General features: G+C 67.5%; 49 protein-coding genes. 28 read left to right on the top strand and 21 right to left on the bottom strand.

Going from position 1 to position 52,685, the window contains the following annotated elements:
* Positions 1 to 99 precede the first annotated feature (99 nt).
* Both NON22_RS00755 and secB read right to left on the bottom strand, forming a co-directional pair.
* Positions 100 to 1,116, bottom strand: a complete 1,017-nt coding sequence (locus tag NON22_RS00755) for an NAD(P)H-dependent glycerol-3-phosphate dehydrogenase (RefSeq protein WP_257384976.1) — start codon at positions 1,114 to 1,116, stop codon at positions 100 to 102.
* A 4-nt stretch (positions 1,117 to 1,120) separates the two neighbouring features.
* Entirely contained in the window at positions 1,121 to 1,606 is a 486-nt protein-coding gene (gene secB, locus NON22_RS00750) for a protein-export chaperone SecB (protein ID WP_257384975.1), read from the bottom strand.
* Between the two features lie 317 nt (positions 1,607 to 1,923).
* Here secB and rpmB point away from each other — a divergent pair, with 317 nt between their 5' ends.
* Positions 1,924 to 2,160: a 50S ribosomal protein L28 gene (gene rpmB, locus NON22_RS00745; protein ID WP_255914953.1), complete on the top strand. Its 237-nt coding sequence runs from the start codon at positions 1,924 to 1,926 to the stop codon at positions 2,158 to 2,160.
* Between the two features lie 12 nt (positions 2,161 to 2,172).
* Positions 2,173 to 2,337 carry a 50S ribosomal protein L33 gene (rpmG, locus tag NON22_RS00740; protein WP_257384974.1) on the top strand — a complete coding sequence of 55 codons (165 nt, stop codon included), beginning with the start codon at positions 2,173 to 2,175 and terminating at the stop codon, positions 2,335 to 2,337.
* A 93-nt stretch (positions 2,338 to 2,430) separates the two neighbouring features.
* On the opposite strand, the gene NON22_RS00735 is transcribed toward rpmG, so the two are convergent.
* From NON22_RS00735 to NON22_RS00725, 3 genes are all read right to left on the bottom strand, one after another.
* The gene (locus NON22_RS00735; RefSeq protein WP_257384973.1) at positions 2,431 to 3,801 is read right to left on the bottom strand and encodes a hypothetical protein; all 1,371 of its coding nucleotides are present in this window, start codon (positions 3,799 to 3,801) and stop codon (positions 2,431 to 2,433) included.
* Positions 3,802 to 3,904: 103 nt separating this feature from the next.
* A complete protein-coding gene (locus NON22_RS00730) occupies positions 3,905 to 4,276 on the bottom strand; it encodes a hypothetical protein (protein WP_257384972.1) in 372 nt (123 codons plus the stop codon).
* A 157-nt stretch (positions 4,277 to 4,433) separates the two neighbouring features.
* Positions 4,434 to 5,630 carry a DesA family fatty acid desaturase gene (locus NON22_RS00725; RefSeq protein WP_257384971.1) on the bottom strand — a complete coding sequence of 399 codons (1,197 nt, stop codon included), beginning with the start codon at positions 5,628 to 5,630 and terminating at the stop codon, positions 4,434 to 4,436.
* A gap of 170 nt (positions 5,631 to 5,800) precedes the next feature.
* Between NON22_RS00725 and NON22_RS00720 the strand changes: the two genes are divergently transcribed.
* From NON22_RS00720 to NON22_RS00695, 6 genes are all read left to right on the top strand, one after another.
* Positions 5,801 to 6,544, top strand: coding sequence for an ABC transporter ATP-binding protein (locus NON22_RS00720; protein WP_257384970.1), 744 nt, complete (start codon positions 5,801 to 5,803; stop codon positions 6,542 to 6,544).
* A complete protein-coding gene (locus NON22_RS00715) occupies positions 6,541 to 7,296 on the top strand; it encodes an ABC transporter permease (protein WP_257384969.1) in 756 nt (251 codons plus the stop codon). The genes NON22_RS00720 and NON22_RS00715 overlap by 4 nt, the downstream gene beginning before the upstream one ends.
* On the top strand, positions 7,296 to 8,648 hold the full coding sequence (locus tag NON22_RS00710) for a GldG family protein (RefSeq protein WP_257384968.1): 1,353 nt from the start codon (positions 7,296 to 7,298) through the stop codon (positions 8,646 to 8,648). Before NON22_RS00715 ends, NON22_RS00710 begins: the two co-directional genes overlap by 1 nt.
* A 2-nt stretch (positions 8,649 to 8,650) precedes the next feature.
* The gene (locus NON22_RS00705; RefSeq protein WP_257384967.1) at positions 8,651 to 9,451 is read left to right on the top strand and encodes a DUF4340 domain-containing protein; all 801 of its coding nucleotides are present in this window, start codon (positions 8,651 to 8,653) and stop codon (positions 9,449 to 9,451) included.
* Positions 9,451 to 10,263 (top strand): bifunctional DNA-formamidopyrimidine glycosylase/DNA-(apurinic or apyrimidinic site) lyase, encoded by an 813-nt coding sequence (mutM, locus tag NON22_RS00700; RefSeq protein WP_257384966.1) that lies wholly within the window; start codon positions 9,451 to 9,453, stop codon positions 10,261 to 10,263. Before NON22_RS00705 ends, mutM begins: the two co-directional genes overlap by 1 nt.
* A gap of 94 nt (positions 10,264 to 10,357) precedes the next feature.
* Positions 10,358 to 11,434, top strand: a complete 1,077-nt coding sequence (locus NON22_RS00695; RefSeq protein ID WP_257384965.1) for an OmpA family protein — start codon at positions 10,358 to 10,360, stop codon at positions 11,432 to 11,434.
* 19 nt (positions 11,435 to 11,453) lie between these two features.
* On the opposite strand, the gene NON22_RS00690 is transcribed toward NON22_RS00695, so the two are convergent.
* Positions 11,454 to 12,074, bottom strand: coding sequence for a thymidine kinase (locus NON22_RS00690; RefSeq protein WP_257384964.1), 621 nt, complete (start codon positions 12,072 to 12,074; stop codon positions 11,454 to 11,456).
* Between the two features lie 129 nt (positions 12,075 to 12,203).
* Here NON22_RS00690 and NON22_RS00685 point away from each other — a divergent pair, with 129 nt between their 5' ends.
* From NON22_RS00685 to pyrF, 3 genes are all read left to right on the top strand, one after another.
* On the top strand, positions 12,204 to 14,183 hold the full coding sequence (locus tag NON22_RS00685) for a UvrD-helicase domain-containing protein (protein WP_257384963.1): 1,980 nt from the start codon (positions 12,204 to 12,206) through the stop codon (positions 14,181 to 14,183).
* A 109-nt stretch (positions 14,184 to 14,292) separates the two neighbouring features.
* Positions 14,293 to 15,177, top strand: coding sequence for a 5'-nucleotidase, lipoprotein e(P4) family (locus NON22_RS00680; protein ID WP_257384962.1), 885 nt, complete (start codon positions 14,293 to 14,295; stop codon positions 15,175 to 15,177).
* A 7-nt stretch (positions 15,178 to 15,184) separates the two neighbouring features.
* Positions 15,185 to 15,907 (top strand): orotidine-5'-phosphate decarboxylase, encoded by a 723-nt coding sequence (gene pyrF, locus NON22_RS00675; RefSeq protein WP_257384961.1) that lies wholly within the window; start codon positions 15,185 to 15,187, stop codon positions 15,905 to 15,907.
* 94 nt (positions 15,908 to 16,001) lie between these two features.
* Here pyrF and NON22_RS00670 read toward each other — a convergent pair whose 3' ends face one another.
* Positions 16,002 to 16,193 (bottom strand): hypothetical protein, encoded by a 192-nt coding sequence (locus NON22_RS00670; protein WP_257384960.1) that lies wholly within the window; start codon positions 16,191 to 16,193, stop codon positions 16,002 to 16,004.
* 55 nt (positions 16,194 to 16,248) lie between these two features.
* On the opposite strand from NON22_RS00670, the gene NON22_RS00665 reads away from it, so the two are divergent.
* The 3 genes from NON22_RS00665 to NON22_RS00655 all read left to right on the top strand — a co-directional run bounded on the left by NON22_RS00665 (position 16,249) and on the right by NON22_RS00655 (position 21,331).
* Positions 16,249 to 17,175, top strand: coding sequence for a hypothetical protein (locus NON22_RS00665; protein ID WP_257384959.1), 927 nt, complete (start codon positions 16,249 to 16,251; stop codon positions 17,173 to 17,175).
* Positions 17,176 to 17,266: 91 nt separating this feature from the next.
* Positions 17,267 to 19,795, top strand: coding sequence for a glycerol-3-phosphate 1-O-acyltransferase PlsB (gene plsB, locus NON22_RS00660; protein ID WP_257384958.1), 2,529 nt, complete (start codon positions 17,267 to 17,269; stop codon positions 19,793 to 19,795).
* A gap of 210 nt (positions 19,796 to 20,005) precedes the next feature.
* Positions 20,006 to 21,331: a Na+/H+ antiporter NhaC family protein gene (locus tag NON22_RS00655; protein ID WP_257384957.1), complete on the top strand. Its 1,326-nt coding sequence runs from the start codon at positions 20,006 to 20,008 to the stop codon at positions 21,329 to 21,331.
* Here the strand turns inward: NON22_RS00655 and NON22_RS00650 are convergent.
* Positions 21,319 to 21,525: a YdcH family protein gene (locus tag NON22_RS00650; protein WP_257384956.1), complete on the bottom strand. Its 207-nt coding sequence runs from the start codon at positions 21,523 to 21,525 to the stop codon at positions 21,319 to 21,321. The two genes, NON22_RS00655 and NON22_RS00650, sit on opposite strands and share 13 nt — an antisense overlap.
* 124 nt (positions 21,526 to 21,649) lie before the next feature.
* Between NON22_RS00650 and ttcA the strand changes: the two genes are divergently transcribed.
* The 3 genes from ttcA to NON22_RS00635 all read left to right on the top strand — a co-directional run bounded on the left by ttcA (position 21,650) and on the right by NON22_RS00635 (position 24,391).
* Complete coding sequence (gene ttcA, locus NON22_RS00645) at positions 21,650 to 22,525, top strand: tRNA 2-thiocytidine(32) synthetase TtcA (protein WP_257384955.1); 876 nt, start codon at positions 21,650 to 21,652, stop codon at positions 22,523 to 22,525.
* Positions 22,526 to 22,593: 68 nt separating this feature from the next.
* Positions 22,594 to 23,508, top strand: coding sequence for a recombination-associated protein RdgC (locus tag NON22_RS00640; protein ID WP_257384954.1), 915 nt, complete (start codon positions 22,594 to 22,596; stop codon positions 23,506 to 23,508).
* A gap of 121 nt (positions 23,509 to 23,629) precedes the next feature.
* A complete protein-coding gene (locus NON22_RS00635; RefSeq protein ID WP_257384953.1) occupies positions 23,630 to 24,391 on the top strand; it encodes a M48 family metallopeptidase in 762 nt (253 codons plus the stop codon).
* A 117-nt stretch (positions 24,392 to 24,508) separates the two neighbouring features.
* Here the strand turns inward: NON22_RS00635 and NON22_RS00630 are convergent, their stop codons facing one another.
* Both NON22_RS00630 and hemH read right to left on the bottom strand, forming a co-directional pair.
* Entirely contained in the window at positions 24,509 to 25,399 is an 891-nt protein-coding gene (locus tag NON22_RS00630; RefSeq protein ID WP_257384952.1) for an alpha/beta fold hydrolase, read from the bottom strand.
* On the bottom strand, positions 25,396 to 26,451 hold the full coding sequence (gene hemH, locus NON22_RS00625) for a ferrochelatase (RefSeq protein ID WP_257384951.1): 1,056 nt from the start codon (positions 26,449 to 26,451) through the stop codon (positions 25,396 to 25,398). The genes NON22_RS00630 and hemH overlap by 4 nt, the downstream gene beginning before the upstream one ends.
* A gap of 155 nt (positions 26,452 to 26,606) precedes the next feature.
* Here hemH and NON22_RS00620 point away from each other — a divergent pair, with 155 nt between their 5' ends.
* The 6 genes from NON22_RS00620 (at position 26,607) to NON22_RS00595 (ending at position 30,142) form a co-directional block, all read left to right on the top strand.
* Positions 26,607 to 27,545: a hypothetical protein gene (locus NON22_RS00620; protein ID WP_257384950.1), complete on the top strand. Its 939-nt coding sequence runs from the start codon at positions 26,607 to 26,609 to the stop codon at positions 27,543 to 27,545.
* Positions 27,546 to 27,680: 135 nt separating this feature from the next.
* A complete protein-coding gene (locus NON22_RS00615) occupies positions 27,681 to 28,340 on the top strand; it encodes a lipid-binding SYLF domain-containing protein (protein WP_257384977.1) in 660 nt (219 codons plus the stop codon).
* 91 nt (positions 28,341 to 28,431) lie between these two features.
* Positions 28,432 to 28,653 carry a Sec-independent protein translocase subunit TatA gene (gene tatA, locus NON22_RS00610; RefSeq protein ID WP_257384949.1) on the top strand — a complete coding sequence of 74 codons (222 nt, stop codon included), beginning with the start codon at positions 28,432 to 28,434 and terminating at the stop codon, positions 28,651 to 28,653.
* Positions 28,654 to 28,662: 9 nt separating this feature from the next.
* Entirely contained in the window at positions 28,663 to 28,980 is a 318-nt protein-coding gene (gene tatB / locus NON22_RS00605; RefSeq protein ID WP_425507945.1) for a Sec-independent protein translocase protein TatB, read from the top strand.
* On the top strand, positions 28,967 to 29,728 hold the full coding sequence (gene tatC / locus NON22_RS00600) for a twin-arginine translocase subunit TatC (RefSeq protein WP_257384948.1): 762 nt from the start codon (positions 28,967 to 28,969) through the stop codon (positions 29,726 to 29,728). The genes tatB and tatC overlap by 14 nt, the downstream gene beginning before the upstream one ends.
* Before the next feature lie 195 nt (positions 29,729 to 29,923).
* A complete protein-coding gene (locus tag NON22_RS00595) occupies positions 29,924 to 30,142 on the top strand; it encodes a hypothetical protein (RefSeq protein ID WP_257384947.1) in 219 nt (72 codons plus the stop codon).
* Between the two features lie 188 nt (positions 30,143 to 30,330).
* Here the strand turns inward: NON22_RS00595 and NON22_RS00590 are convergent, their stop codons facing one another.
* On the bottom strand, positions 30,331 to 31,056 hold the full coding sequence (locus tag NON22_RS00590) for a glutamine amidotransferase (RefSeq protein ID WP_257384946.1): 726 nt from the start codon (positions 31,054 to 31,056) through the stop codon (positions 30,331 to 30,333).
* A gap of 2 nt (positions 31,057 to 31,058) precedes the next feature.
* Complete coding sequence (gene tfpB, locus NON22_RS00585) at positions 31,059 to 32,897, bottom strand: type IV pilus assembly ATPase TfpB (protein ID WP_257384945.1); 1,839 nt, start codon at positions 32,895 to 32,897, stop codon at positions 31,059 to 31,061.
* A gap of 72 nt (positions 32,898 to 32,969) precedes the next feature.
* Between tfpB and glyQ the strand changes: the two genes are divergently transcribed.
* The 4 genes from glyQ (at position 32,970) to NON22_RS00565 (ending at position 39,553) form a co-directional block, all read left to right on the top strand.
* On the top strand, positions 32,970 to 33,887 hold the full coding sequence (gene glyQ, locus NON22_RS00580) for a glycine--tRNA ligase subunit alpha (RefSeq protein ID WP_257384944.1): 918 nt from the start codon (positions 32,970 to 32,972) through the stop codon (positions 33,885 to 33,887).
* Positions 33,880 to 36,021 carry a glycine--tRNA ligase subunit beta gene (gene glyS, locus NON22_RS00575; protein ID WP_257384943.1) on the top strand — a complete coding sequence of 714 codons (2,142 nt, stop codon included), beginning with the start codon at positions 33,880 to 33,882 and terminating at the stop codon, positions 36,019 to 36,021. Before glyQ ends, glyS begins: the two co-directional genes overlap by 8 nt.
* 314 nt (positions 36,022 to 36,335) lie before the next feature.
* Positions 36,336 to 37,760, top strand: coding sequence for a DNA recombination protein RmuC (locus NON22_RS00570; RefSeq protein ID WP_257384942.1), 1,425 nt, complete (start codon positions 36,336 to 36,338; stop codon positions 37,758 to 37,760).
* Positions 37,761 to 38,059: 299 nt separating this feature from the next.
* A complete protein-coding gene (locus NON22_RS00565; RefSeq protein ID WP_257384941.1) occupies positions 38,060 to 39,553 on the top strand; it encodes a DUF4139 domain-containing protein in 1,494 nt (497 codons plus the stop codon).
* Between the two features lie 117 nt (positions 39,554 to 39,670).
* On the opposite strand, the gene NON22_RS00560 is transcribed toward NON22_RS00565, so the two are convergent.
* The 9 genes from NON22_RS00560 to argS all read right to left on the bottom strand — a co-directional run bounded on the left by NON22_RS00560 (position 39,671) and on the right by argS (position 51,631).
* On the bottom strand, positions 39,671 to 41,200 hold the full coding sequence (locus tag NON22_RS00560) for a hypothetical protein (RefSeq protein ID WP_257384940.1): 1,530 nt from the start codon (positions 41,198 to 41,200) through the stop codon (positions 39,671 to 39,673).
* Positions 41,201 to 41,446: 246 nt separating this feature from the next.
* On the bottom strand, positions 41,447 to 41,599 hold the full coding sequence (locus NON22_RS00555) for a hypothetical protein (RefSeq protein WP_257384939.1): 153 nt from the start codon (positions 41,597 to 41,599) through the stop codon (positions 41,447 to 41,449).
* Between the two features lie 143 nt (positions 41,600 to 41,742).
* The gene (locus NON22_RS00550; protein WP_257384938.1) at positions 41,743 to 42,060 is read right to left on the bottom strand and encodes a hypothetical protein; all 318 of its coding nucleotides are present in this window, start codon (positions 42,058 to 42,060) and stop codon (positions 41,743 to 41,745) included.
* A 26-nt stretch (positions 42,061 to 42,086) separates the two neighbouring features.
* Positions 42,087 to 42,626, bottom strand: coding sequence for a hypothetical protein (locus NON22_RS00545; protein WP_257384937.1), 540 nt, complete (start codon positions 42,624 to 42,626; stop codon positions 42,087 to 42,089).
* On the bottom strand, positions 42,627 to 43,031 hold the full coding sequence (locus NON22_RS00540) for an RHS repeat-associated core domain-containing protein (RefSeq protein ID WP_257384936.1): 405 nt from the start codon (positions 43,029 to 43,031) through the stop codon (positions 42,627 to 42,629).
* A gap of 178 nt (positions 43,032 to 43,209) precedes the next feature.
* Entirely contained in the window at positions 43,210 to 43,548 is a 339-nt protein-coding gene (locus NON22_RS00535) for a hypothetical protein (RefSeq protein WP_257384935.1), read from the bottom strand.
* Entirely contained in the window at positions 43,545 to 48,851 is a 5,307-nt protein-coding gene (locus NON22_RS00530; protein WP_257384934.1) for an RHS repeat-associated core domain-containing protein, read from the bottom strand. Before NON22_RS00530 ends, NON22_RS00535 begins: the two co-directional genes overlap by 4 nt.
* Before the next feature lie 433 nt (positions 48,852 to 49,284).
* On the bottom strand, positions 49,285 to 49,926 hold the full coding sequence (locus NON22_RS00525) for an SPOR domain-containing protein (protein ID WP_257384933.1): 642 nt from the start codon (positions 49,924 to 49,926) through the stop codon (positions 49,285 to 49,287).
* 19 nt (positions 49,927 to 49,945) lie between these two features.
* A complete protein-coding gene (gene argS / locus NON22_RS00520; RefSeq protein ID WP_257384932.1) occupies positions 49,946 to 51,631 on the bottom strand; it encodes an arginine--tRNA ligase in 1,686 nt (561 codons plus the stop codon).
* Positions 51,632 to 52,211: 580 nt separating this feature from the next.
* Here argS and NON22_RS00515 point away from each other — a divergent pair.
* The coding region (locus NON22_RS00515; protein ID WP_306673571.1) for a carboxypeptidase-like regulatory domain-containing protein at positions 52,212 to 52,685 on the top strand (474 nt) is incomplete at its 3' end.

The raw sequence follows: 52,685 nt of genomic DNA, 5'->3' as shown, positions 1-52,685 counted from the left end.
AAGGCCAAGGGCAAGGCGAAGTCGTGATCGCACGCGCAGCGGCGGCCGGGAGCCGCCGCTGCGCGGCCCTGCGCCCGCGGCGCGCGGCCGCGGGTGCGTTTACGGAAACGACTCGGGGTATTCGGGCTTCTGCTCGCGCGCGAGCAGCAGGCGCAGGCCTTCGGTCGGCGTGATTTCCTCGTGCAGCACGCGCTGCACGCTCTGCGCGATCGGCAGCTCGACGCCGTGGCGCTCGGCCAGGCGCATGACTTCGTCGGCGGTCTGCACGCTTTCGACGACCTGGCCGATTTCGGCGACGGCCTGGGCCAGCGGCGTGCCGCGGCCGAGCGCGAGGCCGAGACGGCGATTGCGCGACAGGTCGCCGGTGCAGGTCAGCACGAGATCGCCGAGGCCGGCCAGGCCCATCAGGGTTTCGGCGCGCGCGCCGAGCGCCACGCCGAGGCGCAGCATCTCGTTGAGCCCGCGCGTGATCAGTCCGGCACGCGCATTGAGGCCGAGCTGCATGCCGTCGGCGACGCCGGTCGCGACGGCCAGCACGTTCTTCATCGCGCCGCCGAGTTCGGCGCCGAGCATGTCGCTGCCGGTATAGGCGCGGAAAGTCGGACCGTGCAGCTGTTCGGCGACGGTCTGCGCGAATTCGGCGTCGTCGGAATGCACGGTCACGGCCGTTGGCAGGCCGTCGACGACTTCGCGCGCGAACGAGGGGCCGGTCACGACGGCGGCCGGCTGGCCCGGCAGGATTTCTTCGACGAGTTCGTGCAGGAAGCGGCCGGTGCCGGGCTCGAAGCCCTTGGTCGCCCAGGCCAGGCCGCGGAAGCGCGCGGGCAGGCGCGCGAGGGTTTCGATCAGCTCGCGGAAGGCATGGCTCGGCGTGACGACGAGGATCCAGTCGGCGTCGGCCACGCTCGCGGCGAGGTCGGCGCTGTAGTGCAGCTCGGCCGGCAGCGGGCTCTGCGGCAGATAGCGCGCGTTGCGGCCGGTTTCGGCCATCGCCCGCATCGCCGCGGCATCGCGTCCCCACAACGTCGTGTGGACGCCATGCCGAGCGAGCAGACTGGCCAGCGCGGTTCCCCAGGAGCCGGCACCCAGGACGGCGACCCGGGACTGCGCGGTCATGCGCTTAGGCGTTCAGTGCCGGCGCGTCGGCGCCGCCTTCGGCGCGGCGCGCCAGGGCTTCGGCATACAGCGCGTCGAAGTTGATCGGCTGCAGGAAGAACGGCGGGAAGCCGCCGCCCTGGACCATGTCGGAAATGGACTGGCGGGCATACGGGAACAGCACGTTCGGGCAGTAGCTGCCGAGCACCGCGTCGCGGTTGGCGTCGTCGAAGCCGGCGACGCCGAAGATTCCGGCCTGCTGCACTTCGCAGAGGTAGGCGGTCTTTTCGCCGAGCTTGCAGGTCACCGTCACGCTGAGCACGACCTCGAACACTTCCGGCGCCAGCGCATTGACTTGCTGGCCGAGCTGCAGCTGGATCTGCGGCTGACCTTGTTCCTGGAAGATATGCGGAGCCGACGGCGCCTCGAACGAGGAATCCTTGATGTAGAGCTTCTGCACGGACAGCTGCGGCTGGGCAGGCGCCTGGCCGTTGGCGGCGTTGTCGGTCATGGTTGTCTCCGGTGTCGATCTTGGGGAAAAGGAGCGGGAGTATCCCATAACTCGATGAAATCGAGTCAGCGCCGCCACGGCCTTGCCCGGAGCCTTACCGGACCGGCCGACTTGCCGCGGCCGCCGCGGCCTGCTATAAAGCGCGGCTCGCTTTGCGGCGCCCGGCAGACCCGGGCCAGGAAATCCGGCACGCGTTCCGGCTTTCCGCGCAGTCCAGCTGACGCAAGCGCCTTCCAGCTACGCGTGGCATGCACCGCATGCCGCTGGCCGATACCGCCCTGGCCAAGGGCGGCACAACCGACATTGATGAGGTACGTATGGCCCGCAAATGCCAAGTTACCGGCAAGGGTGCGCTGAGCGGCAACAACGTCTCGCACGCCAACAACAAGACCCGCCGCCGCTGGCTGCCCAACCTGCACGAGCGCCGCTTCTGGGTGCCGAGCGAGAACCGCTGGATCAAGCTGCGCCTTTCCAACCACGCCCTGCGTACCATCGACAAGAAAGGTATCGAGGTCGTCGTCGCCGAGCTCCGCGCTCGTGGCGAAAAGATCTGAGGAGACTGAACCATGGCATCCAAGCGTGACAAGATCCGCCTGATCTCCACCGCCGGCACCGGCCACTTCTATACCACCGACAAGAACAAGAAGAACACGCCGGACAAGATGGAGGTCAAGAAATACGACCCCGTCGTGCGCAAGCACGTGGCGTACAAAGAAGCCAAGATCAAGTAATCGCAACACTCCAGGCAATCGCAAGATCTTCGGAACCCGCCGCCCGGCGGGTTCTTTTTTGCCTGCGTTCCGGCGCCGGTCGCCGGGCCGCCGTCACGGTGCGGCCGGCGCGAGATCCTGCTGATACGGCGGCGAGAACCAGAACGGAATGCGGTACCCGGGCGTTTTCGCGCCGGAGCCTGCCGCCGGTGCGGGCTCGCCGTTCCACCGCACGCGCAGCTCGTGCCGGCCCGGCGCGAAGCCGGCCAGGCTCAGATAGCCCTGCAGTCCGCGCTGGCCGAGGTCGCGCCGTTCGGCCGGCAGGAAGTCGCCGAGGTCGACCGGCTTCGCGTCGATCTCGACTTGCCAGAGCCCGGCCAGACAGGCCCGGCGCTGCGCCTGTCCTTCGGCCGGACCGCAGCGGGCGCGCAGGCTCGCGTTGTCGCGATCGGGCAGATACGGCAGGAACAGGCGCAGATGGCCGTCGGCGATCATGTCGGCCGGAATCAGCGGCACGCGCGCGAGCGCGTCGTGCGTGCCGCGCAGGTTTTCGTAGTGCGCGCTGCGCAGTCCCTCGTCCGCATCGGCGTCGCCGAAATAGGCATAGCTGGAGACCAGCGCGAACTCGCGCGCGGCGGTCTCCTGTGCGCGGCCGAGCAGCGCGCTGCCGCCGACCAGCAGCAGGAACATCAGCGTGAAGATCCAGCGCGGCAGATTGCTTTCCAGCGACAGCTGCACCGGCAGCACCAGGCGCTGCGGAATCACCACGCTCTGCAGGCGCACGAGGAGCTCGACGAAACGGCGCCGCCAGTCCGGCGCCGGCTGCTGCAGCCGGCGCGACAGCCACGCGTTGTCGAGCAGGAGCTGCGGCAGCACGATGAAGACGAACAGCACGCCGAAAGCCATCGCGCCGACTTTCGCGCTGGGCTCCAGGGGCGCGCCGAACAGCGTGCTGACGCCGATGGCGAGCAGGGTCATCAGGGCCAGCAGCCCGCCTATCCAGAACACCGACAGCGCGACCAGGCTGACCAGCGCGAACACGATCGACGCGGCGCGGTCGGCCGCATCGATGGCCGAGTCCAGGTCCACGACGGTGCGCCGGTGATAGTCGCGCGTGATCGGCCCTATGCTGCGGATCGCGTCCCAGCGTATGCCGGCCGGAAACGCCGCCTTGAGCCCGATCAGGCCGACCCAGTAGGCGCGCACGGCCAGGTGCAGGAGAAAGGCGCCGGCCATGGTCATGCTCAGGCCGCTCGCGAGCTGGAACCCGAGCGACAGCAGCAGATGGCGCTGGCCTTCCGCATGCAGCTCCAGCCGCACCCATTGGTCGAACAGCCAGCCGGGCAGGGCCAGCAGCGCGAGCAGGCTGATGCCCGAGATGATGAGCTCCAGCTCGTCGGTGCGTTCGCGCAGGCTTTCGAAGGCGATGCGGCGTTCCTGCGCGCTGGCCGATTCGGTCGAGGCTGCAGGAGATGTGCGATTCACGGCCGTGCGCTCCGCGCGGAAACGCACGAGTGTAACGGCGCGGCGGCGATTGCGGCCGCCGCGGGAGATCGGCGCCGCGCGGCGGCGCCGATGCGGGTCGAACTCAGTCTTCTTCCTGCGTCTTGGCCTGACAGCCTACGAGGTCTTCGTCGTCGATGACCCAGGTGTTGTTGCTGGCGCAGATGCCGACGTCCTCGACGATGCACTCGTCGCCGTCTTCGTCGACGAGGCGCACGTCGTAGGCGCGGCAGGGAATGCCGGACAGGGTGAAGCTGTCGCCGGTGTTGATCGTGTGCTTGCCGAGCTGGTCGGCGCCCCATTCGCGTTCGTCGGTCGGCGAGAAGTACAGCTCATGGATGGCCCAGGCGGACTTGTTCTTGATGACGACCTTGGAATCGCTGGAATCGGCGCTGGCCGAGCCCGACGCGGCGAAGGCGGCAACGAGCGCCAGCAGCAAGCCGGAAAGTTTTTTCACGAGTTTTCCCCTAGTGCGCGACATGCGCGGCCGCATTGTGTAAGGGCCCGGGGGTTCTGCGCAATCCGTCACACAATCCGGTTTCGGGGCTCCGGCGCGCCCAGCAAAAAGGCGCCTCGCGGCGCCTTTTTGTGTTGCGATGCGGAACCCGCCGGACTCAGTGCGCGGCGACCAGCGAGTAGCCTTTCAGGCGCGCCGCGAATTCCTGCAGCACGCGGATGCCGCTGGCCTCGGCCTCGCGGCACCACTGCTTCAGGCCTTCGAGCATGGCCTCGCCGTTGCGGCTTTCCATGAGTTCGTGCAGGCGGCCGCGGTATTCCATGACGGTGGCCATGGTCGGGCGCTCCTTGACCCATTGGCCGAGGCGTTCGCGCGCGTCGTTGTCGAGCCAGCGGCCGCCGCTGGACAGCGCCTTGCGCAGACGGCGCGGCAGCGCCTTGAGGTTGTTGCCGGCCTGGGCCGCTTCCTCGCGCAGGGTCGGCACGATGACGCCGCCGAAGTAGTCGGTCATGACCTGGAACTTGTGCGCGATCAGCGCCTTGATCGTGTCGCTGTCGGGCAGATGCATGTTCGGGCGGACGTCCAGGGACGGCGCGACGCGCAGCACCTTGGCCAGGCCGATGGTCTCGAACGACTTGATCGCGATCCAGCCGATGTCGAGCTCCCACTTGCGCAGCGCGAACTTGGACGAGCTCGGGAACGCGTGATGATTGTTGTGCAACTCCTCGCCGCCGATGATCAGGCCCCAGGGGCTCAGGTTCGTCGCGGTGTCGTTGCTCTCGAAGTTGCGGTAGCCCCACCAGTGGCCGAGGCCGTTCACGACGCCGGCGGCCCAGAACGGGATCCAGATCATCTGGCAGGCCCAGATCACGACGCCCCAGAGGCCGAACAGCGCGAAGTTCAGGAACAGCATCAGGGTCGGGCCGACCTCGGGCATGGCCGAGTAGATGCGGCGCTCGAGCCAGTCGTTCGGCGTGCCGAGACCGTACTTGTCCATGGTCTCGCTCTGGCGGCGTGCCTGGCGGTACAGATCGACGCCGTCCCAGAGCACCTTCTTGATGCCGAAGATGACCGGGCTGTGCGGATCCTCGTCGGTCTCGCACTTGGCGTGATGCTTGCGATGGATCGCGACCCATTCCTTCGTGACCATGGCCGTGGAGAACCAGGCCCAGAAGCGGAAGAAGTGGTTCAGCACTGGATGGAAGTCCACGCCGCGGTGCGCCTGGCTGCGGTGCAGGTACAGGGTGACCGAGAAGATCGTGAGCTGCGTGACGAGGATGAAGTAGCCGACCAGCCAGGGCCAGCTGGCCTGGGTCAGACCCCCGGTCAGAAACTCGATGACGGCGTTAAACATAAGTTAAGGAACCAGCAGGAAGGGAAGGCAGAGCAACGACTATACGCGACGTCGTTTGTGGGGACTACGTGAAGCAAACCAAGTGCCACCCACGCAAACGTTCGTTTTTGCTCCGATTCTGAACCGCGCGCTTGTGGCTCGCGCGGCTCCTTGGCCACAATCCGGCTCCTGTGACCGACCCCGTCTCCGTTCCCACGCTTCGTACCGACCGCATCTCGCGCACGCTCGCGGGACGCCGCGTCGTGGACGCGCTGAGCCTGGACGTCGCGCGCGGCGAAGTGCTCGGCCTGCTCGGCGTCAACGGCGCCGGCAAGTCCACGACCCTGCGCATGATCGCCGGCGTGCTCGCGCCCGACTCGGGCGAAGTGCGGCTGGCCGGCGAAGATCTCTACGAAGCGCCGGAACTCGCGCGCCGCGGCATCGGCTATCTGCCCGAACGCGCGCCGCTGCATGCGGAACTCGACGTCACCGAATACCTGACCTTCTGCGCGCGGCTGCACGGCCTGCCGCGCCGCGACGCGGCAGCAGCGGTGACTCGCGAGATCGAACGCTGCGATCTTGGCGACGTGCGCCGGCAGCTCATCATTCAGCTGTCCAAGGGCTTCCAGCAGCGCGTCGGCATCGCCCAGGCGTCGCTGCACCAGCCCGCGCTGGTCGTGCTCGACGAACCGGCCTCGGGTCTGGACCCGGTGCAGTCGCTGCGCATGCGCGAGCTGATCCGCGCGCTGCGCGCCGATCATGCGGTGATCCTGTCCACGCATCTGCTGGCCGAAGCCGAAGCCTGCTGCGATCGCATCGCGATCCTGCATCGCGGCGTCAAGCGCCACGACGCGCCGGTCACGGCCGGCGAAACGGCGCGGCTGGAGCAACTGTTCCTGCGCATCGCGGCCGATCTCGACATGGCCGCCGCATGAGCGCCGCGCTCGTCATCGCGGCCCACGAATGGCGCCGGCTCCGCGTGCAGGCCTGGTCGTGGCTGCTGCTGGCCGGCGTGATCGGCCTGCTGGCCTGGATCTTCCTCGGCCGTCTCGACACGTTCCTGCGCCTGCAGGAAACCACCGGCAACGCGGCCGGCGCGGCCGCGACCGCCCAGGTCGCCGCGCCGGCGCTGGGCTGGCTCGCGATCGTGCTGATCGTGCTCGTGCCGCTGCTGGGTTCGCGCCTGATCGCCGGCGAGCGCCGCGCCCATTCGCTGAGTCTGCTGCTCGCCGCCGGCGTCGGTGACGGCGCCATCGCGATCGGCAAATGGCTGGGGCTGTACGTCTGGCTGCTGCTGCTGATCGCGCTGACCGCGCTGCTGCCGCTGAGCCTCTACGGGAGCACGGCACTCGATCTCGGCCGCCTCGCGGCCAACGGGCTCGCGCTGGTGCTGCATGCGTCCGCGCTCGCGGCCATCGCGCTGTATGCATCGAGCGTGACGACCCAGCCCGTGCTCGCCGCAGCGCTGGCGCTGCTGATCAACATCGTGTTCTGCGTGATCGACCTCGGCGCCCGCGCGGCCGGCGTCAACCACGGCCTGATCAACTGGCTCGCGCTGCCGACGCATTTCGGTCCGCTCAGCGAAGGCGTCGTCGCGAGCGTCGATCTGCTCTGGTTCGTCCTGGTCACCGCGGTCTTCCTCGCGCTGACCGCGCGCCAGCTCGCCAGTCTGCGGAGCGCCGACTGATGCGCGGCGGATTCGGACGACTGCTGCATGCGCTGCTCTGCCTCGCGCTGGCCGGGCTCGTCGGCTTCCTGAGCACGCGCTTCGGTTTCCGCTACGACTGGAGCGCCGCGCAGAGCGCTTCCCTGGCGCCGCAGAGCGTGCAGCTGCTGCAGCGCCTCGACGCGCCGGTCGAGGTGATTTCCTATGCCGGCGAAAGCGGCAACCTGCGCGCCGCGATCGCCGCATTCGTCGCCCGCTACCGCGTGCACAAGGCGGACATCGCGCTGCAGTTCGTCGATCCGGCCAGCGATCCGGCCGCGATGCGCGCGCTCGGCGTGCGCGTCGACGGCGAGATCGAGCTGCGCTATCGCGGCCGCAACGAACGGCTGCAGCGGCTCAACGAGCAGGAGTTCTCCAATGCATTGCTGCGCCTGTCGCGTACGCAGGAACACGTGGTCGCATTCCTGTCCGGCGACGGCGAACGCAAGCCCGACGGTGCGGCCGACGCGGATCTGGCCCAGTTCACCGCGCTGCTGCTGAACCAAGGCGTGCGCTGCGTGCCGCTGGTGCTCGGCAGCGGCGCGCGCATTCCCGACAATACCGACCTGCTCGTGATCGCCGATCCGCGCACGGCCGTGGCCGCGCCGGTCGCGGCGGAAATCGTCGACTGGGTCGAGCGCGGCGGCGCCGTGCTCTGGCTGGCCGAACCCGGCGAGAACACCGGCCTCGCGAGCCTCGCCGATACGCTGTCGGTGCGCGTGCTGCCGGGTACGCTCGTCGACGGCGCCGGCGCGAGTATCGGCCTGGGCGATCCGAGCTTCGTCGCACTGAGCCGCTATCCCGACCACCCGATCACGCGCGGCCTGGAAACGACGACCTTGTTCCCGCAGGCCGTCGCGCTGGCCCAGCTGACCCAGCCGCGCTGGCAGGTGCAGCCGCTGCTGCGCAGCGGCGCGCAGAGCTGGAACGAAACCGGCGCGATACCCAAGGCCGGCGAATCGGCGGCGACGATACGCTTCGATCCGGATACCGACGAAATGCGCGGCCCGCTGGATCTCGGCTTCGCGCTGTCGCGCCTGTCGCCGCGGCCGGACCGGCGCGAGCAGCGCGCCGTCGTCGTCGGCGACGGCGATTTCCTGTCCAACCGCTTCCTCGGCAATGGCGGCAATCGCGAGCTCGGCCAGCGCGTGTTCAACTGGCTGCTCGCCGACGATGCGTTGATCGAGATTCCCGACCGTGGCGCACCGGACCGACTGATCCAGCTGTCGCAGACGCGGCTCGCCCTGATAGGCCTGGGTCTGCTCGTCGTACTGCCGCTGATTCTGGGCGCGATCGGCATCGTCACGGCCTGGCGCCGCCGGCGCCGGCGCTGAGCATGCGCCGGCGCACGCGTCAGAACTTCGTGCTGGCGGCGGTCGTCGCGCTTGCCGCGCTCGCCGTCGGCCTCGTCATACGTCGCGAACAGGCCGGCCTCGGCGGGCCGCTCGCCGTCGTGGACACGGCGAGCGTGACCCACTTGCGCGTCAGTGCCGGCGACAAGCCGACGCGTGTGTTCGAGCGCCGCGACGGGCAGTGGTGGATGACGGAGCCGTACCGGATGCCGGCCCATGAGGACGCCGTCGCGCGCCTGCTCGCGATTGCGTCAGCGGCGCCGCGCCAGCGCTACGCGGCCGATCGCTTCGAGGCGGCACGCATAGGGCTTTCGCCGCCGCAGGCGCTGCTCGACGTCGATGCGCTACGCCTGGAATTCGGCATCACCGACGCGATCCGCGGCGACCGCTACGTGCGCACGGCTGGCGGCATCGCGCTGCTGCCGGACCGTTTCAGCGGCTGGCTGCTCGCGCCGGCCGAATCGGAAATCGACCATCGGCTGGCCGCGCCGCTGGCTGCACTCACCGGAGTGCGCGTCGACGGTCAGGCGCATCCGGAACTGGTCGCCGCCTGGAACCGCGTGACCACGAGCCAGGTCGTCGCGCCCGAGGCGCCGGCCGCCGGCGCGGTCGCCGTCGAGCTCGCCGACGCGCAGGGAAGCCGCATCGCGTTCCGCGTCTGGCGACGTGACGACGGCCGCTACGTCGCGTTGCGCGAGGCGCCGGCGCTGGCATATCCGCTCGAAGAACCCCAGATGCAGCAGCTGTTGCCGGCCGCGACCGGCGTTGCGCCGGCGACCCGCTGATGCCCGAATTGCCCGAAGTCGAAACCACGCGCCGCGGCCTCGCGCCGCACCTGATCGGCCGCCGCGTCGAACGCCTGGTCGTGCGCCAGGCGCAGCTGCGCTGGCCGATCGCCGAAGCCCTGCGCGAACGCCTGCCGGGCCAGCGCCTCGACGACATCGAGCGCCGCGCCAAATACCTGCTCGTGCACACGCAGGCCGGCAGCGCGCTGCTGCACCTGGGCATGTCCGGCTCGCTGCGCGTGCTGCCCGAGGCGACGCCGCCGGGTCTGCACGACCACGTCGACTGGCGCCTGGATTCGGGCCAGGTGCTGCGCTACACCGATCCGCGCCGCTTCGGCTGCCAGCTCTGGCAGGACCCCGGCGAAGTGCACGCGCTGCTGGCCGGCCTCGGCCCCGAGCCGCTGTCCAACGCGTTCGACGGCGACTATCTCTGGCAGGTCTCGCGCGGCCGCAAATGCGCGGTGAAGCTGCTGCTGATGGACCAGAAGATCGTCGTCGGCGTCGGCAACATCTATGCGGCCGAAGCACTGTTCGCCGCCGGCATCCATCCGGCGCGCGCAGCCGGCCAGGTGTCGCGGGCGCGCTATCGCGCGCTGGCCGAGGCGGTCAAACGCATCCTGGCCTATGCGATACGCCGCGGCGGCACGACCTTGCGCGACTTCATCAGCCCGGACGGCCTGCCCGGCTATTTCGAACAGGAGCTGTTCGTCTACGGCCGCGCCGGCGAGCCCTGCAAGACCTGCGCGACACCGGTCAAGGCCGTGACCCTGGGCCAGCGCAGCACCTTCTTCTGCCCGCGCTGCCAGCGCTGAGCCCGCGCGCCGCGCGGCGCCGATTTCATGCTTGCGCCCCGGCTTGCGTATTGCCCAGGCACCGGCCGCTCCTGGCCCTGTGTCGAGGTGTTCCATGTCGCTGCGTCTCCTGCTCATCCTGCTCGGCGGTCTGGCCGCCGCCACGGCGTTCGCCGACGCCACCGTGCCGACGGCCGACAAGCCCGGCAGCGCCGATCCGGCCGGCCTGGGCCGCTATGAAGGCGCGTTCATCGTCGAGCAGCAGGCCAAGGCCTATGACGAGGTGCAGCTGCCGCTGGCCGTGCTGACGCCGGATCCGGACGACGAAAAGCGCGACGGCATGAACAACCGCCTGATGCAGACCACTGCGTCGGCCTCGCTCGAAGGCAAGCTCACGCGTACGGTCTACGTGCTGCCCGAAGGCCGCAGCCCGCTGGAAGTGCTGCGCAACTACCAGCAGCTCGTGCAGGAGAAAGGCGGCCAGAGCCTGTACGAATGCAAGGCCGAGAATTGCGGCGGCGACGTGACCTCCGGCGTGACCCACGGCGGCGGCCAGCAGGGCCTGCTGAATTACCTGTTCCCGAAGAGCGCGATCAGCGCCGAGAGCTTCAGCAACGCCGCCTGCGCCGTCGACATGGACCTCGGCGACCTGCGCTACGGTGTCGCGAAGTTCGCCGCCGCCGGCGCGGAAACCCACGTCGCCGTGCTGGCCTATACGGCCCGCGACAGCATGTACTGCAAGGCGCTGAACGAGCGCACGGTCGCCGTCGTCGTCACCCTGGAAGCCAAGGCGCGCGAGCAGAAGATGGTCACGGTCAAGGCCTCGGAAATGGCCCAAGCCATCGCCAGCAGCGGCAAGGTCGCGCTGTACGGCATCTATTTCGATTTCGACAAGGTCGAACTCAAGCCCGAATCCAGACCGCAGCTCGACGAGATCGCCGCGCTGCTGAAGGCCGACGCCGCGCTCAAGCTCGTCGTCGCCGGACATACCGACAACCAGGGCGGTGCCGCCTACAATCTGGAATTGTCCAAAAAGCGCGCCGACGCCGTGGTCGCCGCGCTGACCGGAAGCTACGCCGTCGCAGCCGACCGCCTGCTCGCCCAGGGCATGGGCAGCGCTGCGCCGGTGGCGAGCAACGCCGACGAAGCCGGTCGCGCGAAGAACCGCCGCGTCGAACTGGTCAAGCAGTGAAGCTTGCGCCGGGCTGCCGCTACAGCGGCAGCTCGGCCTGCTTGAGTTCGATGCGGCCTTCGCCGCTCGTGATCTTCTTGAACTCGGCGCGGCTGACCGAGACATAGCGGTCGTTGCCGCCGATCTCGACCTGCGGTCCCTGCGTCACTGCGCGGCCGTGTTCGTCCACGCGCACGACCATCGTGGCTTTGCGGCCCGTGTGGCAGATCGTCTTGATCTCGGTGAAGGAGTCGGCCCAGGCCAGCAGGTACTGGCTGCCCTCGAACAGCTCGCCGCGGAAGTCCGTGCGCAGGCCGTAGGCGAGTACCGGAATGTTCAGCGCGTCGACGATCTCGGTCAGCTGCCAGACCTGCGCCTTGCTCAGGAACTGCGCCTCGTCGACGAGCACGCAGTTCAATGCGCCATTCGCGGCGACGTCGTCGCGCGTCATCGCGAGCAGGTCGTCGTCGCGCTCGAAGATGCGGCCGCTGGCCTTGAGCCCGATGCGCGAGGCGACCACGCCTTCGCCGAAGCGGTCGTCCAGCCGCGGCGTGTAGATCAGGGTGCGCATGCCGCGCTCGTGGTAGTTGTGGGCGCTTTGCAGCAGGGTCGTGGTCTTCCCGGCGTTCATGGCCGAGTAGTAGAAGTAGAGCTTGGCCATGGCCGTGTCGACGCGGGCGGGTGGGCATGATAGCGGCAGACGCGAGGCTTTGAGCGAACCGCCGCCGCGGGCAGAATAGGCGGCCTCGCGCCGCAGCCGCCGGCGCCGCCGAACCGCAGACGTACCGCCATGCTCAATCCCGCCCAACGCGCCGCCGTCGACTATTGCGACGGTCCGCTGCTCGTGCTCGCCGGCGCCGGCTCGGGCAAGACCAGCGTCATCACGCAGAAGATCGCGCACCTCGTGTCGCGGCGTAACCTGCCGCCGGCGAAGATCGCCGCGATCACGTTCACGAACAAGGCCGCGCGCGAAATGCGCGAGCGCGTCGGCAAGCTCGTGTCGGGCGCCGCGGCCGAGGCGCTGACTGTCTGCACCTTCCACGCAATGGGCCTGAAGTTCCTGCAGATCGAGCACGCCAAGCTCGGCCTCAAGCGCGGCTTTTCCATCCTCGACGCCGACGACGGCGAATCCATCATCAAGGACCTGCTGCCGAAGGGGCTGAAGTCCGACCAGCTCTGGGCGCTGCGCAACCTCGTGTCCACGGCCAAGAACAACGGCCTGGATCCGGCCCAGGCGGTCGCCGCCGCGCGCAGCCCGCGCGAGCTCGAGGCGGCGCAGCTCTACGAGGGCTACCAGAAGCGCCTCAACGCGTTCAACGCGGTCGACTTCGACGACCTGATCCGCCTGCCGCTGACCCTGCTCGAACAGGACGCCGAGACGCGCGAGGCCTGGCAGGAGCGCATCCGCTACCTGCTCGTCGACGAATACCAGGACACGAACTCGGCGCAGTACCGGCTGATCCGCAATCTCTGCGGGCCGCGCGGCGCGTTCACCGCGGTCGGCGACGACGACCAGTCCATCTACGCCTGGCGCGGCGCGAATCCGGAGAATCTCGACGATCTCGCGCGCGACTATCCGAACCTCAAGGTGGTCAAGCTCGAACAGAACTACCGCTGCGCCAAGCGCATCCTGCGCGCGGCGAACAAGCTGATCGCGAACAACCCGCACAAGCATCTCAAGCAGCTGTTCAGCGACCTGCCCGAAGGTCCGCCGATCCGCGTCATGGAGTGCAAGGACAGCGAGCACGAGGCCGAGCGCGTCGCCGCCGACCTGGCCCACCTGGCCGAGAAGAGCAAGTCCAGGTGGCAGGACTTCGCCGTGCTGTATCGCGGCAACCACCAGTCGCGCGCGCTCGAGAAAGCGCTGCGCCTCGCGCGCGTGCCGTACCACATCAGCGGCGGCACGGCCTTCCTCGACCGCGGCGAGGTCAAGGACGTGCTGGCCTATCTGCGCCTGATCACGAATCCCGACGACGATTCGGCCTTCCTGCGCATCGCCAACGTGCCGCGCCGCGACATCGGCGCGACGACCCTGGAAAAACTCGGCGAACTGGCCCAGCAGCGCCATGCGTCGCTGCTAGAAGCCGCGCGCAGCGACGCGGTGCTCAAGCAGCTCGCGCCGCGCTCGGCCTCGTCGCTGGCCGGCTTCGCCGAACTGATCGCCGGGCTGCGCGCGCGTTCGCGCGAGCTCGCCGCGGCCGAACTCGTCGACGAGCTCGTGCGCCGCACCCGCTACGCGGAACACCTGACGGCCGAGATCAAGGATCCGGCCGCGCGCCAGCGTCGTCTCGACAACCTGACAGAACTGGCCGACTGGTTCCGCGCGATGCAGAAGGGCGCGTCGAGCGCCGGCGACCTGGCCGCGCAGCTCGCGCTGCTGACCCACTCCGACCGCGACGATCCCGGCGACGCCGTGCGCCTGATGACCCTGCACGGCGCCAAGGGCCTGGAGTTCCGCTTCGTCTTCATCGTCGGCGTCGAGGACGGCCAGCTGCCGCACGAGGGCAGTCTCGAGGAAGGCCGTCTCGACGAGGAGCGCCGCCTGATGTACGTCGGGATCACACGCGCGAAGGAACGCCTGTGCTTGAGCTACGCGGCGCGTTCGCGGCGCTTCGGCGAGATCCTCAAGAACGAGCCCAGCCGCTTCCTCGCCGAGATTCCGGCCGAGGATCTGCACTGGGACGGCCGCGACGCCGAGCAGGACGCGCAGGCGCGCAAGGACGTGGCCGCGGCGCATCTCGCGCGGCTCGCGAGCCTGCTCGCCGACTGAGCCGGTGCCGCCCGCCGTGCCCGCGGCGGCCCGGCCTGACGCGCTACAGGACCGCCTTCGTGCCAACCCGCTAGAATCGCCGGCCTTGCGCCCACCGGAGCTTTCCGCGATGAAACGACTCGCCGTCCTGCTGCCGCTGCTGCTCGCCGCCTGTGCCGCCCAACCGCCGCGCGCCGCCGCGCCGGCCGAACCCGAGCCGCCGAAGACGCCGGCGCTGACCTACGCCGAGACCAATCTCAACGCGACGCTCTGGGCGCAGGGCACCGTCGAGCACGACATGAGCTATCGCGGCATCTACGCCCAGGCCACACGCCAGATCGCCGTCGCGCTCAAGCAGAAGGACTGGGATGCGCTGCCGAAGAACGAGCGCAAAAAGCCGGCCCGCGGCCTCAAGCCGGCCGTCATCGTCGACGTGGACGAGACGGTGCTGGACAACTCGCCGTATCAGGCGCGCCTGATACGCGACGGCAAGGAATTCGACGAATTCAGCTGGGACCAGTGGTGCCGCGAACAACGCGCGCTGCCCACGCCGGGCGCGCTGGAATTCGCCAAGGCGGCCGCGCTCAAGGGCGTGACCGTGTTCTACCTGACCAACCGCGCCCAGCACCTCAACGAGGCCACGCTGGCGAATCTGCGCAGCGCCGGTTTTCCGGTCGCCGACAAGGAGAACGTGTTCCTCGGCCTCGGCACCGTCGTCGAAGGCTGCGAAGCCAACGGCAGCGACAAGGGCTGCCGGCGCGAACTGATCGGCCGGCGCTACCGCGTGCTGGCGATGGTCGGCGACCAGCTCGGTGATTTCATCGACGTCGACAACAACACCGTCGCCGCGCGCGCCGAAGCGACCAGGCCCTACGAGGGCTGGTTCGGCGAACGCTGGTTCATGCTGCCGAATCCGACCTACGGCTCCTGGGACGGTGCCGTGCTCGGCAATCAGCGCAGCGCCGATGCGCCGACCAAGCACCAGATCCGCCGCGACGCGCTGCGCACCGACTGAGGCCGCCATGACCTACGCCGCCAAGAACATCGCCGCGCGCGACCGCCTGATCTTCGCGCTCGACGTGCCCACGCGCGCCGAGGCGCTGGAGTGGATCGAACGCCTCGGCGACGCCGTGAGCTTCTACAAGATCGGCATGGAGCTGCTGACCAGCGGCGAGTATTTCCAGGTGCTGGCCGATCTCGCCGCGCGCGGCAAGCGCATCTTCGTCGACCTGAAGTTCTTCGACGTACCGGCGACGGTCGCGTCGGCGGTCAAGGGGCTGACGCGCTATCCGGTGACTTTCTGCACCATCCACGGCAACGACGGCATGATGCGCGCGGCCGCCGCGGTCAAGGGAGAGATCAAGCTGCTCGCGGTGACGGCGCTGACGAGCCTGGACCAGCACGATCTCGACGATCTCGGCTTCCGGTGCGACGCCGAAGCGCTCGTGCTGTCGCGCGCGAAGGCCGCGCTCGCAGCCGGCTGCGACGGCGTGGTGTCCTCGGGCCTGGAAGTGCCGGCCCTGCGGCGCGAGGTCGACCATGCGTTGATCACCGTCTGCCCGGGCATACGCCCGGTCGGCAACAGCGACGACCAGAAGCGCACGCTGGATGTGGCCGAGGCCTTCGCGGCCGGCGCCGACTACATCGTCGTCGGCCGGCCCATCCGCCAGGCCGCCGATCCGCGCGCCGCCGCGCTCGCGATGCAGCAGACCATAGCCGACACGCTCGCGCGTCCGGCCGGCTGAGGTTCGCTCGGTATTGGATCGGCTCCGTCGCTCAAAAATCTCTTGATATTCAACCTAGTAAATCGCTAATCATCAGGTATTGCATTAAGTCGATTCAGTCAGTACGATCCACGCCGTACCTGAGCAGGCGCGGCAATAACTCCACATAGCCGACCGCGCTGAACAATGCGATTCCCCCTCCGGTTCTGCCGGATTCGCCCGGATCGTTCGCGAGAACATCCGGGTTTTTCTTTGCCTGCAGCGGGGAAACCGGCGCTAAACGTCCGAGTATGTTGCTGGAATGCATAAACGCACTCGGCTAGAGTGCGTTGCTGTTTCACTATCGAACCCTGGGGAAAAACATGTCCACGAAATTTGCTCGCATCGCGCTGGCCGCGGCTCTCGGTATCGCCCTGGTCGGCTGTGGCAAGAACGAGCCGCCGGCCGCTCCGACGCCGGCCGCCGCGGCCAAGGCCGCCGCCACGCCGGACGGCGCGATCATGGCCTCGATCGGCCATCTGAAGACCGGCAACATCGACGGCCTGATGCAGAGCGTGCTGCCGCCCGACGAATACGCCAAGGCCAAGGCCGACTACTCCAAGGACATGAACAAGGAGCCGGCCACCGAAGAGGACAAGGCCAAGTTCGCCGAGAACATGGCCAAGCTGACCGCTCCGGACGCCGAAGCCAAGCTCTGGACCGAGCTCGAGCCCAAGCTCAAGGAAATGGATGCGCAGATGGCGCAGCAGATGCCGATGATGGTCGCCATGGGCAAGGGCATCATCCAGAGCTCGATCCAGCAGAACCAGGAACTGACCGACGCGCAGAAGCTGCAGGCCACGCAGGCAGTCGACGCGCTCGGCAACTGGGTCACGACCGCCAAGTTCACCGATCCGGCGCTGGCGCAGAAGTCGATCAAGATCGTTTGCGACACCGCGCGCAAGATCAATCTCAAGACCCTCGACGAAGCGCGCGCGCTGAGCTACGAGCAGGCCATGAGCAAGTTCGGCGTGGCCTATCTCGGCCTCAAGGACGTACTCGCCGTGTACGGCTTCTCGATCGACCAGACGCTGGACTCGATCAAGGCCGAGACGATTTCTTCCGATGCCAACGGCGCGAAGGTCAAGATCAGCTACTCGCTGCTCAACACCCCGCTGATCGCCGAAAGCGACATGGTCAAGGTCGGCGACCGCTGGTACGGCAAGGAAATGATGGAAGGCCTCAAGAAGAAGGACGAGGCTCCGGCCGCCGAACCGGCTGCCGCCGCGCCGGCCGCCAGCGAAGGCTGATCGCGTTTTCCGGCACGATTTAACGCGCCTCTAACGCAACGAACGCCGCCCCCGGGCGGCGTTCGTTTTTGTGGCGGTTACAATCCGCGGCATGGACGACATCACTACTTCCGGGCACGAAGACGCCGCGCCGCGCGTGCCCTGGCGCCTGCGCCTGTTCGGCCGCCTGCTCGAATCCTGGATCCGCATCAAGCCCGACCCGGCCAACCCGCGCAGCCTGCTGCTGCCGGGAGTGCCGGTCTGCTACGTCACCGAACGCTACGGCCTGTCCGACGCGCTGATCCTCGAACAGGCCTGCCGCGAGGCCGGCCTGCCGTCGGCGCTGATTCCGCTGCAGAATGTCTCGACGCGGCGCAAGCGCAGCTATTTCGCGACCTCGATGCGCAACAGCCTGTTCTGGAATCCGGCCCGCCGCAGGCCGCCGACGCAGCCGCTGGCCGAACTGATCGCCCAGCTCGATCTGCTGCCGGATCAGGACATCCAGCTGGTGCCCGTGTCGATCTTCGTCGGCCGCGCGCCGAACCGGCAGTCGGGCTGGTTCAGCGTGCTGTTCTCGGAAAACTGGGTCGTGGTCGGCCGCTTCCGCCGCCTGCTCGGCCTGGTCCTCAACGGCCGCGACACGCACGTGCAGTTTTCCGCGCCGGTCTCGCTGCGCAGCGTGCTGGCCGAGGAACAGGGCCAGCCGCGCGAGCGCACCGTGCGCAAGATCTCGCGCGTGCTGCGCGCGCATTTCCGCCGTATCCGCGCCGCGGTCATCGGCCCCGACCTGTCGCACCGGCGCACCATCGTCGACGCGGTCGTCAACGCCGAACCGGTGCAGGAAGTCATCGCTGGGACGGCGCTCAAGGAATCGTTGACGCGCGAACAGGCGCTGCGCCGCGCGCACGAATACGCCGTGGAAATCGCCGCCGACTATTCGCATCCGGTCGTGCGCTCGCTGTCGTTCCTGCTGTCGAGCTTCTGGAACAAGCTTTACGCCGGCGTCACCATGCATCACTTCGACCGCGTGCGCGCGGTCGCGCCGGGCCACGAAATCATCTACGTGCCCTGCCACCGCAGCCATATCGACTACCTGCTCGTGAGCTGGCTGCTGTACACCAACGGCATCGTGCCGCCGCACATCGCCGCCGGCGTCAATCTGAACCTGCCGCTCGTGGGACCGCTGCTGCGCCGCGGCGGCGCGTTCTTCCTGCGCCGCAGCTTCAAGGCCAACGCGCTGTATTCGGCGGTATTCACTGAATACGTGAGCCAGCTGTTCGCGCGCGGCGTGTCGATGGAATACTTCATCGAAGGCGGCCGCTCGCGCACGGGCCGCCTGCTGCAGCCCAAGGGCGGCATGATCGCAATGACTCTGCGCGCGTTCCTGCGCGAATCGCGCCGGCCGGTCGTGTTCCAGCCGGTCTACATCGGCTACGAAAAGCTCATGGAGGGCAACAGCTACATCGGCGAGCTGTCGGGCCAGGCCAAGCAGAAGGAATCGCTGTTCGGCCTGATCCGCTCGGTGAAGAAGCTGCGCGAGCACTACGGCCGCGTCGCGGTCAACTTCGGCGAGCCGGTATTCCTCGAGGAGCTGCTGCAGCAGCAGGCGCCGGACTGGCGCGCCAGCGCCGGAGAGGAAAAGCCGGAGTGGTTCAACCGCAGCGTCGACGCGCTCGCCGAGCGCATCCAGGTCAGCATCAACTGCGCGGCCGACGTCAATCCGATCAACCTGCTCGCCGTCGCGCTGCTGGCCACGCCCAAGCACGCGATGGCCGAAGCCGACCTGATCGCGCAGCTCGATCTGTACAAGAGCCTGCTCGCCGAGCTGCCCTACGCGGAGCGCGTCACCTTGACGACGATGTCGCCGCAGGAAATCGTCGCCTACGGCGAGAAGATGCAGTGGATACGCCGCATCCGCCATCCGCTCGGCGACGTGCTGACCAGCGAAGGCAAGCAGGCGACCCTGTTGTCCTACTTCCGCAACAACGTGCTGCACCTGTTCGCCGCGTCGGCCTGGATCGCCTGCTGCTTCCTCAACAATCGGCGCATGGCGCGCGCCTCGCTGCTGCGCCTGTCGCGGCTGATCTATCCGTTCATTCAGTCCGAGCTGTTCCTGCCCTGGGACGAGGCCGGCTTCGTCGAGCGCATACAGGCGACGACCGAATTCTTCATCCGCCGCGGCGTGCTGTCGCCCGACGCCGAGGGCCGCGTGCTCAACCGCGGTGCCGGTCAGGGCGATGCGGCCTACCAGCTGCGCACCGTGGCTCACAGCCTGCTGCAGGCGTTCGAGCGCTACTACATTGCGATCGCCGTGCTCGTGAAGCACGGCCCGCACACGATCAGCGCGGCGGAGCTGGAAAACCTCTGCACCCTGACCGCGCAGCGCCTGACCCTGCTGCACGAGTTCAACGCGCCGGAGTTCTTCGACAAGTCGCTGTTCAAGGGCTTCATCCAGCAATTGCGCGAACGCAAGGTGGTCTGGACCGACGACGCCGGCAAGCTCGACTTCGACGCGGCGCTCGCGGTCGTGGCCAAGGACGCCAAGGTGATCCTGAGCCGCGAGATCCGCCACGGCATCCTCAAGCTCGCGCCGCAGCCGAAGCCCGCGGCGCCGGAGGCGCCTGCCGACAAGGCGGCCTGACGCCGGCGGTACTGGCAATGTGCGGCGAGCCGTCCGATCGGCTCGCCGCGGTCGTCCATCGGACGCGGAGCTCGGGTCAGCTGCGGCAAAGCCGTCGCATATGCCGGAAACGACATGAGGCGCCGGGTCGCCGGCATTTCTGTTCGGCCGTCCAGCCGTCTATGCTGCCATGCAGCACGGCGCATCGCGCCTTCGAATTCCGGAACCGCCATGTCGTCTCCCGTCTCGGCCCGGGCGCTGCTGCCGCTCGGTGTTTTCCTTTCGCTGTTTCTCGGCACCGGCATCTGGTTCACGATGCAGGGCCACGCGGATGCGTTCTATCAGCTGCGCGCGCCGGTCGCGATCCTGCCGGCGATCGCGCTGGCGCTCTGGCTCGGCCGGCGCGAGCGGCCGCTGGATACGTTCCTCGCCGGCATGGGCAACGGCGACGTCATGCTGATGTGCCTGATCTTCCTGCTCGCCGGCGCATTCGCGACGGTCAGCAAGGCCATCGGCGGCGTCGACGCGGTGGTCTGGCTGACGTTGAACGCGATCCCGGCCTGGCTGGCCCTGCCCGGACTGTTCGTCGTCGCCGGCTTCGTCGCGCTGGCGATGGGCACGTCCATGGGCACGATCGCTGCGGTCGCGCCGATCGCGCTGGGCGTCGCCGAGGCGGCCGGCATCGCGCCGGCGCTGGCTCTCGGTGCGGTGCTCAGCGGCGCGACGTTCGGCGACAACCTGTCGGTGATCTCCGATACGGCGATCGCCGCGTCGCGGCTGCAGGGTGCGAGCCTGCGCGATAAGTTCCGCGCGAATTTCTGGCTCGGGCTGCCGGCCGCGCTGGCCTGCCTCGTGCTGCTGGCGCTGCTCGGCCGCGGCGCGGCCGTGCCGGAAGTGCCGGCGGCCTCGCCGTGGCTCGCGGCGCCGTACCTGGTCGTGCTCGTGCTCGCGCTGATCGGCATCGACGTGCTCGTCGTGCTCGGCGTCGGCCTGCTGCTCGCCGGTCTGGCCGGGCTGCTGCTCAAGGGCGGCTATACGCCGGCGGCGTTCAGCAACGACGTCTACGCGGGCTTCGAAGGCATGTTCGAGATCACGTTGCTGTCGCTGCTGATCGGCGGACTCGCGGCGCTCGTGCGCGCTCAGGGCGGGCTGGCCTGGCTGGCCGCGCGCATCGCGGCGCTGGCCGGCGGCCATGCGGGACGGCGCAGCGGCGAGCTGTCGATCGCGGCGATCTCGATCGTGACCGACGTGTTCACCGCCAACAACACCGTCGCGCTGTTGATCGCCGGCAGCACGGCGCGCGGCATCGCCGAGAAGCACGGCGTCAGCCCGGCGCGCAGCGCGAGTCTGCTCGACGTGTTCGCCTGCGTGACGCAGAGCGTGCTGCCCTACGGCGCGCAGATCCTGCTGGCCGCATCGATCGCGAAGGCCTCGCCGCTGGAGCTCGTCGGCCAGGTGCATTACGGCTGGCTGCTCGCGCTGACCGCGCTGGCCTCGATCGCGTCCGGGCTGCCGCGCGCGGCGCTGCGGCAGCGGCTCGCGGCTCAGGCCGGCTGATCGGGGATCAGCTGGTTCTCGAGGTAGGCGATCATGTCCTTGAGACGCAGCTTGCGCTTCTTCAGGCGCTTGAGCTGAAGCTCGTCGCTGGCGCTGTCGGCGGACAGTCGCGCGATCGCGGCATCGAGGTCGCGATGCTCCAGACGCAGTTCGACGAGCTGACGCGTGATTTCGGCGGGATCCAGGCTGTGCATGGGCGCGCGGCGTGAAAGGTCCGTCGAGTGTAGCGGGCTTCGGCGGCGGCTCGTAGATCCGGCGGCGGCCGGGCCGCGGCGACCGGCGCTGCTACAATGCGCGTCCGATTCCGGCCGTCCGTCCATGAGCAGTTCCGCCGCACGCAAGCAGGAAATCAACGCCAACAAGCTGGCCAAACGGCTGCGCCGCCAGGTCGGCCAGGCCATCGCCGATTTCCGGATGATCGAGGCCGGCGACCGCGTCATGGTCTGCCTGTCCGGCGGCAAGGATTCCTACACCCTGCTGGATCTGCTGCGCCAGCTGCAGGCCAAGGCGCCGGTGCCGTTCGAGCTGCATGCGGTGCACCTGGACCAGAAGCAGCCGGGCTACGATCCGCGTACCTTGCCGGACTACCTCGAGTCGATCGGCATGCCGTACACGATCCTCGAGCAGGACACCTACAGCGTGGTCAAGCGCGTGGTACCCGAAGGCCGCACGATGTGCAGCCTATGCTCGCGCCTGCGCCGCGGCAATCTCTACGATCACGCGGCCGCCGAAGGTTTCACGAAGATCGCGCTGGGCCATCACCGCGACGACATCGTCGAGACCTTGTTCCTGAACCTGTTCCACCAGGCCAAGCTCAAGGCCATGCCGCCGAAGCTGCGTTCGGACGACGGCCGCAACATCCTGATCCGGCCGCTGGCCTACTGCCGCGAGGACGACATCGCCGACTACGCGCAGGCGCGCGCGTTTCCGATCATGCCGTGCAATCTCTGCGGTTCGCAGGAAAACCTGCAGCGCAAGGCGATCAAGGCGATGCTGGCCGACTGGGAGCGCAAGTTCCCGGGCCGCGTCGAAAACGTGTTCCGCGCGATCGGCGACGTGTCGCCGTCGCAACTGGCCGACCGCAACCTGTTCGATTTCACCGCGCTCGGCAGGCGCAGCGACCAGCCGCTCGGTGCCGGCGACTGGCTGCGCGGCGAACCGGCCGACTCAATATCTGAGACGACCGCGGGCTAGCCTCGCCGTCCGCCGCCGTCACCGTTCCTCTCTCAACCGGTGGGCCCGGGCCCACCTCACGGGGTTTCATGTTCTTCCGCAATCTGACCTTGTTCCGCTTCTCCGAAGCCATGGCCGAGTCCCTGGCCGATCTCGAAACCCAGCTCGAAGACAAGCGCCTGCGCCCGTGCGGGCCGCTGGAGCAGTCCACGCGCGGCTTCGTCTCGCCGCACGGGCGCAACGCCGAGGTGCTGGTGCACAAGATCGGGCCGTACACCCTCGTCGCCCTGGGCGGTGAGGACAAATTACTGCCGGGCTCGGTAGTCAATGAGGAATTGTCCGCGCGTTTGCAGAAGATCAACGAAGAACAAGGCAGGCGTGTCGGAGCCAAGGAGCGCAAGCGCATGAAGGAGGAGATCCTGACCGACTTCCTGCCGCGCGCGTTCGTCAAGCCTTACCGGCTGCTGGCCTATCTGGATCTCAAGAACGGCTGGCTGGTCGTGGACACCTCCAGCCGCAAGTCGGCCGAGGAAGCCCTGTCCCAGCTGCGCGAGGCCACGGGCACGTTCCCGGCCACGCCGATGGCGCCCGAGGAGTCGCCGCGCACCTTGATGACGGACTGGGTGGTTAGTGGCAAGCTACCGGCCGGACTGGTCCTGGCCGACGAGTGTGAGCTGCGCGACCCGGCCGAATCCGGCGCCGTCGTGCGCTGCCGCCGCCAGGACCTTGAAACCGACGAGGTGCGCGAGCACCTCAAGACCGGCAAGCAGGTGTACCAGCTCGGCCTGACGTTCGACGACCGCGTCGGCTTCGTGCTCGGCGAAGACCTCGTGATCCGCAAGCTGCGCTTCCTCGACCAGGTGCTGGACGAGCTGAAGGAGACCGACGCCGATTCGGCTGCCGCCGAGCTGGACTCGCGCATGGCGCTGATGACGCTGGAAGTCGAACGCCTGCTCGGCAAGCTCGACGAATGGTTTCGGCTGCCGCGCCCGACAGATCGCTGACATACGGCGCGCAGACAATGCAGGAACGGCGGCGGCGGCGCGGCGGCGTCGCCGGCAGGTGCAAGGGATTGTCGGTTTGAACCGCGTGCGCTGTCGCGCACGGCTGGGTCGAGGAACAGGCATGAGCCCGGACGACAACCATTACCTCGAACTGTCGACCCCGAACGGGGAGACGATCAAGGTGCTCAAGAAGGCCCACCCGCAGGCCCGCCGCCTGCGCCTGACCGTGACTTCCCACGGCGCGCGGCTGTCCTATCCGGAAGGCACCCATCCGGCCCAGGTCTTCGCATTCCTGCGCAAGCATGTGGACTGGCTCGAGCGCAAGCTCGACCAGCTCCAGCTCGACGGCGCCGGCCCGCCGCCGCTGCTGCCGGGAGCGCCGACCCTGATCCCGCTGCGCGGCGAGACCACCCAGATGCTCTGGCGCGAAGGACCGTATCCGAACATCGCCCACGAAGCCGACAAGCTCGTGCTGACTCTGCCGCAGATCCATGGCAAGCGCGCGCTGCCGGCCGCGCGCGCACTGCTGCGTTCGTTCCTCGACGCGCAGATCCGCCGCGACGTCTCGCGCCTGCTCGCGCGCTACACCTCGGACCTGCAGGCCTCGCCCGTCGCCGTACGCGTGCGTCCGCTCAAGAGTCTCTGGGGCAGCCTCGATACGCGCGACTGCATGACCCTGGACCTCGCGCTCGCGCTGGCGCCGCCGGCCGCGCTGAAATACGTGGTCGTGCACGAGCTCTGCCACCTGAAGATCCGCAATCACTCGCCGCGCTACTGGAATCTGGTCGCGAGCTTCTATCCGGACTGGAAGGAGCAGCGCGACTGGCTGCGCGAGAAGGGCCATGCGCTGAAGGCCGAGCTCGCGCGGCTGATCGGTCCCTGAGGCCGGTCACTGCCGTCGTTGCAGCAGCGGAAGTCACTCCACCGCGCGATCAGCGCGCCAGGCCCGCTCCGGCGGCTCGCGACACCAGCCGGAGACGGGTCGGGAAAAAAGACGGGATTACTCGACGGCGGCCGCAGTGATGTGGCTCGCCTCGCGTGGCCGATCGCAGAACGCGTGGATCGCTGCGGCGACCGGCGCGGCGTTCTCGAGATGCAGGTGATGGTTGCCGGGCAGGTGCTGCACGACGATGTCGCGCACGCAGGCCGCACGCGCCTGCATCATCGCGTCGGGCAGGTAGGAGGTCGCCGGCGTGGCGAGCAGCACCAGGGTCGGTGCGGCGATGCCGGTCAGGATGTTCCTGATCTGCGCTTCGGTATAGCGCAGCGGCGAGGCCAGGGTCAGGCGCGCATCGCTGGACCAGGACCAGCCGCCTGGTACGGCGGCGAGGCCGCGTTCCACCAGCGCCGTCGCGGCCGCTTCGCTGAGATCGTTGGCGAGCATGCGCGCACGCACGGCTTCGGCGGCCGCGCCGAACACACGCAGGGTTTTCGCGGCGAAGCCCGCGCGCTGACTCAGGCCGCGGCGCAGCTGCTCGAGCGCCGCTTCCGGCGCGGCCGTCAGCGGACCCAGCGATTCGATCAGCAGCAAGGTTTCGATGGCGTCGGGCTGCGCCGCGGCGAAGATGCTCGCCGTCGCGCCGCCGAGCGAGTGGCCGAGCAGGGAGTACCGCGTCCAGCCCAGCGCCGCCGCCGTGGCTTGCAGATCGGCGAGGTATTCGACGTAGTGATACCAGCCGCCCGGCGGCCGGTGCGCCGAACGGCCGTGTCCCGGCAGATCGATGGCGACGACATGGAAGCGCTCGGCCAGCAGTGGCGCGAGTGCACTGAACGAGGCCGCGTTGTCGAGCCAGCCGTGCACGGCCAGCAGCGGCGGCAGGGCCGGATCGCCCCAGCTCTGCGCGGCCAGCGTCAGTTGCGGCAGTTCGATCGCGAGTTCGCGCGGCGTCATGCGCCGCTACCTGCTGCGGCCGGCGCAACCCAGCCCTGCAGGTGACGCCGGACCAGTGCGGCGAGCGCCGCGACCTGATCGGCTCCGTCGTTGAGCGCCGGGATGTACTCGTACCGCTCCCCGCCCGCATGCAGGAAGCGCTCGCGGTTCTCGACCGCGATCTCTTCCAGGGTCTCCAGGCAGTCCACGGCGAAACCCGGGCACAGCACCTGCACCGAGCGCGCGCCGTCGCGTGCGAGCTGCTGCAGGGTTTCGTCGGTATACGGCCGCAGCCATTCCTCGCGGCCGACCCGGGACTGGAAGCTGACGACGAGCTGGCCGTCCTCCAGTCCCAGCCGCGCCGCGAGCCGCGCGGCCGTCGCACGACATTGCGCGGCATACGGATCGCCGGCCGCGACGCAGCGCTGCGGAATGCCGTGGAACGACAGCAGCAGGCGCTCGGCGCGGCCTTGTGCTGCCCAATGACGCTCGACGCTGCGCGCGAGCGCGTCGATGTGCGGGCCCTCGTCGTGGTAGTCGCCGACAGTGCGCAGCTCGGGCGGCCAGCGCAGGGTCTTGAGCGCATCGGCGAGCGCATCGAGTGCCGCGCCGGTCGAGGTCGCCGAATACTGCGGATACAACGGCAGCACGAGCACGCGGCGATAGCCGGCGTCGACGAGCCGGCGCAGCGCGGCCGGCAGCGCCGGTTCGCCGTAGGTCATAGCGAGCTCGACGCGGACCGGCACCGGATCCTGCTGCAGAGCTCGCTGCAACGCCGCTGCCAGCGCCTGGCTGTTCGTGAGCAGCGGCGAGCCGGCTTCGGTCCAGATGCTCGCGTACGCGCGCGCCGAACGCGCAGGTCGCAGGCGCAGGATCACGCCGTGCAGAACCGGCCACCAGAACCAGCGCGGCAGTTCGACCACGCGCGGGTCGGACAGGAACTGGCCGAGATAGCGGCGCACGGCCGAAGGGTTCGGCGCGGCCGGCGTCCCGAGATTGACGAGCAGGACGGCGATACCGCCGGTGCTGGGCGCGCCGGGCGGCGCGGCGTGGTATTGCCTGGTTCCGAACATGGCTTTCCGACTGGTGGCCTGGGCCGGCACGGCGGGTGCCGGGGCCTGGGTAGTGCGACCTTGTCGGGAGGCCGGAAGCTGTTAGACTGGCCCGGCCGTGTCAGCGCCCGACCCGGCCGACGATTACCAGAAACGATAACAAAAGACGGTGGACAATGAGCCTGCGCGCATGCCCTGCAGCTGCGGCACTGCTTGCTCTGTCGGTCGCTTCGGCGGCTACAGCGCAGTCGGTCGCCTATGCGCCGGCATATGACCAGGTCTACCGCGTCGACCTGAATTCACGTCAGGCGACGCTCGTCGGCCAGACCGGCTCCTTCGCCGGGCGCCCCATTGTTTTCAAAGGCATGGCCTACGCGCCGAACGGCGTGCTCTATGCCTCGTCGGACAACACCAAGACCCTGTTCCGCCTGGACTTCCTGGGCTCGTCGCCGACCGTGGTCGGCAGCCTCGGCCTGGCCGGACAAGGCGACCCCGCGCGTCTGGACGCGATGGACCTGTCCTATGCGGTGACCTGCGACGGATCGGCCTGGCTGGCCTCCGGCGTCACGCGCAAGCTCTGGAAAGTCGATCCGGCCACCGGCATGACGACCCTCGTCGGCCCGACCGGCGCCCGGGTGACCGGCCTCGCGGCCCGCGGCCGCGAACTGTTCGGCACCGGCGACTATGAAAATCCCGCCCTGTTCCGCATCGACACGACCACCGGCGCCGCGACGACGATCGGCTCGTTCAACGTAGCGAGCAGCAAGATCAGCTCGGTATGGCCCGCGTTCGACGGCAGCGGACAGCTCTGGGCGGCGGTCAGCTACATCCCGCCGCCGCCGCCGGCCGCGAATGCGTTTCCGCCGGACTGGAGCGATCTGGCGAGGATCGATCCGAACACCGGCGCGATGACCCTGCTCGGCGCGATCACCGGCCCGGAAGATCTGCGCACGGTGCCGCTGTTCGGCTTCGCGATCGCTCCGCCGTCGGCGTGTCCTAGCGGCGGTACTCCCGTCGCGCAGCCGATTCCGACGGCTGCACCGTCGGGTCTTGCACTGCTCGCCGGCCTGCTCACGCTCGTCGCGGTGCTGGGCCTGCGCCGCCGCGCGCGTTAAGCGCCGATTCCCGCGCCGGCAGACACCATCCCGACGTCGCGGCGTCGCGACGAGATCCAGCCGACGCGGTGCGAACTCCCTCAAATTCCGAACGAGGTTCCTGTGAGCCGAACCCTACTGCGCGTGCTGCTGCTGATGTTCTGCCTGTGCACCGCCGGCGCCGCCGGCGCCGGCGAAAACGAATTCAAGCGCGCGCGCGAAGCGGTTCGCGTCCTTGACGAGATCATGCAGGCCCCGGATCGCCGCGTACCGAGCAATCTGCTGCGCGAGGCGCACGCAATCGCAGTGATTCCCGATGTGATCAAGGCCGGCCTGCTCGTCGGCGGCCGTCGCGGCCACGGCCTCATCGTCGTCAAGGCACCCGACGGCACCTGGTCCAATCCGAGCTTCGTGACGTTGACCGGCGGCAGCATCGGCTTCCAGGCCGGCGTGCAGTCGACCGACGTGGTGCTCGTCTTCCGCAGCCAGCGCGGCGTCGATTCCATCGTGCACGGCAAGTTCACGCTCGGCGGCGACGCCTCGGTCGCCGCCGGTCCGGTGGGCCGTTCGGCCCAGGCGTCGACCGACGCGCAGCTCAAGGCCGAGATCTATTCCTATTCGCGCGCGCGCGGCCTGTTCGCCGGCGTCGCGCTCGACGGCTCGGTGCTGGCCATCGACCATGATGCCAACCAGGCCGTGTTCGGCGACGGCGTGACCCCGCGGCGCATTTTCGAGGGCGGCGTCGGCAATGTGCCGGAAGTCGTGGTCGATTTCCGCGACCGTCTCGAGGAGTACACTGCGCAATCGGCCGACTAGCAGGGCGACGTCATGATCCTCGTTGCCAGGCGCGGCTACACTGTCGCGCTCGGCCGCTTCCGGCGGCGCGAATCCTCTGCAGGAGTGGGTAATGGGTAGTTTTAGCCTTTGGCATTGGTTGATCGTTCTGCTGATCGTCGTGCTCGTGTTCGGCACCAAGCGGCTGCGCAACATGGGCGGCGATCTCGGCAGCGCGATGCGCGATTTCAAGAAGGGCCTGCAGGGCGACGAAGAGGCGCCCAAGCTCAAGGCCGATCCGGCGCCCGACGCCGAAAAAGCCGCCAGCGAGTCCAAGCGCGAAAAAGCCGAGTAGTCCGCGGCGATGTTCGACATCGGCTTCAGCGAGTTCGTGCTGATCGGCGTCGTCGCGCTGATCGTGCTGGGCCCGGAACGCCTGCCGGGCGCCGCGCGCACGGTCGGCGCCCTGCTGCGCCGCGCGCGCACGAGCTGGACCAATCTGCGCAGCGAAGTCGAGCGCGAACTCGCGGCGGAAGAACTCAAGCGCAGCATGCGCGATGCGGCATCGGCCGCCGATCCGCGCGAGGACCTGCGCGCCGCGGCCGACCAGCTGCGCGAGACTGCCGATCAGGTACGCGAGAACACCGAAGACATGGGCAGGAAGCTCGATGAGCGCAGCTGAACAGGAACCCGGCGAAGAAGCCTCGTTCTTTTCGCATCTCGTCGAACTGCGCGAACGCCTGCTCAAGGCCGTGCTGGCCGTCGGAGTCGTACTGCTCTGTCTGCTGCCGTTCGCGAACAAGCTTTACGCATGGCTGGCCGAGCCGCTGCTGCGCAACCTGCCGGCCGGCGGCCAGCTCGTCGCGATCGACGTGGCCTCGCCGTTCTTCACGCCGCTGAAGCTCGCGTTCTGCACCGCGCTCGTCGTCGCGATGCCGGTCGTGCTCTACCAGCTCTGGGCCTTCGTCGCGCCGGGCCTGTACCGCCACGAGAAGCGCCTGGGCCTGCCGCTGCTCGTGTCGAGCGTCGTGCTGTTCTATCTCGGCGGCGCGTTCGCGTATTTCCTCGTGCTGCCGATGGTGTTCTCGTTCCTCGCCAAGATCACGCCGCAGGGCGTGGCGATGATGACGGACATCACCAAATATCTCGATTTTGTCTTAGTGATCTTTTTCGCATTCGGGCTCTGTTTCGAAGTGCCCGTCGCCGTCGTCATCCTCGTCGCGCTCGGCTGGGTTTCGCCGAAGCAGCTGACCGACAGCCGCGGCTACGTCATCGTCGGCGCGTTCGTCGTCGCAGCGGTGTTGACGCCGCCGGACGTGGTCTCGCAGATCATGCTCGCGATTCCGATGTGCCTTCTGTACGAAGTCGGCATCGTCGCCGCACGTGCGGTCGCGAATCGCCCTGCCGATGCGGCGGGACGCGACGCCTGAAATCACGGTAAATCACGCCACCGCAGCGTTGCTGCTGCCGGTTCCCCGGAATTCGGCACCGCAGCGGCTCAGCGTTACCGGGGATTTACAATTCGTAACATGTGCGTCCGGCGTGTAGCGTTCTTTTCATCGACCTGCCACGTATACTAATCCCGCAGTACACGTAGCAGCACTTCTTAACTCAGGGTGAAGATCATGAAAAAGTCCGCCGCAGCCGCCGCTGTCGACGAAGATACCCGCGACGCTAGCCTGCGCGTTTCCAAGCGCATGCGCGACAGCCTCAAGGCAGCCGCCGCGGTGATGGGCCGTCCGCTCTACGACGTGACGAACGAAGCGATCAATGATTATCTCGGCGGCCTGAAGCTGCCGGATCCGCTGGCCGGCTTGCGCAAGGGCACCAAGAGCCGCAAGTAATCATGCTTCGTTTCATGCCGGCGGCAGTGCGCCGTTTGCAAGTACATCCAAAACGCCGCGTCTAGCGCGGCGTTTGCTTTTTCAGACTCGCGATTTGCGGGTAATTACCCAACAGATTTTGGATTTGCCCTCAGGCATGACCTTTGGCAGGGGGGCATGCGTGAAGGCGGCGAATGGGACGTCTGCGCTCAGAGCGCGCCGTCGCGCGCCTTGCGCACGAAGCGCCGCAGCAGACGCCGCGCTTCGGGGGCCGGACCGCATTCGCGCAGCAGCGCGGCCGGATCCAGGCCTTCGGCGATCAGCCGCTCGCGCCGCCCGCGGATATAGCCGGCCATGACGTTCGCGCTGAACTCGGGATGGAACTGCAGTCCCCAGGCACGCTCGCCGAAACGCAGCGCCTGATGCGGATCGAGCGCGGACGCCGCGAGCACCAGCGCATCCGCCGGCAGCTCGACGACGGACTGCTGATGCGTGGTCTGTGCGCGGAATGGCGTCGTGGTCGCGCCGAACAGCGGATCGTCCGTCGAAGCCGGCGTCGTCCGCAACGTTTTGGTGCCGATCTGCCGGCCGCGCGGATTCCAGTCGACGCGGCCGCCCAGACCGTGCGCGAGCAGCTGGTGGCCGTAGCAAACGCCGAGCACCGGCGCCGCCGCGGTGCGCACGATACCGGCGAGCCAGCCTGCGCTGCGCTCGCTCCAGTCGGCGCGCTCGGTCACCATGCTGGCCGAGCCGGTCACGAGGATCGCGGCATGACGCCCCGGCGCCGGCAATGCTTCGTCACGGTCGACGCGTACGACGTCGACGTCGCGCCGCACGAGTCCGGCCATGCGCAGGAACCAGGCCGCGAAATCGCCGTGGCGCGCCGCGATCTGCGGCAAGGTGGAGCCGGTCTGCAGGACGAGGACGCGCGACACGGTCACTCGACCGGCGGCAGCACGGTCATGACTTCGGCCACCGTCGTCACGCCGCGCGCGACCTGCGCGGCCGCCGAGATGCGCAGCGGACGCATGCCGTCGGCCAGTGCCGCTTCGCTGAACTTGACCAGGTCGGTGTCGGCCTGGATCAACTGGCGCATCTTCGGCGTGATGCGCAGCATCTCGTAGATGCCGGTGCGTCCGAGGAAGCCGGTGTTGCGGCATTCGAGGCAGCCGACCGGACCCTGCGTGCGCTCCGGCACCGCGAGATTCCAGCGATGCGTCAGCGCGTCCCAGGCGCGCGGATCGACCGGCAGCGCGGTCTTGCAGTGCGGGCACAGGGTGCGCACAAGCCGCTGCGCGACCACGCCGGTCAGGGTCGACTGGATCAGATAGTGCGGCACGCCGAGATCGAGCAGGCGCGTGACCGCGGTCGGTGCGTCGTTGGTATGCAGGGTCGACAGCACGAGATGGCCGGTCAGCGCGGCCTGCACCGCCATCTGCGCGGTTTCCAGATCGCGGATTTCGCCGATCATGATGATGTCGGGGTCCTGGCGCAGCAGGGTGCGCACGCCCGCGGCGAAGTCGAGATCAATCGCCGGCTGGACCTGCATCTGGTTGAATTCGGGGCTGACCATTTCAATCGGGTCTTCCACCGTGCAGACGTTGAGGTCCGGCGTCGCGAGGTGCTTCAGGGTCGAATACAAGGTGGTCGTCTTGCCCGAGCCGGTCGGGCCCGTGACGAGCACGATGCCGTGGGGCCGTTCGACCATCGAGCGCCAGAGGTTTTCCTCGTCGATCGAGAAACCGATCTGGCGGAACTCCTTGACGACGATGTCCGGGTCGAAGATGCGCATGACGATCTTCTCGCCGAACGCGGTCGGCATCGTCGACAGGCGCAGTTCGACTTCGCGGCCGCCCGGCGAACGCGTCTTGATGCGGCCGTCCTGCGGCCGGCGCTTCTCGGCCAGGTCCATGCGTCCGAGGATCTTGATGCGCGCGGTCACCGCGGTCATGACCGGCGGCGGGAACTCGAACACCTTGATCATGTTGCCGTCGATGCGGAAACGGATGTTGCCGGCGTCGCGTCGCGGCTCCAGATGGATGTCCGACGCGCGCTGATCGAGCGCGTACTGCAGCAGCCAGTCGACGATGTGCACGACGTGGCGATCGTCGGCGCCGATGTCGCCGGATTTGCCGAGCTCCAGCAGCTGTTCGAAGTTCAGCAGTTTGGACGGGTCGTAGCCGGATTCGCCCTTGGCGTCCTTGGCGCGCTGGATCGAGCGCTGCACGCCGAAGAATTCGGTCAGATAGCGGTTCACGTCCAGCGGGCTGGACACGACGCGCTCGACTTCGCGGCGCAGGATGTGCGAGAGGTCGTTGACCCAGCGCGTGTCGAACGGTTCGGCCGATGCGATCGTGACCTTGTCCGGTGCGACGGCGACCGGCAGGATGCGATAGCGCGTCGCGTACTGGTGCGAGATGACCTGGGTCACCGCGGCGACGTCGATCTTCATCGGGTCTATGCGCAGATAGGGCAGGCCCGCTTTGCCGGCCAGCCACTGCACGAGCACTTCGAGACTCAGCGGCTTGTCGGGATGGCGCTGGTCCACGGCCTTCGCGTTGGCGACGAGCACCAGCGGATGCAGCGCGAGTTTTTCCTTGGTGCTGCGCGAATCGGCACGGACCCGGCGCGCATCCTCGGCAGTGAGCAGGCCGTCCTGGACCAGCGCCATCAGGGTTTCGTCGAGCTCGAGCCGGCCATGCAATCCCAGCCGCACGGGCGTCGCCGCCGCGATCGGGGAACTGGCCGCGACAGAGCGCTGCGGTTGGGTAGCCATGACGATTCCTGTGGGACGGCAGACTGCTGGCTATACTAGCGCGCTTTGCCGTAGGCCTTCCGCGAGCCGCCCATGTCCACGCCCACGCCCACGTTCCAGGACGTGATCCAGACCCTGAACCGCTACTGGGCGGAGCAGGGCTGCGTACTGATCCAGCCGTTCGACACCGAAGTCGGCGCCGGCACTTTCCACCCGGCGACCTTCCTGCGCGCGCTGGGCCCGGAGCCCTGGGCCGCGGCCTACGTGCAGCCGTCGCGCCGTCCCACCGACGGCCGCTACGGCGAAAATCCGAACCGCCTGCAGCACTATTACCAGTATCAGGTCGTGCTGAAGCCGAACCCGGACGACATTCTGGACTTGTACATCGGCTCGCTGCGCGCGCTGGGCCTGGACCCGCTGACCCACGACCTGCGCTTCGTCGAGGACAACTGGGAGTCGCCGACGCTCGGCGCCTGGGGCCTCGGCTGGGAAGTCTGGCTCAACGGCATGGAAGTGACGCAGTTCACGTATTTCCAGCAGGCCGGCGGTCTCGAGTGCCGGCCGGTCACCGGCGAGATCACCTACGGCCTCGAACGCCTGGCCATGTATCTGCAGAACGTCGACAACGTCTACGACCTCGTCTGGACCGTCGCGCCGCACGGCGTCGTGACCTACGGCGACGTGTTCCATCAGAACGAAGTCGAGCAGTCCACGTACAACTTCGAACACGCCAACGTCGCCGAGCTGCTGCATTGGTTCGACGTCTGCGAGAGCGAGGCGAAGAAGCTCATCGAGGCGCAGCTGCCGCTGCCGGCCTACGAGCAGGTCTGCAAGGCCTCGCACAGTTTCAACCTGCTCGACGCGCGCCGCGCGGTCAGCGTGACCGAACGCCAGCGCTACATCCTGCGCGTGCGCACCCTGGCCCGCGCGGTGGCCGAAGCGTATTACGCGCAACGCGAAAGGCTCGGCTTTCCGGGACTGAAGAACCGCCAGGAGAAGGCGCATGGCTGAGCAGGCGCTGCTGATTGAAATCGGCACCGAAGAGCTGCCGACCCGCACCGTCGACGAACTGGCACGCGCGTTCGCCGACGGCGTCGTCGAGGGTCTGAACAAGCGCGGCTTCGCGATCGATGCCGCGGCGGCGACGGTCTACTGCACGCCGCGACGCCTCGCCGTGCTGCTGCCCGCGGTCGCCGCGGCGCAGCCGGACCAGACCATCGAGCGCCGCGGCCCGGCCGCGAACGCCGCGTTCGGCGCCGACGGCCAGCCGAGCAAGGCGCTGACCGGTTTCGCCGCCTCCTGCGGCGCGACCGTGGACCAGCTGCAGAAACTCGAGACCGACAAGGGCGCCTGGTACGTGTTCCGCAGCGAACAGCCGGGCCAGCCGCTAGCCGCCCTGTTGAGCGAGGTCATCGCCGAGGCGCTCAAGGCGCTGCCGATTCCCAAGCCCATGCGCTGGGGCGGCCACGACTACGCGTTCGTGCGGCCGGCGCACTGGCTCGTGATCCTGCACGGCGAGCGCGTCATCGATGCGCAGCTGCTCGGCCTGCGCAGCGGACGCGAGTCGCGCGGCCATCGCTTCCACCACAACCAGCCGGTGCCGATCGCCGACGCCGACAGCTGGCTGGCCAGCCTGCGCGACGCGCGCGTGCTGGCCGACCCGGCCGAGCGCCGCGCGCGCATCCGCGACGAGATCGCGCGCGCCGCCGCCGAGACCGGCGGCCGCACGCAGCTCGGCGAGTCGCTGCTCGACGAGATCGCCAACCTGACCGAATGGCCCGTCGCGATCGCCTGCGCGTTCGACGAGGACTTCCTGCGTGTGCCGCAGGAGGCGCTGGTCATGACGATGGAGACGAACCAGAAGTTCGTCTCGGTCGTCGACGGCGAAGGCCGGCTCACGCGGCATTTCGTCGGCGTCGCCAACATCGAGAGCCGCGATCCGCGCGAGATCCGCAAGGGCTACGAGCGCGTGATCCGCCCGCGTTTCGCCGACGCGCGCTTCTTCTACGATGAAGACCTCAAGACGCCGCTGATCGACCAGCTCTACACCCTGAAGAACGTGACCTACCAGCAGGCGCTGGGCTCGGTGTTCGACAAGGTCGTGCGGGTCGGCGAGCTCGCGCGCACGATCGCGAACCGCGCCGGCGTCGACGCGGCGCTGGCCACGCGCGCCGCGGCGCTGGCCAAGTGCGACCTGATGACCCGCATGGTCGGCGAATTCCCCGAATTGCAGGGTGTCATGGGCCGCTACTACGCGGCCGCCGCCGGCGAGCCGGCCGAGGTCGCGCTGGCCGTCGACGAGTTCTATCGCCCGCGCTTCGCCGGCGACGGCATCGCCAGCGGCAAGGTCGGCCAGGTGCTCGCGATCGCCGAACGCATCGACACGCTCTGCGGCATCTTCGCGGTCGGCCTCAAGCCCAGCGGTAACAAGGATCCGTTCGCGCTGCGCCGTGCCGCGCTCGGCCTTGCGCGCACCTTGATCGAGAGCGGCCTCGCGCTCGAACTGCCGCCGCTGCTCGCCGAAGCGCTGGCCCAGCTGCCCGAAACCGCGCTGGCCGCGGGCCTGCCGAAGGGCAAGGACGGCAAGGTGCCGGCGCTCGACGCCGGCGCACGCCGGCGCGAGCTCGCGGCCGAGCTCTTCGAATTCATCGTCGACCGGCTGCGCGGCTACTACACCGACGCCGGGGTCGCAGCCGACCGCTTCGAGGCCGTGCGCGCGCTGAACCCGGCCGACCTCGGCGATTTCGACGCCCGCGTCCGCGCCGTCGCCGCGTTCGCCGCGCTGCCGGAGGCCGAGGCGCTGGCGGCCGCGAACAAGCGCATCGCGAACATCCTGCGTCAGGCCGGCGAGGTCATCGGTGGCGCTGTCGACGTGGGACTGCTCGCTGCCGGAGCCGAAGCCGACTTGTACGCGGCGCTGAGCGGGGCGCAAGCCGCGACAAAGCTGCTTCATGAGCATCGCAACTATGTCGCCGTACTACAGAGGCTAGGCAGCTTGCGCGAGCCCGTGGATGTGTTTTTCACCGACGTCATGGTCATGGCCGAGGACGCCGCGGTGCGCACGAACCGCCTGCGCCTGCTGCGCGAGCTGCGCCAGCAGTTCCTGCAGGTCGCCGACGTCTCGCTGCTGCAGCCGGCCGGATGAGGGCGGCGGCCCCGCGGCCGCCGTCGAGCCCGATTCGCTGCACTGCCCATTGACGCGTCTTAACGTTTTGACTACGTTCAGCCGCAGGGAGTGCCGAAGGTCACGCGCGGTCTTATAACCGACCGTCCGACCCGGCAGCGTGGCGCCGTAATGGGGTTCCGGCGCCGGGCAAACGGTCTGGGGTGTAGCAGTACGGTGCATGGGGACGAAGCGGCGGTCCGACAGGGCCGCCGTTTCTTTTTGCGCGTCGCCGGCCCGCCGGACGATCGGGACCAGCGGCTACACTGGGCACCGCCCCGATCACCGTGTGTTCCATGTCGCTGCTCGAAATCCTCGTCCTCGCCGCCGTCGTCGTGCTCGCCGTCCTGCTCGTGCTGCAGATCCTGCAGCTGCGGCGCAGCCGCGAGGACACGCTGGCCCCGCTGCACCAGGCGCTGGTCAACCTGCGCGAGGACGGCGAACGCCTGGAGCGCGGCCTGCGCGAGGACCAGCGCGCCGCCCGCATCGAACAGTCGCAGCGCCTGGAGCAGCTGCGCGACGCGGTGCAGAACCAGTTCACCCAGCTCGCCCAGCAGCAGCATCGGCGCATCGAGGACTTCGGCCTGCGCATCGAGCAGAGCAGCCAGCGCAACGACCAGCGCCTCGAAGCGCTGCGCCAGGCCCTGCAGGAAGATGCGCGCCGCGCGCGCGAGGAAAATGCGCAGTCGCTGTCGCGCTTCGGCGACCAGCTGCGCCAGGGCCTGCAGGAACAGGCCGAACACAGCCAGCTGCGCCTGGCCGAAGTCCGCGGCACCCTGGAAACGCGGCTCAAAGAGCTGCAGGCCGACAACGCGAAGCAGCTCGACGCGATGCGCGTGACGGTCGACGAGAAGCTGCACGCGACCCTGGAGACGCGCCTCGGCGAATCCTTCAAGCTCGTCTCCGAGCGCCTGGAACAGGTGCACCGCGGCCTCGGCGAAATGCAGGGACTGGCCCAGGGCGTCGGCGATCTCAAGCGCGTGCTCGGCAACGTCAAGACGCGCGGCATGCTCGGCGAAGTGCAGCTCGCCGCTCTGCTCGAGCAACTGCTGACGGTCGACCAGTACGCAAGCAATGTCGCGACGGTGCCGGGCTCCGGCGAGCGCGTCGAATTCGCGATACGCCTGCCCGGCGGCGACGCGCCGGTCTGGCTGCCGATCGACGCGAAGTTTCCGCGCGAGGACTACGAACGCCTGCTCGACGCCCAGGAACGCGCCGACGCCGAAGCCGCCGCCGTCGCGGCGCAGGCGCTCGAACGCCGCATACGCGAAGCGGCGCGCCACATTCGCGACAAATACATTTCCGTGCCCGCGACGACCGAGTTCGCGATCATGTTCCTGCCGACCGAAGGCCTCTACGCCGAAGTGCTGCGCCGTCCCGGCCTGTTCGAGGCGCTGCAGCGCGACCTGCGCGTCGTCGTGACCGGGCCGACGACGTTGAGCGCGACCCTGAGCAGTCTGCAGATGGGCTTCCGCACGCTCGCGATCGAGAAGCGCTCCAGCGAGGTCTGGCAGCTGCTCGGCGCGGTCAAGACCGAGTTCGGCAAGTTCGGCGCGGTGCTCGAGAAGACGCGCAACCAGCTCGACAGCGTACGCAACAGCATCGACGCCGCCGGCGTGCGCACGCGCGCGATCGAGCGCAAGCTGCGCGGTGTCGAGTCCCTGAGCAGCGAGCAAAGCCGCGGGCTGCTCGGCGAAGACGGCATGGACATGGACGAATGAACGCCGCGGCGCCGGTGGAACGGTCCGCAGTGGAGCGCGCAACCGCATCGTTCACCCCGCTGTGGCGCGGGTTGCGGCACGCTGTCGCGAACCCTGCGCCGGACGGACCGGCGTTCGAGGCGTGGCCTGCCGTGACCGACCGCCGAACCACCGGAGTTCATGCTCGGCTCCCGACCCCCTCCGGGTCGGGACGACCGCCGAACGCCGGCTGCACAGTTCCAGTGGTTCGTCGTAATAACCAGCCGGTTGCAGGAGCCGCGCTGCGAAACGCTTGATCGGATCTTCCCAAGGAGTCGTCCATGCGCACCTTGCTCGCCACAGGAATCGCCGTCGCCATGACCACCGCTGCCTTCGCCGCCGATGCGCCCGACTATTCGCTGACCGTCTACAGCTCGGCCCAGCCCGGCCAGGTCAACACCGAAAGCCTCGCCAACTACGGACCGGCCCTGCCCGGCTACGCGCTCGTGCGCGACGGCCGCAAGATGAACCTGCAGGCCGGCAACGGCGTGCTCAGATTCACCGACGTCGCCAAGCGCATCGATCCGACCACGGTCGCGTTCGAGTCGCTGACCGATCCGGTCGGCACGCGCGTCGTCGAGCAGAATTACCAGTTCGACCTGGTCAATCGGGACAAGCTGCTCGAACGCTACGTCGGCGAACGCGTGACGGTGGAACAGCAGCGCGGCGACGTGCTCGAGCGCCTGAGCGGCGTGCTGCTGTCCTCGGCCGACGGCACCCTGATCCTGCAGCGCGACAACGGCGAGGTCGTCAGCATCGGCAGCTACAGCAACGTGCTGTTCCCGAGCCTGCCCGGCGGGCTGATCACGCGGCCGACCCTGGTCTGGCTGGTCAACGCCAAGCAGGCCGGCACGCACGACACGCGCGTGAGCTACCAGACCCAGGGCATGACCTGGTGGTCGGACTACAACATCACCCTGCGCGAGAACGGCAACGGCTGCGACATGGACCTGTCGGCCTGGGTCACCGTCGTCAACCAGTCCGGCGCTAGCTATCCGCAGGCCCAGCTCAAGCTCGTCGCCGGCGAAGTGAATCGCGCGCCGGCCCCGGCGCCGGCTCCGATGCTGCGCATGAAGACCATGGCCGCGCCGGCCGGCGCGGCCGACGAAGGCTTCCAGGAGTCCTCGCTGTTCGAGTACCACCTGTACACGCTCGGCCGCCGCAGCGACCTGCCCGACAACTCGACCAAGCAGCTCGAGCTGTTCCCGACCGCGGCCAAGGCCGGCTGCACCAAGCAGCTCGTGTTCACGGCGTCGCCGCAGCCCTGGAGCTACTGGCCCGCGCCGATCCAGGACCAGAACTACGGCGCGACGACCCAGGGCACGGTCGGCGCCTTCCTCGAATTCGAGAACAAGGAAGCCAACAAGCTCGGCATGCCGCTACCGGCCGGCCGCGTGCGCGTGAATCAGGCCTCGGCCGACGGGACGCTCGAATTCATCGGCGAAGACGTCATCAAGCACACGCCGCGCAACGAGACCCTGCGCATCAAGCTCGGCAACGCGTTCGACATCGTCGGCGAACGCCGCCAGACCGGCTTCACCGTCGACACGACGGCCAAGACCATCACCGAGAGCTTCGAACTCAGCGTGCGCAACCGCAAGAAAACCGCCGCCCGCGTGATCGCCCGCGAATACCTCTACCGCTGGAGCGACTGGACCATCACCGAAAAGAACCACGACTTCGTCAAGCGCGACGCCGCGACGATCGACTTCCCGCTCGACATCCCGGCCGACGGCGAAGCGAAGGTGACCTATACGGTGCGGTACAAGTGGTGAGAGGCCGGCGGCGGCCGATGTGGCCGCTGCGCGGCGGCGAACTACGGTCTGCCGATAGAGCCTGACCGTCGCGCGGCGCGATCCGCGGCCGCGCGGCGGTTTGCATACCCGATGCTTTCACTGCGCCGGGTTGCCGCAAGCCGGCGGCGGCGGCGACAGCGTCATCACGCAGGTATTGCCGGTGCGGAACTGCAGCAGGCCTGCCGTTCCGGTCCCGCCCGCACGGAACGTGCAGGACGCTGACGGCATTGCGTTGGTATTCGGATCGGTGATCACGAGCGCCGGTGTCGTGATGTCGAAAGTCTGCTGTCCGCTCGCATTCGTCGATGCGGATGTCGGCGTCGCCGTCACGGCCGGCAGGTACTGATTGACGGTGCAGCTCGGGACGATCGTGAATCCGGGATAAGACGGCGACATCGTCGCCGTCAGCGACGTCGTTCCGGTCTGCGTGATCTGTCCGAGGCTCAGACTCACGGAAGGCGCAATCTGCTTGCCGGCTGCGAAATACTCGTAGGTCGAGCTGAGTTCACGCACCTTGAACGCGCAGCGCACGTGCGGTGCTCCCGTCGGCGGCAGCGACACCAGCTTCTCCGACTTGACGCGGAACTGCACCTCGCCGTTGGCATCGGTCACCTTGCTGCCGCTTTGCGACGTTCCCGCCGCCGAGTTGTCCAGGCTTACGGTCGCGGTAGTGCCCTCGACCGAGCAGGTCGCATCCACAGTCACGCCACTCGCGACCGGCGTGCGCGTACCGACGGTCACGACACGATCGGTCGTGGTCGTGCCTTGGGGCGGCGCCGCGTCGGAGCTCGGGCTGACGTCCAGGGTCGGAGCAATCCGCTGTCCGAGGACCTCGACCACGGCCGCATTCGTGCTGCTTGCGTGGGCTTTGAACGTACAGCGTCCGGACGGCGCTGCGCCGCTCGATGCGATTCGCCGCAGGCCGGCCGTCGTGATCGTGAAATTCGCCTGGCCACTGGAGTTCGCGGTCGCCGACGCCGGGCTGACCGTAATCGTCGGCGCCGGCGTAACGCCGCTGTCCACGGTACAGCCGGCACTGATCGCTGCACCGGCCAGCGCGTTCGGCCAGACCAACTGGATCGTCCGCGCGCTGCTGCCGTCGGTCGTGATCGTCGTCGCCGGCGAAGCGGTCAACGTGGGATCGATCTTGAAGCGGTAGCGCAGAGCGCCGGTCCAGTTGCAGAACTCATTGACCGGCCCGACGCACGGTGCGAAGTCGATGTACTGGGTAGTTGGGTTCGGTCCGGTAACCGCCAATCCCGCGGTCGTGACCGAAAGCGTCAACGGGCTGCCGCCCAACGCGTTCGTCCTGCCGTTGCGTGTCGAACCGGGCTGGTAAGTGACGTTGGTCAGCGTCCACGTATAGTTGTCGCCATCCACGTGGAAAGCATAGTAGTTGGCGTTCACGCCCGCCGTTTGCGTCGGCAGCGTTATCGACACCGTCTGGTTGCCGCCGATGGCGGGTTGCTCGGTGACGTTGGGCTCCTCTTCCTGGGCATGTGTGATACCGCCGGAGCCGATTCCGACACCGAGCACCAAAAGAGTCAGCAGTCCGCAAGCATTCTTCGGATACATCTCATTCCCCTGAAAAGTCCGTCGGCGGCGACCGCGTCGGGTTCGCCGCATAGCGCCGCTGATCGAGCGAAATTCATCTCGACCACGGGTAAAACGAATAGCTCATCGAATGCGGCAACGCCTTACATGCTCTGCGAAGGCGAGCAGTTCCTCGTACACCTCAGGTGCTTCAGTGCTGCGCGCGGCTACGATGTCCTGATGGAAAGCACTTTCCTTCAACTTGAGCTTCGACGACGAAAGGTCCGTCGGCGTAACGCCGCATTACTGCGGAGACAACATCGGGATTGCTGACGTGAATCACGCTTGCTCGGTAAAGAAGCTCGTGTCGGGAAAGTGCCCGATATAAAAATCCACCGAAACGTGTTTCGGTCCATTGTCTGAATAGGTCGCCGAACCGGTAGCAGAGTCGTCGCCGTAGCTGACGGCCAGGTTCCACACCGGTAGATCCACGCGTATCCGCACCTCCTGGCGGTCGTTGCAGCCGGCCAACGGAATATGAGCAGCCCTGTCATCAGCTGATCAGCCATCGAAAAGCGTTCCGGCATGGCCTTCACGCAAGAAAACTCCGTGGGTCCCCCGGATTGCTGAAAACATTATCTGGAGACAACATCTGAATACGGTGTGGCAATCAAACCGACAAAGATAATGGTGCTCGCCAATGAAATCGCGAGAAAAAGCGCGGCCAGTTTCGCATTCCGTGCACCGCCTCGACGCTTGACCAGCACCCAGAGGCTGGAGGCCGTTGCAATGGCGACGATCAGATAGCAGAAAACTCCAGTCCGGCCAAAGCTGATAGTGTGCGGATCAAAGCTTCCACTCTTATACGCAATTACAAAGAAATGGAAGACGGCGCCAGCGGTATACAAAAGCTGTAGGGCGACAACCAGCATGAGCATCAGGAATGTCGCCACGGCGAACAGAGACCGTCCTGTCGTGATCATTTGCAGCGAGGTCGAGACATTTTCTGTGCTTTGAACGACAAGCTCAGTTCATCGCCCCACCGAGAGCCTACCAGCTGAAATTTTTGAACTTTCGCATCGATAGCGACGTCTGCGGAACCGTCTGGAAGCATGTGAAACTTCGGGTCCCCTTGGCTGGCATATCCAGCGCAGATCTCACCGGCATGTTCTACCGCGATGTAAAGAAGTACGCCGCTCTGTCCGAAAGTGATCTTCTCCTCGATCGGGTCAGCGTCTTCGGCAAGGCCGGGAACAAACACGACGACGCTGGATCTGAAATTGGAGTCCGCGATAGCGATCCTGCCGCTATCCTCGCGCTCCCAAAGGATGGTCGTTCCGGCGCCACACTCTATTGATTCCTCGGTTTGAACTGGTCGCGGAATATTTTCGAGGTTCAGCTCGTTTCTCTTGAACAATGTAATGGCGCGCTGGTGTTCGGAAAGGTTTTTCGGCTGCCGGTCTTGAAAAATAAACGCGCGAACTGCTTCAGATGCAACGCTCAGGTCAGGCAGTAGCATCTAAAAAAAAGTCGCTGATAGCGTCTGCATTTCTTTATCGATAATTTCGGATGCCGCTGAGCACTTGGCGCGCGGTCTGTCAGCGTGGCGTGTGAAGTCTCGCCCTCGTGTTCGGTTGGCTTGGCAGCGCGATCCGGTGACTGCCACCTCAAAGTAGCGGCCGGCACCGGCATCGTAGTGCGGCAAAGGACTTCCGCTCGCATAACCATACAGATCGATTCCACCTCGCAATCCGATCAGATCAGCTTGAGCATATCGCCCAATCTTTGGCTCGTAGTCCCTGAAATAGTTGTAATGCAACCCCGTCTCCGCATCGAAGTACTGCCCTGGGTAACGCAGATTCAACTCGAGCCCGCTGACCAGCACCGTAGCCGGGTGATCACCTGGCAACGGGGTCGGGTTCACTTCGAGATGCGGCTGAAATCCAGTCTCAGCGCGACGGAGCCAAGAACCGAACTAGGTTCAACTGACGCGAAGCGCGCTCTATACAGGAAGTGAACCTGACCCTGAATGTATCGCCACGCTATTTCTTGTCAGGCTTGCCAACGGATAGGCCACGCTGGAACTTTGCATTGGTCCAAGCTCAGAAGAAAAAAAGGGGTTCACAGATTCCGACCTTTTTCATGCTGCAAGCCAACTGACTTAGGTAGAGAAACATAATGACTCCGAAGGCGGAAGTTGAAACCAGCAGATAGCATATTAGGTGCCGACGCGGCGGCGTTACCAACATCAGAGTCGACAGCAATATAGCCAGAGCAGAAGAACTCATGCCGCATTTGAGGACGTCCGCCCCGATGTTCACCGGCCTCGACGCAAGCTGCGTGCGCCAGAGCAAGTAGCTCGCGACAGCGAGGGCCAAGAAAGTCATGAAAGCTGCCAATAAATTACAGAACGCCCAGAGCTTTGAACTGGCCTTCATCATGGCTTGAACTCCCGGAATCCATTTCCAAATGGATCTCTGTGGAATCTAACAAAAGGAATCCCATCTTCATCAAAATTTACAACGTCTGTCGTGCCAATTACACGACGACCAGATGCCCTGGCAATCGCTGCTGCAATAGAGCCATCATCGACACCGTTCTGACACCCCCAAAGTTCGATGGTTGCATTCGGAAGCAAGTTATTCCATCTGATACTGGAGGCAGGTGTATCCCGCTCCGTTTTCTTGTCAACAGAAAGGTTGCTATCTACGGTTAGCCAAGGACTAAAGTATACGGCGCTACGCCCCGAATGCCCGATGATGATAACCCGCACAATGTCAGTGTTGTTGTCTAGCAGATACTGAAGATGACGGACCCTGTTGGCTTCAGTATTGACAATGTTGCAACTAGAACACTCGGCGCGCGCTCGTGCCGCGGCAACCTCAGATGGCAGTAACCACGCGTCTACCGGGTCGCGCGGACGCGAGGGCTCAGTGCGGATTATCAACCACGTTTCTAACCCGAAGTAGTCAATAGACGATAGAGAGCGTGAGCTTGCATACGCATACAGATTAATTCCGCCGCGCAGTCCGGTCGGATCACTTTCAACATATCGGCCGACTTTAGGGTCATAGTTTCTGAAGTAGTTGTAATGCAACCCCGTCTCCGCATCGAAGTACTGCCCTGGGTAACGCAGATTCAACTCGAACCCGCTGACCAGCACCGTAGCCGGATGATCACCGAAGCTCGTCTGCAATAGATCCCAGCGCCACTGCACGGCCTGAGTCGCGGCGTCCGAGGCGAGGCGCGGCGTGCCGAGGTGGTCGGTTTCGATATAGCTCAGCTGCGCGGTCGTGCTGGTTCCCGTGTAGCGGGCGATCGCGATCGGCAGGCCGTCGAGGTAGATGTATTCGGTGCGGCTCTTGGCCGTCTGCGTGCAGAACGTGTTTGCGACGCTGCCGCCGTTCGCGGCCGCTCCGCCGGTCGAGGCGGACGCGCCGGTTCCACCGGCGCTTCCGCCCGCACCCGTCGTGCCGGGTCCGCCGCTTCCACCGCCGCCGAACGACTCACTGCTGCCGCAGTTGAGCAACCAGGCGCTGTCGACGAGGCGCAGGCCGCTTTCGTCGTAGACCGTGTCGATGCGTTCGCCGGGCAGATCCTTGCGCGTACGCTGGCCGAGGCCGTTGTGCGCGTAGGCGTAGTCCTGGACGCTGCCCTGTCCATCCAGGGATACCTGTACCAACCGATTCGTGTCGTCGTAGACCAGCGGATAGCTGGAAATGCCGGGCAGGCCGGTAGTGTTGCCGTTGCCGTCGTAGTTGCGAGCGCCGTTGCCGCTGTTCGCGATCCGGTGCGTGCCGGTGACGTAGCTGTAGGGTTGCGCCGTCTGCGCACCGAGGCGCTTGCTCGTGCGATCGCCGGTCCGCGAGTAGGTGAACGTCTCCAGCGGCAGATCGGCGGCGTCGCGCATCTGGGTCAGGCGGTTCAGCGCGTCGTAGCCGTAGCGGCGCTGGGGCGTCCCGCCGAGTGCGGTCGCGATCTGCGTGACGTTGCCGAGCACGTCGTTGTCGAAGTCGAACAGCAGGCCGGCCGGCAGGGTGCTTTCGATCTGATCGATCGCATAGGTCTTGTCGTAACGCTTGCTGAGCTGGCGGCCGTTGCCGAAGGTCATCGAGTTCAGCGGGCCGAACGGATAGTAGGTGGCCTGACTCACGAGATTCGTGATCGCGCCGCCGGCATCCGGCTGCCATTGCACGCCGCTGACGCGGGCGCTCGCGTCGCGCTGATAGGTCACGACGGCGCCGCCCGGATAGGTCACGCTCTTGAGCAGGTCCGCGCGATCGTAGGCGTAGTCGAGCACGTCGCCGCCGCTGCTCTGGCCCGGCGCGAGAATGCGCTTGCGCACGACGTTGCCGCGCCGGTCGTAGCAGTAGACCGTCGTGCCGCTGACGTCGACGATGCGGCTGAGCCGTCCCTTAGGATACGAGTTCACGCAGCCGGTCTGGCTGTCGGCGAGGTCGTAGTCGCGGCGGATGCGGCGCGTCAGGTCCGGATAGAACGTGTCCGTGCGCCGGTTCAACGCGTCGTAGACATGCGTGATCGCCTTGCCGCGGGCATCGGTCTCGCCGGTGCGGTTGCCGGCGAGGTCGTAGGTGAAGCTGCGATTGCCGGCGTCGTTGCTGTTTTCCTGGCGCAGGTCGCCGAGCCCGTCGTAGACATAGCCGGTGCCGATGCCGTCGGGATCGACGACGCCGGTCAGCCGGTCGAGCGCGTCGTAGCCGAACTGGGTCTGCGCGTTCGCCGTCGTGGGATCGGTGCCGCCGAAGTCCTGCAGCGTCTTGACGAGACGATCCAGGCCGTCGTACTGCCGTTCGGTCTGCACGTCGCGGCCGTCGATACTGCGGCGCGGGTTGCCGTTCGCATCGTAGCCGTTGAGGATGCCCTGCGTCGCGTCGTCGAGTTCCAGGCGCTGCACGGGTCTGCCGAGGCCGTCGAGCTCGCGCACGAGCCGGTTGAGTTCGTCGAATTCACGCGTGAACTGCCACGCCGTCACGCCGACGGGCGTGAAGCGCCGGTCGAAGCGGCTGTCGCCGTTGGAGGTCAATGTGTAGGCAATGCGGTTGCCGAGCGCATCGCGCACGCCGATCACCCGGTGAGCGGCGTCGTAGGTGTACGTCAGCGACGCGGCGTTGTCGGGCGAAAGGACTCGCGTCAGGTTGCCGCTTTCGTCGTATTCCAATGTCGTCGTTGCGTCGCCGGCCGACGGCGTGCCGTCGGCATTCGCGCGAATGCTGCGCGTCAGCAGCCAGCCGCGGGCGTGATAGGTGTAGTCGACCAGAGTGTTGTTGGCGTCGCGTACGCGTGCCGGGCGGCCGGCGCGGTCGTAGGCGAGGATTTCGGTCACCTGACCCAGCGCGTTGGTGATGCTGCGCAGATCGCCCTTGCGACGACAGGCGCCGCCCGGCGTGCCGCAGCCGCCGAGTGCGTCGCTCGTGTAGTAGGCATAGTCGGTCAGGTCGGCCACATCGGTACGTGGGCCGTCGATGCGCTTGAGCTGGCCGACCAGTGCGCAGCCCACGCTCGGGTTCGCGACGTCGGCGGCGCTGCAGTAGGTGTAACTCGTCCTGCGGCTGCGGCCGTCGATTGGATCGACGAGCTCGGTCCAGAGCAGCAGCGCCGTGCCCGGCGCGTACGAGAAGCGCCGGTCGCGCAGCAAGGTGCGTGGGCCGCCGGGCGGATCCGCATACAGCCGCTCGGCCGTGAGACGGCCGATCGCATAGTCCCAGTCGCGCTCGATCCGGCGCTGCTCCGGCCGACCCTTGGCCTCGGTGCGCGCGGTCTCGTGCGTGGCGTCGGCGTTGTACTCGATCTCGGTGCGCACGCCGCGCCTGTCGATGCGTGCGGTCAGGCGATGATGGACCGGGTGATATTCGAACTGGACGGTGCCGGCCTGGTCGCTGATGCTGGCCGGCACGCGGTAAGGCTGGTTCGCGGCGAACGTATACGTGGTCTCGCGCAGCGACGGCGTGCGTACGATCGCGCGGCTGTCGTCCTGGTTGCCGTCGGGCTTCAGCGGATAGGTGATGTCGATGCGGCCGGCGTCGATGCCGTGCCAGCTCGCGATTGCGCGGCCCCAGTCGTCGTAGGCATAGGTCGCGTAGCGACGCAGGTCCTCGTCCTGGATGCCGGTCAGCCAGGAGCCGCGCACCGTCGCCGTTACGCCGAGATAGGCCGGCTCGTTGTAGAGGAAACCCTGGCTCTTGCCGAAACGCTGCAGACTGGCGAGGCGCCCCTGCCGGTCGTAGACCAGGCGCGCGAGCTCGGTGCCGTCGTCGGCGACTAGGCTTTCGAGCTTCTGCAGCTGCGCATCGGTGTAGTTGAAGTTGACGTAGCGGCCGCTCGCGTCGGTGATCCGGTCGATGCGCCAGAACGCTTCCTCGAAGTGAGCCGTTTCGATGTTCGGCTCGGCCGCGATGACACGGCCGCGGTAGGTCAGGCTCAGGTCCTTGGACGGGTCGTCCGGATCATGCATCGCCACGAGGCGGCCGGCACGGTCGTAGGTTTCGCGCCGGCCGTCCGTGTCGGTGAGTTCGTAGTACGGCGGCACGACGCCGTTCTCCACGTAGCGCAGAAGGCGGCCGAGGTTGCTGGTCGCGCGGAAGGTGCCGGCCGGCAGGCTGGCATCGCGGCGGTAGACCTCCAGCGAGCGCTGCTCGTCCTGAACATAGATCACCGCCACCGCCTCGATGGGATTGACTTCGGGATTGGCGCCGAGATGATTGGGCTGGCTCCATTCCGTCAGCACGCGCCTGGCGAAGCTGTGCGACCAGTTCGTGTCGACATAGGCGTAGTTGCGCAGCTGGCGCAGCGAGCTGTAATGCAGGTCGAGATGGATGCGGCCGTAGTCGAATACGGCCACGTCGGCCGACTTGTTGCCGTTGCCCGGATAGCAGGGATTGCCTTCCTTGCACTGGTTCGGTGTCTGGGTGAGCTGCGGCGAGTCGATGACCTGCTTGGCGAAGTCGGCTGCGCAGGCGTTGCCGGCGCCGCTGGCCGCCGCATTGACCGCGCTGCCGGCGGCACAGGTGATCGCGTCCTGCCGCGCCATGCCCCAGTTGACCGTTTGCGTCGCGGCGGTCGTCCGTTCGCCGCTGGCTTCCGAGGTTCCCGGACAACTCTGCAGGCTGGCCGAGAGCTGCGCTCCCGAGTCGTTGGCCGTGCTCGACGCCGGGGCGAACAGCAGCGAACCCGAAGCGTTGCCGGCACCGCTGACGCTGCGGAACCGCGTGACCGTCCCGCTCAGGGTCAATGGCGCCGTGCGCGTCCAGCAATAGCGCGGATCGTTGTCCCAGGTCGCGTCGAGCTCGCATTCCAGCCGCTGCCGCTCAAGCTCCGGCGAGGGACAGCCGCCGGCGCCGCAGCCGGCGAAACTGCAGGCGGCCAGCGGCGAAAGCGGCGGCCAGTTCTTCACGTAGGCACGGTAGCTCGACACCGTCGTTGCCGGCGGACCCTTCAGCACGTCGGCCAGCGTGCCCAGCGCGCCGTAAGGTCGATAGTCCAGCGTGAACAGCGGTGGCTGGCCCGAGTCGAACTGGCCCGGTATTCCGAACGCGTTCTCCATGAGCGGCATGTCGGCGCGCATCGACGCCTCGGCTTCCTCGAGCGTGCGGCAACGCTGTCCGTTCGGCGCGAGATAGCCATAGACGCTCGAGGCATTCGCCGGGAGGTCGCAGCTTGCGGACGCCGGAATCGCCAGCGCGGTCAAACCCAGCCATAGCGCAACGAGGACATAGATTCTGATCATGGAAAACTCGCGCAGGCGAACGCGCAGCACGGCGCCACGCCATGCCGACGAGCAAAAGAGGTGGAATTCAGGAAACGGCGGAATGCCGCCGCTCAGGCAGCATAGTCGGCACATTTGACAAAGTCATCACAAATTTCTTGTGATGCAAGAATCGGTGAGGAACGCTGCGGCGGCGTTGCGACGAGTGCAACGCCATGTCCGACTTGCGGCTGGTCTGGCCATTTCTGGCACGTCGTTAGCCGTGCGCGGAGACGGTATCCGTTGCGGCAATTGCGCCTGGACGGCCGATCGACTCACGGCCAATTGTGGTGATGACCCACAGACAACCGGACCGTCGGCGCGCCTCGCGCCGCAGTCGACGACCTCATCGTACTGAGCGGAAAGCTCCGCAGGCGAAGACATGCGCCGGCGTCGGTCGCCGGCGCCGCGCGAATTACTCGCCGACGTCCTTCATTGCAATCGCGTTGACGCCGGCTTCGGCCAGGCCGGCCTTGGCGGCTTCGACGTCGCTCGCGCTGCCGTAGGGGCCGACGCGGACGCGGTGCCAGGTCTTGCCGTTGACGTTGACCGACTGCACGCGCGCGACGAAGCCCGACAGCGCGAGCTTGGCCTTGAGCTCTTCGGCGGCCTTGGGGTCCGGATAGGACCCGGCCTGCAAGATGTAGCGCGCGCCGCTCGCGGCGACGGCGGGTTCGGGCGGCGGCGTCGTGCCGGCGGCCGCCGGGTTCTGCGCGGCGGCCTGCTGGCGCTGCTGTTCGGCGCGGGCTTTCGCGCTGAGCTCGGTGTCGGGAATCACGACTTCCATTTCCGGCAGCACCGAATAGAACTCGTAGTTCTTCTTCGGCGCGGTCTTCCTGGCTTCGTCGGCGACGGCGGTCTCGCTGGGCTTGGGCGCGGTCGCCTGCGGGTTGGGCTGCGGCGAGTTGGGCTTGCGCAGGGTCGGCGCCCAGCCCTGCAGCAGCATCAGGGTCGCCAGGCCGAGGCCCAGCAGCACGCCGAGGGCGAGCCAGACCCAGGCCGGCCAGGCCGCCGTCGCGGTACCGGTGCGGGTTGCTTGCTTGCGCTTGCCAGCCATCTTGCCGTGCTCCTGCCGATTACATGCTGTCCGGCGCGCTGACGCCGAGCAGATCCAGGCCGTTGGCCACGACCGTCCTGACCGCTTCGGCCAGCGCGAAGCGTGCGTCGCGCAGGTCGGCGTCCTCGACGAGGATGTGGCTGTTGTCGTACCAGGTATGGAACGCCGCCGCCAGTTCGGTCAGGTAGGTCGCGACCAGGTGCGGTTCGAGGTTGCGCGCGGCGAGATCGACGACTTCGGGGAAGCGCGCGATCGCGACCATCATGTCCTGGTCGTAGGCCGTGTCGAGCCGGTCGAGCGCGGCCAGTCCGTTGTCGCGGTTCCAGCTCCAGCCCTGCTCGGCGAACTTGTCGCGCACGCGGCAGATGCGCGCGTGGGTGTACTGCACGTAGTAGACCGGGTTCTCGCGGTTGCGCGTGCGCGCGAGATCGATGTCGAAGGTCAGCTGCGAATCGGCCTTGCGTGCGGCGAGGAACCAGCGCGTCGCGTCGCGGCCGACTTCGTCGATGAGGTCGCGCAGGGTCACGTAGCTGCCGGCGCGCTTGGACAGCTTCACTTCCTCGTCGCCGCGCATGACGGTGACCATCTGGTGCAGCACGTATTCGGGCCAGCCCTTGGGAATGCCCATGTCCAGGGCCTGCAGGCCGGCGCGCACACGCATCACGGTGGAGTGATGGTCGGCGCCCTGCTCGTTGATGACGCGGCCGAAGCCGCGCCGCCACTTGGTCACGTGGTAGGCGATGTCGGGCAGGAAGTAGGTGTAGCCGCCCTGCGCCTTGCGCATGACGCGGTCCTTGTCGTCGCCGAATTCGGTCGTGCGCAGCCACAGCGCGCCGTCCTGCTCGTAGGTGTGGCCGGCGGCGACGAGCTGCTGCACGGTCTCTTCGACCTTGCCTTCGGTGTACAGCGAGGATTCCAGGTAATAGACGTCGAACTCGACGCCGAACGCGCGCAGGTCCAGGTCCTGCTCGCGGCGCAGCGCGGCGACGGCGAAGCGGCGGATCGCTTCGAGGTCGTCGGCGTCCTTCGCGCCGGTCACGTCCTGGCCGTCGGCATGCACGGTCTCGCCGGCCATGTAGGCGCGTGCGACGTCGCCAATGTAGTCGCCGCGATAGCCGTCCTCGGGCCAGCCGGCCTGCTCCGGCGCGATGCCGCGCGCACGCGCCTGCACCGACAGCGCGAGATTGGCGATCTGCTGGCCGGCGTCGTTGTAGTAGAACTCGCGCGTGACGTTCCAGCCGGTCGCCTGCAGCAGCCGCGCGAGGCAGTCGCCGACCGCGGCGCCGCGGCCGTGGCCCACGTGCAGCGGGCCGGTCGGATTGGCGGAAACGAACTCGATCTGCACCTTGCGGTTTTCGCCGCCGGCGTTGCGGCCGTAGGCCTGGTCGATCTCGAGGATATGGCGCAGCTCGGCGCGGTAGGCGGCCGGGCTCAGGAAGAAATTGATGAAGCCGGGACCGGCGATCTCGACCTTGGCCACCTGCGCCGAGGCCGGCAGCGCGCCGACCATTGCCTGGGCCAGGTCGCGCGGCTTCAGGCCGGCGGGCTTGGACATCAGCAGCGCGGCATTGGCGGCGAAGTCGCCGTGTTCCTTGCTGCGCGTGCGTTCGATCACGAAGCCGGTGGGAATGTCGGCCGGCACGCTGCCGTTGCGCTGCAGCGCCGCCAGCGCCTGCAGCAGCTGGTCGCGGAGGAAGTCTTTCACGGGGGGCCCGAACGGGAAAAGGAGCCGATTGTAGTCGGGCCGGCACGACGGCCCAAGCAGGACGCGGGTTTTCCGCCTGGCGCGCTGCAACAAATCGTTAATCGACGGCCGCTTGGCCGGCTTATCTCGCGGTTGCAGCAAAAGCCCGCACCAAGCGCTTGACTCAGTTCCGAACTCGGTTCGTCGACCGGCTTGTGGATAAGTTTGTGAGCAATCGGCGGGGCTGCCGGCGGCAACCGGTTTTGGTAGCGCAAAAATTTTCCGGACAAATTCGCTGTATCTCAGAAAAAACAAAAGGTTACCGGGCGTCCGTGGTGCCGTTAGCGGTTCCGGCGACTACGACGACCGGTGTAGTCGCCTGCTGTGCATAACCTTGTGTCCAGGCCTTGACGAACGGCGCAGTCCGCTTCCGCTGACTTCAGACTGACGCACCGGAGTCACGCAAGCGCAACGGGGGCCGCCTAGGCTGCGCGGCTCATACCCGCCCTTTGGACCGCGCCGCGTCAGGGGGCCTGGACCCGGCAGTCAGCAGTGGCGCGGGCGCGGGCCGCATGGCCGGCCAATGCCGCCCGGATGACCCATGTCGTATCCACGCCTGCCTCTGCGTCGCACCCTGCTGTCCGTTTTCCTCGCCGCCGGCCTGAACTCCGCCGTGCTGGCCCAGCCGCCGGCCGCCGCGCCGGCCTCCCAGTCCCAGGGACTGATCCGCGGCCAAGTGCTGCAGGCGACCACGCGCCAGCCGGTGGCCGGCGTCCGCGTGACCGTGCAGGGCATGTCGCCCGGCGTCGAATCGGTCTCGCAGGACTTCGTCACTGACGCCGAAGGCCGCTTCCAGGCCGCGGTGCCGGCCGGCGAGTTCGGCCTGACCGCCCAGGCCGACGGCTACGACCTGCTGATCCAGGACGGCCTCAAGGTGCGGAGCGGCGCGACCGTCGAAAGCACACTGACCCTCGGCGCGCCGCCGGCCGCCGCGGAGGCGGCGGCCGATGCGGCGATCTCGCCGGACGTCGGCGTCAGTCCCGACGCGCCGGCCGCTGCGGACGGCACGCAGCGC

The sequence above is a fragment of the Tahibacter caeni genome (assembly GCF_024609805.1).
Taxonomy (GTDB): Bacteria; Pseudomonadota; Gammaproteobacteria; order Xanthomonadales; family Rhodanobacteraceae; genus Tahibacter; species Tahibacter caeni.
The sequence above is the reverse complement of the archived record's forward strand: the minus strand, read 5'-3'. Positions and strand labels throughout refer to the sequence as shown.

Bases quoted from the DNA above. Each gene is read 5' to 3' on its own strand.
- NON22_RS00715 (WP_257384969.1), top strand. From the start codon at position 6,541: ATGAGCGCCGCGCTCGTCATCGCGGCCCACGAATGGCGCCGGCTCCGC.
- NON22_RS00755 (WP_257384976.1), bottom strand. From the start codon at position 1,116: ATGACCGCGCAGTCCCGGGTCGCCGTCCTGGGTGCCGGCTCCTGGGGA.
- NON22_RS00635 (WP_257384953.1), top strand. From the start codon at position 23,630: ATGAGCCCGGACGACAACCATTACCTCGAACTGTCGACCCCGAACGGG.
- glyS (WP_257384943.1), top strand. From the start codon at position 33,880: ATGGCTGAGCAGGCGCTGCTGATTGAAATCGGCACCGAAGAGCTGCCG.
- NON22_RS00535 (WP_257384935.1), bottom strand. From the start codon at position 43,548: ATGATGAAGGCCAGTTCAAAGCTCTGGGCGTTCTGTAATTTATTGGCA.
- NON22_RS00650 (WP_257384956.1), bottom strand. From the start codon at position 21,525: ATGCACAGCCTGGATCCCGCCGAAATCACGCGTCAGCTCGTCGAACTG.
- NON22_RS00680 (WP_257384962.1), top strand. From the start codon at position 14,293: ATGAAACGACTCGCCGTCCTGCTGCCGCTGCTGCTCGCCGCCTGTGCC.
- hemH (WP_257384951.1), bottom strand. From the start codon at position 26,451: ATGTTCGGAACCAGGCAATACCACGCCGCGCCGCCCGGCGCGCCCAGC.
- NON22_RS00685 (WP_257384963.1), top strand. From the start codon at position 12,204: ATGCTCAATCCCGCCCAACGCGCCGCCGTCGACTATTGCGACGGTCCG.
- tatA (WP_257384949.1), top strand. From the start codon at position 28,432: ATGGGTAGTTTTAGCCTTTGGCATTGGTTGATCGTTCTGCTGATCGTC.
- NON22_RS00545 (WP_257384937.1), bottom strand. From the start codon at position 42,626: ATGCTACTGCCTGACCTGAGCGTTGCATCTGAAGCAGTTCGCGCGTTT.
- NON22_RS00530 (WP_257384934.1), bottom strand. From the start codon at position 48,851: ATGATCAGAATCTATGTCCTCGTTGCGCTATGGCTGGGTTTGACCGCG.
- NON22_RS00690 (WP_257384964.1), bottom strand. From the start codon at position 12,074: ATGGCCAAGCTCTACTTCTACTACTCGGCCATGAACGCCGGGAAGACC.
- NON22_RS00670 (WP_257384960.1), bottom strand. From the start codon at position 16,193: ATGCATTCCAGCAACATACTCGGACGTTTAGCGCCGGTTTCCCCGCTG.
- plsB (WP_257384958.1), top strand. From the start codon at position 17,267: ATGGACGACATCACTACTTCCGGGCACGAAGACGCCGCGCCGCGCGTG.
- pyrF (WP_257384961.1), top strand. From the start codon at position 15,185: ATGACCTACGCCGCCAAGAACATCGCCGCGCGCGACCGCCTGATCTTC.
- NON22_RS00640 (WP_257384954.1), top strand. From the start codon at position 22,594: ATGTTCTTCCGCAATCTGACCTTGTTCCGCTTCTCCGAAGCCATGGCC.
- NON22_RS00570 (WP_257384942.1), top strand. From the start codon at position 36,336: ATGTCGCTGCTCGAAATCCTCGTCCTCGCCGCCGTCGTCGTGCTCGCC.
- NON22_RS00560 (WP_257384940.1), bottom strand. From the start codon at position 41,200: ATGCGGCGAACCCGACGCGGTCGCCGCCGACGGACTTTTCAGGGGAAT.
- secB (WP_257384975.1), bottom strand. From the start codon at position 1,606: ATGACCGACAACGCCGCCAACGGCCAGGCGCCTGCCCAGCCGCAGCTG.
- tfpB (WP_257384945.1), bottom strand. From the start codon at position 32,897: ATGGCTACCCAACCGCAGCGCTCTGTCGCGGCCAGTTCCCCGATCGCG.
- NON22_RS00695 (WP_257384965.1), top strand. From the start codon at position 10,358: ATGTCGCTGCGTCTCCTGCTCATCCTGCTCGGCGGTCTGGCCGCCGCC.
- ttcA (WP_257384955.1), top strand. From the start codon at position 21,650: ATGAGCAGTTCCGCCGCACGCAAGCAGGAAATCAACGCCAACAAGCTG.
- NON22_RS00630 (WP_257384952.1), bottom strand. From the start codon at position 25,399: ATGACGCCGCGCGAACTCGCGATCGAACTGCCGCAACTGACGCTGGCC.
- NON22_RS00620 (WP_257384950.1), top strand. From the start codon at position 26,607: ATGAGCCTGCGCGCATGCCCTGCAGCTGCGGCACTGCTTGCTCTGTCG.
- rpmB (WP_255914953.1), top strand. From the start codon at position 1,924: ATGGCCCGCAAATGCCAAGTTACCGGCAAGGGTGCGCTGAGCGGCAAC.
- NON22_RS00565 (WP_257384941.1), top strand. From the start codon at position 38,060: ATGCGCACCTTGCTCGCCACAGGAATCGCCGTCGCCATGACCACCGCT.
- NON22_RS00595 (WP_257384947.1), top strand. From the start codon at position 29,924: ATGAAAAAGTCCGCCGCAGCCGCCGCTGTCGACGAAGATACCCGCGAC.
- NON22_RS00710 (WP_257384968.1), top strand. From the start codon at position 7,296: ATGCGCGGCGGATTCGGACGACTGCTGCATGCGCTGCTCTGCCTCGCG.
- mutM (WP_257384966.1), top strand. From the start codon at position 9,451: ATGCCCGAATTGCCCGAAGTCGAAACCACGCGCCGCGGCCTCGCGCCG.
- NON22_RS00725 (WP_257384971.1), bottom strand. From the start codon at position 5,630: ATGTTTAACGCCGTCATCGAGTTTCTGACCGGGGGTCTGACCCAGGCC.
- NON22_RS00705 (WP_257384967.1), top strand. From the start codon at position 8,651: ATGCGCCGGCGCACGCGTCAGAACTTCGTGCTGGCGGCGGTCGTCGCG.
- glyQ (WP_257384944.1), top strand. From the start codon at position 32,970: ATGTCCACGCCCACGCCCACGTTCCAGGACGTGATCCAGACCCTGAAC.
- tatC (WP_257384948.1), top strand. From the start codon at position 28,967: ATGAGCGCAGCTGAACAGGAACCCGGCGAAGAAGCCTCGTTCTTTTCG.
- NON22_RS00665 (WP_257384959.1), top strand. From the start codon at position 16,249: ATGTCCACGAAATTTGCTCGCATCGCGCTGGCCGCGGCTCTCGGTATC.
- NON22_RS00615 (WP_257384977.1), top strand. From the start codon at position 27,681: ATGTTCTGCCTGTGCACCGCCGGCGCCGCCGGCGCCGGCGAAAACGAA.
- NON22_RS00525 (WP_257384933.1), bottom strand. From the start codon at position 49,926: ATGGCTGGCAAGCGCAAGCAAGCAACCCGCACCGGTACCGCGACGGCG.
- rpmG (WP_257384974.1), top strand. From the start codon at position 2,173: ATGGCATCCAAGCGTGACAAGATCCGCCTGATCTCCACCGCCGGCACC.
- NON22_RS00655 (WP_257384957.1), top strand. From the start codon at position 20,006: ATGTCGTCTCCCGTCTCGGCCCGGGCGCTGCTGCCGCTCGGTGTTTTC.
- tatB (WP_425507945.1), top strand. From the start codon at position 28,663: ATGTTCGACATCGGCTTCAGCGAGTTCGTGCTGATCGGCGTCGTCGCG.